This window comes from Pseudomonas putida (genome assembly GCF_001941965.1).
GTDB lineage: Bacteria > Pseudomonadota > Gammaproteobacteria > Pseudomonadales > Pseudomonadaceae > Aquipseudomonas > Aquipseudomonas putida_L.
In genome coordinates, this window is record NZ_MKZO01000013.1 from 54,591 (window position 1) to 111,148 (window position 56,558).

51 protein-coding genes and 1 other RNA gene (1 of these 52 only partly in view) are annotated in these 56,558 nt (G+C 63.8%); 35 read left to right on the plus strand and 17 right to left on the minus strand.

Going from position 1 to position 56,558, the window contains the following annotated elements; all coding sequences use genetic code 11:
• Positions 1-2,051, plus strand: partial view of a polyphosphate kinase 1 gene (gene ppk1, locus PSEMO_RS09635; protein ID WP_372239108.1) — the 3' portion only. The gene continues 115 nt to the left of window position 1, outside the view; the window shows 2,051 of its 2,166 coding nt (coding positions 116-2,166); its start codon lies off the left edge, out of view; its stop codon occupies positions 2,049-2,051.
• On the opposite strand, the gene ppx is transcribed toward ppk1, so the two are convergent.
• Positions 2,038-3,540 carry an exopolyphosphatase gene (gene ppx, locus PSEMO_RS09640; RefSeq protein ID WP_075802842.1) on the minus strand — a complete coding sequence of 501 codons (1,503 nt, stop codon included), beginning with the start codon at positions 3,538-3,540 and terminating at the stop codon, positions 2,038-2,040. The two genes, ppk1 and ppx, sit on opposite strands and share 14 nt — an antisense overlap.
• 240 nt (positions 3,541-3,780) lie before the next feature.
• On the opposite strand from ppx, the gene trxA reads away from it, so the two are divergent.
• The 5 genes from trxA (at position 3,781) to PSEMO_RS09665 (ending at position 9,085) form a co-directional block, all read left to right on the plus strand.
• A complete protein-coding gene (gene trxA / locus PSEMO_RS09645; protein ID WP_075802843.1) occupies positions 3,781-4,107 on the plus strand; it encodes a thioredoxin TrxA in 327 nt (108 codons plus the stop codon).
• Between the two features lie 226 nt (positions 4,108-4,333).
• Complete coding sequence (gene rho / locus PSEMO_RS09650; RefSeq protein ID WP_075802844.1) at positions 4,334-5,593, plus strand: transcription termination factor Rho; 1,260 nt, start codon at positions 4,334-4,336, stop codon at positions 5,591-5,593.
• Positions 5,594-5,720: 127 nt separating this feature from the next.
• Positions 5,721-7,187 carry a 4-hydroxy-3-polyprenylbenzoate decarboxylase gene (gene ubiD, locus PSEMO_RS09655; RefSeq protein ID WP_075802845.1) on the plus strand — a complete coding sequence of 489 codons (1,467 nt, stop codon included), beginning with the start codon at positions 5,721-5,723 and terminating at the stop codon, positions 7,185-7,187.
• The gene (locus PSEMO_RS09660; RefSeq protein WP_075802846.1) at positions 7,187-8,155 is read left to right on the plus strand and encodes a CDP-6-deoxy-delta-3,4-glucoseen reductase; all 969 of its coding nucleotides are present in this window, start codon (positions 7,187-7,189) and stop codon (positions 8,153-8,155) included. The genes ubiD and PSEMO_RS09660 overlap by 1 nt, the downstream gene beginning before the upstream one ends.
• A 285-nt stretch (positions 8,156-8,440) precedes the next feature.
• Positions 8,441-9,085 carry a gamma-glutamylcyclotransferase gene (locus tag PSEMO_RS09665; protein WP_178391982.1) on the plus strand — a complete coding sequence of 215 codons (645 nt, stop codon included), beginning with the start codon at positions 8,441-8,443 and terminating at the stop codon, positions 9,083-9,085.
• Between the two features lie 104 nt (positions 9,086-9,189).
• Here the strand turns inward: PSEMO_RS09665 and PSEMO_RS09670 are convergent, their stop codons facing one another.
• On the minus strand, positions 9,190-10,167 hold the full coding sequence (locus PSEMO_RS09670) for an NADPH:quinone oxidoreductase family protein (protein WP_075802848.1): 978 nt from the start codon (positions 10,165-10,167) through the stop codon (positions 9,190-9,192).
• Positions 10,168-10,330: 163 nt separating this feature from the next.
• On the opposite strand from PSEMO_RS09670, the gene PSEMO_RS09675 reads away from it, so the two are divergent.
• Positions 10,331-10,738 (plus strand): flagellar basal body-associated protein FliL, encoded by a 408-nt coding sequence (locus PSEMO_RS09675; RefSeq protein ID WP_075802849.1) that lies wholly within the window; start codon positions 10,331-10,333, stop codon positions 10,736-10,738.
• A gap of 8 nt (positions 10,739-10,746) precedes the next feature.
• Here the strand turns inward: PSEMO_RS09675 and PSEMO_RS09680 are convergent, their stop codons facing one another.
• On the minus strand, positions 10,747-11,196 hold the full coding sequence (locus PSEMO_RS09680; protein ID WP_075802850.1) for an EVE domain-containing protein: 450 nt from the start codon (positions 11,194-11,196) through the stop codon (positions 10,747-10,749).
• A 189-nt stretch (positions 11,197-11,385) separates the two neighbouring features.
• Here PSEMO_RS09680 and PSEMO_RS33445 point away from each other — a divergent pair, with 189 nt between their 5' ends.
• Positions 11,386-11,544 carry a hypothetical protein gene (locus PSEMO_RS33445; protein ID WP_178391983.1) on the plus strand — a complete coding sequence of 53 codons (159 nt, stop codon included), beginning with the start codon at positions 11,386-11,388 and terminating at the stop codon, positions 11,542-11,544.
• Position 11,545: 1 nt separating this feature from the next.
• Here the strand turns inward: PSEMO_RS33445 and PSEMO_RS09685 are convergent, their stop codons facing one another.
• From PSEMO_RS09685 to PSEMO_RS09700, 4 genes are all read right to left on the minus strand, one after another.
• Positions 11,546-12,151: a 5-formyltetrahydrofolate cyclo-ligase gene (locus tag PSEMO_RS09685; protein WP_075802851.1), complete on the minus strand. Its 606-nt coding sequence runs from the start codon at positions 12,149-12,151 to the stop codon at positions 11,546-11,548.
• Between the two features lie 60 nt (positions 12,152-12,211).
• Positions 12,212-12,389: non-coding RNA, 6S RNA (gene ssrS, locus PSEMO_RS09690), on the minus strand.
• Positions 12,390-12,407: 18 nt separating this feature from the next.
• A complete protein-coding gene (locus PSEMO_RS09695) occupies positions 12,408-12,728 on the minus strand; it encodes a cell division protein ZapA (protein WP_075802852.1) in 321 nt (106 codons plus the stop codon).
• A complete protein-coding gene (locus PSEMO_RS09700; RefSeq protein ID WP_009395629.1) occupies positions 12,725-12,934 on the minus strand; it encodes a TIGR02449 family protein in 210 nt (69 codons plus the stop codon). The genes PSEMO_RS09695 and PSEMO_RS09700 overlap by 4 nt, the downstream gene beginning before the upstream one ends.
• A gap of 151 nt (positions 12,935-13,085) precedes the next feature.
• On the opposite strand from PSEMO_RS09700, the gene PSEMO_RS09705 reads away from it, so the two are divergent.
• From PSEMO_RS09705 to gcvP, 9 genes are all read left to right on the plus strand, one after another.
• Complete coding sequence (locus PSEMO_RS09705) at positions 13,086-13,640, plus strand: YecA/YgfB family protein (protein ID WP_075802853.1); 555 nt, start codon at positions 13,086-13,088, stop codon at positions 13,638-13,640.
• 19 nt (positions 13,641-13,659) lie between these two features.
• The gene (gene pepP / locus PSEMO_RS09710) at positions 13,660-15,000 is read left to right on the plus strand and encodes a Xaa-Pro aminopeptidase (RefSeq protein ID WP_075802854.1); all 1,341 of its coding nucleotides are present in this window, start codon (positions 13,660-13,662) and stop codon (positions 14,998-15,000) included.
• Positions 14,997-16,196, plus strand: a complete 1,200-nt coding sequence (ubiH, locus tag PSEMO_RS09715) for a 2-octaprenyl-6-methoxyphenyl hydroxylase (RefSeq protein ID WP_075802855.1) — start codon at positions 14,997-14,999, stop codon at positions 16,194-16,196. The genes pepP and ubiH overlap by 4 nt, the downstream gene beginning before the upstream one ends.
• 41 nt (positions 16,197-16,237) lie before the next feature.
• Entirely contained in the window at positions 16,238-17,455 is a 1,218-nt protein-coding gene (locus PSEMO_RS09720; RefSeq protein WP_178391984.1) for a 2-octaprenyl-3-methyl-6-methoxy-1,4-benzoquinol hydroxylase, read from the plus strand.
• A 105-nt stretch (positions 17,456-17,560) separates the two neighbouring features.
• On the plus strand, positions 17,561-18,562 hold the full coding sequence (locus tag PSEMO_RS09725; protein WP_075802857.1) for an extracellular solute-binding protein: 1,002 nt from the start codon (positions 17,561-17,563) through the stop codon (positions 18,560-18,562).
• A 208-nt stretch (positions 18,563-18,770) separates the two neighbouring features.
• Positions 18,771-20,333 carry an ABC transporter permease gene (locus tag PSEMO_RS09730; RefSeq protein ID WP_372239109.1) on the plus strand — a complete coding sequence of 521 codons (1,563 nt, stop codon included), beginning with the start codon at positions 18,771-18,773 and terminating at the stop codon, positions 20,331-20,333.
• 120 nt (positions 20,334-20,453) lie between these two features.
• Entirely contained in the window at positions 20,454-21,536 is a 1,083-nt protein-coding gene (gene gcvT, locus PSEMO_RS09735) for a glycine cleavage system aminomethyltransferase GcvT (RefSeq protein ID WP_075802859.1), read from the plus strand.
• Positions 21,537-21,582: 46 nt separating this feature from the next.
• Positions 21,583-21,966 (plus strand): glycine cleavage system protein GcvH, encoded by a 384-nt coding sequence (gene gcvH, locus PSEMO_RS09740; protein WP_075802860.1) that lies wholly within the window; start codon positions 21,583-21,585, stop codon positions 21,964-21,966.
• 96 nt (positions 21,967-22,062) lie between these two features.
• A complete protein-coding gene (gene gcvP / locus PSEMO_RS09745; RefSeq protein WP_075802861.1) occupies positions 22,063-24,936 on the plus strand; it encodes an aminomethyl-transferring glycine dehydrogenase in 2,874 nt (957 codons plus the stop codon).
• 15 nt (positions 24,937-24,951) lie between these two features.
• On the opposite strand, the gene PSEMO_RS09750 is transcribed toward gcvP, so the two are convergent.
• Complete coding sequence (locus PSEMO_RS09750; RefSeq protein WP_075802862.1) at positions 24,952-26,703, minus strand: GspE/PulE family protein; 1,752 nt, start codon at positions 26,701-26,703, stop codon at positions 24,952-24,954.
• 60 nt (positions 26,704-26,763) lie between these two features.
• Positions 26,764-27,120 carry a hypothetical protein gene (locus PSEMO_RS09755; protein WP_075802863.1) on the minus strand — a complete coding sequence of 119 codons (357 nt, stop codon included), beginning with the start codon at positions 27,118-27,120 and terminating at the stop codon, positions 26,764-26,766.
• Positions 27,121-27,245: 125 nt separating this feature from the next.
• On the opposite strand from PSEMO_RS09755, the gene PSEMO_RS09760 reads away from it, so the two are divergent.
• Positions 27,246-27,716, plus strand: coding sequence for an Lrp/AsnC family transcriptional regulator (locus PSEMO_RS09760; protein ID WP_075802864.1), 471 nt, complete (start codon positions 27,246-27,248; stop codon positions 27,714-27,716).
• 45 nt (positions 27,717-27,761) lie between these two features.
• Here PSEMO_RS09760 and PSEMO_RS09765 read toward each other — a convergent pair whose 3' ends face one another.
• Positions 27,762-29,132 carry a CYTH domain-containing protein gene (locus PSEMO_RS09765; RefSeq protein ID WP_075802865.1) on the minus strand — a complete coding sequence of 457 codons (1,371 nt, stop codon included), beginning with the start codon at positions 29,130-29,132 and terminating at the stop codon, positions 27,762-27,764.
• 126 nt (positions 29,133-29,258) lie between these two features.
• Between PSEMO_RS09765 and argE the strand changes: the two genes are divergently transcribed.
• Both argE and argA read left to right on the plus strand, forming a co-directional pair.
• A complete protein-coding gene (gene argE, locus PSEMO_RS09770; RefSeq protein WP_075802866.1) occupies positions 29,259-30,416 on the plus strand; it encodes an acetylornithine deacetylase in 1,158 nt (385 codons plus the stop codon).
• Between the two features lie 114 nt (positions 30,417-30,530).
• Entirely contained in the window at positions 30,531-31,829 is a 1,299-nt protein-coding gene (argA, locus tag PSEMO_RS09775; protein ID WP_075802867.1) for an amino-acid N-acetyltransferase, read from the plus strand.
• Positions 31,830-31,955: 126 nt separating this feature from the next.
• Here argA and PSEMO_RS09780 read toward each other — a convergent pair whose 3' ends face one another.
• Complete coding sequence (locus PSEMO_RS09780) at positions 31,956-33,332, minus strand: glutamine synthetase family protein (protein ID WP_042121108.1); 1,377 nt, start codon at positions 33,330-33,332, stop codon at positions 31,956-31,958.
• Between the two features lie 602 nt (positions 33,333-33,934).
• Here PSEMO_RS09780 and PSEMO_RS09785 point away from each other — a divergent pair.
• The 7 genes from PSEMO_RS09785 to PSEMO_RS09815 all read left to right on the plus strand — a co-directional run bounded on the left by PSEMO_RS09785 (position 33,935) and on the right by PSEMO_RS09815 (position 42,219).
• Positions 33,935-35,296, plus strand: coding sequence for a glutamine synthetase family protein (locus PSEMO_RS09785; RefSeq protein WP_075802868.1), 1,362 nt, complete (start codon positions 33,935-33,937; stop codon positions 35,294-35,296).
• Positions 35,297-35,345: 49 nt separating this feature from the next.
• Complete coding sequence (locus PSEMO_RS09790) at positions 35,346-36,707, plus strand: aspartate aminotransferase family protein (RefSeq protein WP_075802869.1); 1,362 nt, start codon at positions 35,346-35,348, stop codon at positions 36,705-36,707.
• Between the two features lie 158 nt (positions 36,708-36,865).
• On the plus strand, positions 36,866-37,960 hold the full coding sequence (locus PSEMO_RS09795) for a polyamine ABC transporter substrate-binding protein (RefSeq protein ID WP_075802870.1): 1,095 nt from the start codon (positions 36,866-36,868) through the stop codon (positions 37,958-37,960).
• Positions 37,961-38,126: 166 nt separating this feature from the next.
• Complete coding sequence (locus PSEMO_RS09800) at positions 38,127-39,221, plus strand: polyamine ABC transporter substrate-binding protein (RefSeq protein WP_075802871.1); 1,095 nt, start codon at positions 38,127-38,129, stop codon at positions 39,219-39,221.
• Positions 39,222-39,281: 60 nt separating this feature from the next.
• Positions 39,282-40,424 carry a polyamine ABC transporter ATP-binding protein gene (gene potA, locus PSEMO_RS09805; protein ID WP_075802872.1) on the plus strand — a complete coding sequence of 381 codons (1,143 nt, stop codon included), beginning with the start codon at positions 39,282-39,284 and terminating at the stop codon, positions 40,422-40,424.
• Positions 40,421-41,341 (plus strand): ABC transporter permease subunit, encoded by a 921-nt coding sequence (locus tag PSEMO_RS09810; RefSeq protein ID WP_075802873.1) that lies wholly within the window; start codon positions 40,421-40,423, stop codon positions 41,339-41,341. The genes potA and PSEMO_RS09810 overlap by 4 nt, the downstream gene beginning before the upstream one ends.
• Positions 41,338-42,219, plus strand: a complete 882-nt coding sequence (locus PSEMO_RS09815; RefSeq protein ID WP_075802874.1) for an ABC transporter permease subunit — start codon at positions 41,338-41,340, stop codon at positions 42,217-42,219. Before PSEMO_RS09810 ends, PSEMO_RS09815 begins: the two co-directional genes overlap by 4 nt.
• 130 nt (positions 42,220-42,349) lie before the next feature.
• On the opposite strand, the gene PSEMO_RS09820 is transcribed toward PSEMO_RS09815, so the two are convergent.
• On the minus strand, positions 42,350-44,731 hold the full coding sequence (locus tag PSEMO_RS09820) for a penicillin acylase family protein (RefSeq protein ID WP_075802875.1): 2,382 nt from the start codon (positions 44,729-44,731) through the stop codon (positions 42,350-42,352).
• 95 nt (positions 44,732-44,826) lie between these two features.
• Between PSEMO_RS09820 and PSEMO_RS09825 the strand changes: the two genes are divergently transcribed.
• Positions 44,827-45,375 (plus strand): sugar O-acetyltransferase, encoded by a 549-nt coding sequence (locus PSEMO_RS09825; protein WP_075802876.1) that lies wholly within the window; start codon positions 44,827-44,829, stop codon positions 45,373-45,375.
• Between the two features lie 102 nt (positions 45,376-45,477).
• Here PSEMO_RS09825 and PSEMO_RS09830 read toward each other — a convergent pair whose 3' ends face one another.
• Entirely contained in the window at positions 45,478-46,038 is a 561-nt protein-coding gene (locus PSEMO_RS09830; protein WP_075802877.1) for a DUF6436 domain-containing protein, read from the minus strand.
• 98 nt (positions 46,039-46,136) lie between these two features.
• Here PSEMO_RS09830 and PSEMO_RS09835 point away from each other — a divergent pair, with 98 nt between their 5' ends.
• Positions 46,137-47,069 carry an alpha/beta hydrolase gene (locus PSEMO_RS09835; RefSeq protein WP_075802878.1) on the plus strand — a complete coding sequence of 311 codons (933 nt, stop codon included), beginning with the start codon at positions 46,137-46,139 and terminating at the stop codon, positions 47,067-47,069.
• Here PSEMO_RS09835 and PSEMO_RS09840 read toward each other — a convergent pair whose 3' ends face one another.
• Entirely contained in the window at positions 47,070-47,819 is a 750-nt protein-coding gene (locus PSEMO_RS09840) for a DUF2059 domain-containing protein (protein ID WP_075802879.1), read from the minus strand.
• Between the two features lie 114 nt (positions 47,820-47,933).
• Between PSEMO_RS09840 and PSEMO_RS09845 the strand changes: the two genes are divergently transcribed.
• Positions 47,934-48,566 (plus strand): 2OG-Fe(II) oxygenase, encoded by a 633-nt coding sequence (locus PSEMO_RS09845; RefSeq protein ID WP_075802880.1) that lies wholly within the window; start codon positions 47,934-47,936, stop codon positions 48,564-48,566.
• Entirely contained in the window at positions 48,547-49,050 is a 504-nt protein-coding gene (locus PSEMO_RS09850; RefSeq protein ID WP_075802881.1) for a DUF523 domain-containing protein, read from the plus strand. The genes PSEMO_RS09845 and PSEMO_RS09850 overlap by 20 nt, the downstream gene beginning before the upstream one ends.
• Before the next feature lie 119 nt (positions 49,051-49,169).
• On the opposite strand, the gene PSEMO_RS09855 is transcribed toward PSEMO_RS09850, so the two are convergent.
• Together PSEMO_RS09855 and serA are read right to left on the minus strand one after the other, a co-directional pair.
• On the minus strand, positions 49,170-49,946 hold the full coding sequence (locus tag PSEMO_RS09855; RefSeq protein ID WP_075802882.1) for a transporter substrate-binding domain-containing protein: 777 nt from the start codon (positions 49,944-49,946) through the stop codon (positions 49,170-49,172).
• Between the two features lie 203 nt (positions 49,947-50,149).
• A complete protein-coding gene (gene serA / locus PSEMO_RS09860) occupies positions 50,150-51,379 on the minus strand; it encodes a phosphoglycerate dehydrogenase (protein WP_075802883.1) in 1,230 nt (409 codons plus the stop codon).
• Between the two features lie 172 nt (positions 51,380-51,551).
• On the opposite strand from serA, the gene PSEMO_RS09865 reads away from it, so the two are divergent.
• The 4 genes from PSEMO_RS09865 (at position 51,552) to PSEMO_RS09880 (ending at position 55,723) form a co-directional block, all read left to right on the plus strand.
• Entirely contained in the window at positions 51,552-52,949 is a 1,398-nt protein-coding gene (locus PSEMO_RS09865) for an FAD-binding oxidoreductase (RefSeq protein ID WP_075802884.1), read from the plus strand.
• 40 nt (positions 52,950-52,989) lie between these two features.
• The gene (locus PSEMO_RS09870; RefSeq protein ID WP_075802885.1) at positions 52,990-53,655 is read left to right on the plus strand and encodes a fumarylacetoacetate hydrolase family protein; all 666 of its coding nucleotides are present in this window, start codon (positions 52,990-52,992) and stop codon (positions 53,653-53,655) included.
• A gap of 144 nt (positions 53,656-53,799) precedes the next feature.
• Positions 53,800-54,729, plus strand: coding sequence for an SdiA-regulated domain-containing protein (locus PSEMO_RS09875; RefSeq protein WP_075802886.1), 930 nt, complete (start codon positions 53,800-53,802; stop codon positions 54,727-54,729).
• 94 nt (positions 54,730-54,823) lie between these two features.
• Entirely contained in the window at positions 54,824-55,723 is a 900-nt protein-coding gene (locus tag PSEMO_RS09880; RefSeq protein ID WP_075802887.1) for an SdiA-regulated domain-containing protein, read from the plus strand.
• A 109-nt stretch (positions 55,724-55,832) separates the two neighbouring features.
• Here PSEMO_RS09880 and rpiA read toward each other — a convergent pair whose 3' ends face one another.
• Positions 55,833-56,504, minus strand: a complete 672-nt coding sequence (gene rpiA / locus PSEMO_RS09885; protein ID WP_075802888.1) for a ribose-5-phosphate isomerase RpiA — start codon at positions 56,502-56,504, stop codon at positions 55,833-55,835.
• Between the last annotated feature and the right edge of the window lie 54 nt (positions 56,505-56,558).

Below are 56,558 nucleotides of genomic sequence, written 5' to 3' on the forward strand. Positions count from 1 at the left end.
TCCACCGCGAGCTGTCCCAGCTGCAATTCAACATCCGCGTACTGGAACAGGCGCTGGATGAGTCCTACCCCTTGCTGGAGCGGCTGAAATTCCTGCTGATCTTCTCCAGCAACCTGGACGAGTTCTTCGAAATTCGTGTTGCGGGCCTGAAAAAGCAAATCACCTTCGCCCGTGAACAGGCCGGCGCCGACGGCCTGCAGCCGCACCAGGCGCTGGCCCGCATCAGCGACCTGGTGCACGGCGAAGTGCAGCGCCAGTACGCGATCCTCAACGACGTGCTGCTGCCGGAGCTGGAAAAACACCAGATCCGCTTCATCCGTCGCCGTCACTGGACCACCAAGCTGAAGACCTGGGTGCGTCGCTTCTTCCGCGACGAGATCGCGCCGATCATCACCCCGATCGGTCTCGACCCGACCCACCCGTTCCCGCTGCTGGTGAACAAGAGCCTGAACTTCATCGTCGAGCTGGAGGGTATCGATGCCTTCGGTCGCGATTCCGGCCTGGCGATCATCCCGGCGCCACGCCTGCTGCCGCGGATCATCCGCGTGCCGGAAGAAGTCGGTGGCCCTGGCGACAACTATGTATTCCTCTCGTCGATGATCCATGCGCACGCCGACGACCTGTTCCAGGGCATGAAGGTCAAGGGCTGCTACCAGTTCCGCCTGACCCGCAACGCCGACCTGGCACTGGACTCCGAAGACGTGGAAGACCTGGCCCGCGCCCTGCGCGGCGAGCTGTTCTCCCGTCGCTACGGTGACGCGGTGCGCCTGGAAGTCGCCGACACCTGCCCGAAACACCTGTCCGACTACCTGCTCAAGCAGTTCAGCCTGAGCGAAAGCGAGCTGTACCAGGTCAACGGTCCGGTCAACCTGACCCGCCTGTTCAGCATCACCGGCCTGGACAGCCACCCGGAGCTGCAATACACGCCGTTCACGCCAGCGATTCCCAAGCTGCTGCAGAACAGCGACAACATCTTCAGCGTGGTGGGCAAGCAGGACATCCTGCTGATGCACCCGTTCGAGTCCTTCACTCCGGTGGTGGACATGCTCCGCCAGGCCGCCAAGGACCCGCACGTCCTGGCCGTGCGCCAGACCCTGTACCGCAGCGGCGCCAACTCGGAAATCGTCGATGCGCTGGTGGATGCCGCGCGTAACGGCAAGGAAGTGACTGCGGTCATCGAACTGCGGGCGCGTTTCGACGAAGAGTCCAACCTGCAGATGGCCAGCCGCCTGCAGGCTGCCGGCGCCGTGGTGATCTACGGTGTGGTCGGCTTCAAGACCCACGCCAAGATGATGCTGATCCTGCGGCGCGAAGCCGGCGAGATCGTGCGCTACGCGCACCTGGGTACCGGCAACTACCACGCCGGCAACGCCCGCCTGTACACCGACTACAGCCTGCTGACCTCCGACGACGCCCTGTGCGAGGACGTCGGCAAGCTGTTCAGCCAGTTGATCGGCATGGGCAAGACCCTGCGCATGAAGAAGCTGCTGCACGCGCCTTTCACCCTGAAGAAAGGCATGCTCGACATGATCGCCCGGGAAACCCAGTTCGCCGTGGAAGGCAAGCCGGCGCACATCATTGCCAAATTCAACTCGCTGACCGATCCGAAGATCATCCGCGCGCTGTACAAGGCCAGCCAGTCCGGCGTGCGCATCGATCTGGTGGTGCGTGGCATGTGCTGCCTGCGTCCGGGCATCGCCGGGGTCTCGCACAATATCCACGTGCGCTCGATCATCGGCCGCTTCCTCGAGCACACCCGGGTGTTCTACTTCCTCAATGGCGGTGACGAGCAGATCTTCCTGTCCAGTGCCGACTGGATGGAGCGCAACCTCGACAAGCGCGTCGAGACCTGCTTCCCGGTGGAAGGCAAGAAATTGCTGCTGCGGGTGAAGAAGGAGCTGGAAGGGTATCTGACCGACAATACCCATTCGTGGATCCTGCAATCGGACGGCCGCTACGTGCGCAGCTCGCCGACCGGCAACCAGAACCCGCGCAGTGCCCAGGCAACCCTGCTGGAGCGCCTGAGCAACCCGATCCTCAGCGTACGCTGAGGACGAAACCGACCCGGGCCAGCCACTCGGCTTCCTGGTCGAAGTCGGCCTGGGTCAGCTGGTTCTCCTGCAGCCAGCCATCGGGGAAGGCCACGTTCAAGCTGTCGTCACTGGCGTGCAGCTTGACCGTTGGCATCTGCTGGGTACCACGGATGTGGTGGAACAGGATGGCGAAGCGCAGCAGCACGCACAGGCGGATCAGCTTGGTGCCTTCGTCGCCGAACTCGGCGAACTTGTCCTTGGGAATGTTGCGGCGGTGGCCACGCACCAGCAGGGCCAGCATTTGCTGGTCTTCGCGGGAGAAGCCGGCCAGGTCGGAGTGTTCGATCAGGTAGGCGCCGTGCTTGTGGTAGTGATAGTGGGCGATGTCCAGCCCCACTTCATGCACCTTGGCCGCCCAGCCCAGCAGTTCGCGCCAGATTCCTTCTTCAAGATCCCATGCCTTGGCCACCTGGTCGAAGGCATGCAACGCCTTGCGCTCGACCCGCGCGGCCTGGCCCTGGTCGACGTGATAGCGCTCCATCAGCGAGGTGAGGGTGCGTTCGCGCACATCCTCGTGGTGATGGCGGCCGAGCAGGTCGTAGAGCACGCCTTCGCGCAGGGCGCCGTCGCAGTGGTCCATGCGTTGCAGTTCGAGGGCGTCGAAAATCGCTTCGAGAATCGCCAGGCCGGCCGGGAAGATCGTCCGGCGGTCCGGCTTGACCCCGTCGAAGTCGATCTTGTCGGTTTCGCCCAGCTTGAACAGCTTGCGCTTGAGCCAGGCCAGGCCCTCGGCGTTGACCTCGCCGCTGCCCAGGCCGGCGGCCTTGATCGCCGAGCCGATGGCGCGGATGGTGCCGGAGGAGCCGATGGCTTCGTCCCAGCCCAGGCGGTGCAGGGCGCTCTCGATGCTCATCAGTTCCAGGCGCGCGGCAGTGTAGGCCTGGGCATAGCGCGCCGGGGTGATCTTGCCGTCGCGGAAATAGCGCTGGGTGAAGCTGACACAGCCCATCTGCAGGCTTTCGCGCAGCAGCGGCTCGAAGCGCTGGCCGATGATGAATTCGGTACTGCCGCCGCCGATGTCGGCGACCAGGCGCTTGCCCGGGGTGTCGGCGAGGGTGTGGGAAACACCCAGGTAGATGAGGCGGGCTTCCTCACGGCCGGAGATCACTTCCACTGGGTGACCGAGGATTTCTTCGGCGCGGCGGATGAATTCGCCGCGGTTGCGCGCTTCGCGCAGGGCGTTGGTGCCGACGATGCGCACCGAGCCCGGAGGCATGCCGTTGATCAGTTGGGAGAAACGCTTCAGGCAGTCGAGGCCGCGCTGCATGGACTCTTCGCTGAGCTGGCGTTCTTCGTTGATGCCGGCCGCCAGTTGGACCTTCTCTCCGTTGCGCTCGAGGATGCGGATCTCGCTGTGATGGGCCTTGGCTACAACCATATGGAAACTGTTGGAGCCCAGGTCGATGGCGGCGATCAGGGAAAGGTTCTTGGCGGAGGAATGGGGCATGGTAATGGCTTCTCGGTCGTTAACCTGGCAATCCTGCCACGATAGTCGTCTTACGCCAACGCGCGGCAAGCCAGGGCTTGATGTGGCGCAGTTTCGCGTAGGAAATGTGTCTTTTGTGTGACAGCTGATTCGGTAATTCATCAACTATCATAGTTAGACTCAATCGGTTTCGGCTTCCTGTGGACAGACCGTGCCGCTATGATGGGCGACGTTTTTTAGCTTCCGAACCTGGAGATTTCCATGAGCGACCTGATCAAATACGTCACCGACGCCACTTTCGAGGCCGAAGTGCTGCAGGCCCAAGGCCCTGTACTGGTGGACTACTGGGCTGAATGGTGTGGTCCTTGCAAAATGATCGCTCCAGTGCTGGACGACATCGCTTCGACCTACGAAGGCAAGCTGACCGTCGCCAAGCTGAACATCGACGAAAACCCCGACACCCCGTCCAAGCACGGCGTTCGTGGTATCCCGACCCTGATGCTGTTCAAGAACGGCAACGTCGAGGCGACCAAGGTCGGCGCACTGTCCAAGTCCCAGCTGGCAGCCTTCCTCGACGCTCATATCTGAGCCTCGAAAAAGCCCCGCATTTGTCGGGGCTTTTCTCTTTCTGGTGACTAGACACCAGAAAAAGCAGGTGTTACATTCGGCCTCGCACTGATTCTCCAGTGCCCCCTGCACGCCCGTCGCCGCATTCCAATTCGAATCAGTACGCGATCATTCGCCTCCCGCGGCGCGGCTTCATTAAGCCAGATGCTTAATCTCTCCCTTCCTACATGATTACTCCATTCCCCTTATGAACCTGACTGAACTCAAGCAAAAGCCGATTACCGATCTGCTCGAAATGGCCGAACAGATGGGCATAGAAAATATGGCCCGTTCGCGCAAGCAGGATGTGATTTTCTCCCTGCTGAAGAAGCACGCGAAAAGCGGCGAGGAAATCTCCGGTGACGGCGTGCTGGAGATTCTCCAGGACGGTTTCGGCTTCCTGCGTTCGGCGGACTCCTCCTACCTGGCCGGCCCTGACGACATCTACGTCTCGCCCAGCCAGATCCGTCGTTTCAACCTGCGCACCGGCGACACCATCGTCGGCAAGATCCGGCCGCCGAAAGAGGGCGAGCGTTACTTCGCACTGCTGAAGGTCGACACCATCAACTTCGACCGTCCGGAAAACGCGAAGAACAAGATCCTGTTCGAAAACCTGACGCCGCTGTTCCCCAACGTGCGCCTGAAGATGGAAGCCGGCAACGGTTCCACCGAAGACCTCACCGGTCGCGTGATCGACCTGTGCGCCCCGATCGGCAAGGGCCAGCGCGGCCTGATCGTCGCCCCGCCGAAAGCGGGCAAGACCATCATGCTGCAGAACATCGCGGCGAACATCACCCGTAACAACCCCGAGTGCCACCTGATCGTCCTGCTGATCGACGAGCGCCCGGAAGAAGTGACCGAGATGCAGCGCACCGTGCGCGGTGAAGTGGTCGCCTCGACCTTCGACGAGCCGCCGACCCGTCACGTGCAAGTGGCCGAGATGGTCATCGAGAAGGCCAAGCGCCTGGTCGAGCACAAGAAGGACGTGGTCATCCTGCTCGACTCCATCACCCGCCTGGCCCGCGCCTACAACACCGTGATCCCGAGCTCCGGCAAGGTCCTGACCGGTGGTGTCGACGCCCACGCCCTGGAGAAGCCGAAGCGCTTCTTCGGTGCCGCGCGTAACATCGAGGAAGGCGGTTCGCTGACCATCATCGCCACCGCGCTGGTCGAAACCGGCTCGAAGATGGACGAAGTGATCTACGAAGAGTTCAAGGGTACCGGCAACATGGAACTGCCCCTGGACCGTCGCATCGCCGAGAAGCGTGTGTTCCCGGCCATCAACATCAACCGTTCGGGTACCCGTCGCGAAGAGCTGCTGACCGCCGACGACGAGCTGCAGCGCATGTGGATCCTGCGCAAGCTGCTGCACCCGATGGACGAGATCGCCGCCATCGAGTTCCTGGTCGACAAGCTCAAGCAGACCAAGACCAACGACGAGTTCTTCCTGTCGATGAAGCGCAAGTAAGCACTCGCTGTACGCAAGAGCCGGGGAAACCCGGCTTTTTGCTATCTGTCATAAACACTATTCTGACCGGCCCGGATCGACGTTACACTGCCCACCCCGACCGATACGGCCAATACGAGGCTCACGCATGCAGTATCGCGATTTGCGCGACTTTATCCGTGGCCTGGAGCAGCGCTCTGAACTCAAGCGCATCCAGGTCCCCATTTCGCCGGTCCTGGAAATGACTGAAGTCTGCGACCGCACGCTGCGGGCCAAGGGGCCGGCACTGTTGTTCGAGCGTCCCACCGGCTACGACATCCCGGTGCTGGGCAACCTGTTCGGCACCCCGGAGCGGGTGGCCATGGGCATGGGCGCCGAATCGGTCAGCGAATTGCGCGAGATCGGCAAGCTGCTGGCGTTCCTCAAGGAGCCGGAGCCGCCGAAGGGCCTGAAGGACGCCTGGTCGAAACTGCCGATCTTCAAGAAGGTCGTGTCCATGGCGCCGAAGGTGGTCAAGGACGCGCCTTGCCATGAAGTGGTCATCGAAGGCGACGACGTCGACCTGGGCATGCTGCCGATTCAGCACTGCTGGCCGGGCGACGTCGCGCCGCTGATCACCTGGGGCCTGACGGTTACCCGCGGGCCGAACAAGGAGCGCCAGAACCTCGGCATCTACCGCCAGCAGGTGATCGGCCGCAACAAGGTGATCATGCGCTGGCTGAGCCACCGCGGCGGCGCCCTCGACTACCGCGAATGGTGCGAGAAGAACCCGGGCAAGCCGTTCCCGGTGGCCGTGGCCCTGGGTGCCGATCCGGCGACCATTCTCGGCGCCGTGACCCCGGTCCCCGATACCCTTTCCGAATACGCCTTCGCCGGCCTGCTGCGGGGTAACCGCACCGAGCTGGTGAAGTGCCGCGGCAGCGACCTGCAGGTTCCGGCCACTGCCGAGATCATCCTCGAAGGCGTGATCCATCCGGGCGAAACCGCACCGGAAGGCCCGTACGGCGACCACACCGGCTACTACAACGAAGTCGACAGCTTCCCGGTGTTCACCATCGAGCGCATCACCCACCGCACCAAGCCGATCTACCACAGCACCTACACCGGCCGGCCGCCGGATGAGCCGGCGATCCTTGGCGTGGCGCTGAACGAGGTGTTCGTGCCGATCCTGCAGAAGCAGTTCCCCGAGATCACCGACTTCTACCTGCCGCCGGAAGGCTGCTCGTACCGCATGGCGGTGGTGACCATGAAGAAGCAGTACCCGGGCCACGCCAAGCGCGTAATGCTGGGGGTCTGGTCGTTCCTGCGACAGTTCATGTACACCAAGTTCGTTATCGTCACCGACGACGATGTCAACGCGCGGGACTGGAACGACGTGATCTGGGCCATCACCACGCGCATGGACCCCAAGCGCGACACGGTGATGATCGAGAACACGCCGATCGACTACCTCGACTTCGCCTCGCCGGTCTCGGGCCTCGGCTCGAAGATGGGCCTGGACGCCACCAACAAGTGGCCGGGGGAAACCACCCGCGAGTGGGGCCGTGTCATCGTCAAGGACGAAGCCGTGACCAAGCGGATCGATGAGTTGTGGAACCAGTTGGGAATAGATTGATGCAGGTAACCTTGCAGCCGTCCGGGGCCGTGATGACCCTCAACCCCGGCGAGAGGATTCTGGAAGCGGCGCAACGCCTGGGTTATGACTGCCCGCAGAGCTGCCGCAACGGCAACTGCCACGTCTGCGCCGCCTTGCTGGTGGAAGGCAGCGTGCGCCAGAACGGTGAAGTGCGTGATCACGGTGAGCTGTTCACCTGTATCGCCGAGCCGCTGGAAGACTGCGTGCTGCTCTGGGACGGCGTCTTGGCCCTCGGCGAGCTGCCGGTGCGCAAGCTGGCCTGCCAACTGAGCGATTGCAGCCCGGTGGGCGGCGATGTCTGGCGCGTGCGCCTGCGCGCCCCGGCCGGCAAGGCGCCGCGCTATCACGCCGGACAATACGTGCTGATCGAGCGTGAGGGCGGCGACAAGGCTGCCTTCTCCCTGGCCTCGGCGCCCCATCGTGGCCGCGACCTGGAGCTGCATGTACTGGCTCGCGAGAAAAGCGCGCTGGACCTGATCGCCCAGTTGCAGCGCAATGGCATGGCCCGGCTCGAGATGCCGTTCGGCGATACCCACCTGGCCGAGCTGCCGGATGGCCCGCTGGTGCTGATCGCCGCCGGCACCGGCATGGCGCAGATGCACAGCCTGATCGAGCACTGCCGGGTGCGCGGTTTCCAGCATCCGGTGCATCTGTACTGGGGCGTGCGCCGGCCTGAAGACTTCTACGAGATCGAGGAATGGGCGCAGTGGCAGCAGTTGCCCAACCTGTTCCTGCACCAGGTGGTCAGCGACCAGTGCGGCTGGGCCGGGCGCTGCGGCCTGCTGCACGAGGCGGTCTGCGAGGATATCGAGGACCTGTCGCCGGTGCATGTCTACGCCAGCGGTTCGCCGAACATGGTCTATGCCACCCTTGATGCCCTGGTCGAAGCGGGCATGGATGCGCACCAGATGCGTGCGGATGTATTCGCTTATGCCCCACGGGGGTAACTTCGGTAATAAGGCGCGTTGCAATGACGCGCCGGGTTTAAATAACCAACCGTGCAAGTAAGGCTTATAAGGGGCGCGCCGCTTTAATTGTTGCGCGCACCGCGAAAAAGTATCGCTACACTTGCAAGAGTACAGTCGAATATTCCGAAATGCCCGAATCCACGGGCTTTGAGCGCAACGGGGCTTGTTAACGCACCGCGATCTGCCGTACGGTAAGTGTTCAACGAGAGTGTTGGCTTTATAGTGAGGTACTTCGGTATTTCACGAGGATTTTTGGCGGCGGCTATGTCGGTACCTGCACCTTTTCCATTGGCTTATCCCCCGGTAGTTGATTTCGGACAGCAATTGTCCCGGGAGCAACTTGTTGAATCGGTCGAAAGAACCATGGCCCTGCATCATGGCGGGCCGGTATGGCTGTTTGCCTACGGCTCGCTGATCTGGCGACCGGAGTGCCAGTCGACCGAGCGCCGGCGTGGCCGGGTGCATGGCTATCACCGTGGTTTGTATCTCTGGTCCCATGAGCATCGCGGCACGCCGGAATGTCCGGGGCTGGTGTTCGGGCTGGACCGGGGTGGTTCGTGCAGCGGCTTTGCCTACAAGCTGCCGGAAGAAAAGCTGCAGGACTCGTTGCTGGCGTTGTGGCAGCGGGAGATGCCGTATCCGGCGTACCGGCCGCACTGGCTGAATTGCCGGCTGGAGGATGGCAGCAAGGTCCAGGCCCTGGGTTTCGTGCTGGAGCGGCATCTGCCGTGCTATGCGGGGAACCTGCCGGACAACCTGCTGACCCATATCCTGGCCAGCGCCAAGGGGCGTTATGGCACCACCCGGGAGTATGTGGAGCAGACCCTGGAGGCCTTGCGCAGCCATGCGATGCCGGACCGGAACCTGGAGGCGCGGTATCGGCGCTGCCATTCCCAGCAGGGGAATTGATGGTGTTGTCGAGGGCCCTATCGCTGGCAAGCCAGCTCCCACAGGTTCCGCGGTGCACGCGGTCACTGTGGGAGCTGGCTTGCCAGCGATGAGGCCCTTGAGGCTTACCTCACCTTCACCACCAACTTGCCCACCGCCTGCCGGCTAGCCAACTGCTCGATCGCTTCCCCAGCCTCCGCCAGTGGATAAGTCCTCGACACCAACGGCTTCAGTTTCCCCTCGGCAAACCAGGCAAACAGCTGCTTGAAGTTCGCCGCATTGTCCGCCGGCTGGCGCTGGGCGAACGAACCCCAGAACACCCCGAGCACCGCGCCGCCCTTGAGCAGCACCAGGTTCACCGGCAGCTCGGGAATCCGCCCGCTGGCAAAGCCCACCACCAGCAACCGCCCGTTCCACGCCAGCCCACGCACGGCCTGGTCGAACAGGTCGCCGCCCACCGGGTCGTAGATCACATCGACGCCCTTGCCGCCGGTCAGGCGCTTGATCTCGTCCTTCAGGCTGGCCTGGCTGTAGTCGATCAGTTCGTCCGCGCCGGCCGCCCTGGCCGTTTCCAGCTTCTGCGCACTGCTGGCCGCTGCGATCACCCGCGCGCCCATGGCCTTGCCGATCTCCACCGCCGCCAGCCCGACGCCACCCGAGGCGCCCAGCACCAGCAGGGTTTCCCCCGGCTGCAACTGGCCACGCTGGCGCAGCGCATGCATCGAGGTGCCGTAGGTCATGCCGAAGGCCGAGGCGGTCTCGAAGTCCATGCCCTCGGGGATCGGCATCACGTTGTAGGCCGGCACCGCCACCTGTTCGGCAAAGCTGCCCCAGCCGGTCAGGGCCATCACCCGGTCGCCGGCCTTGAAGGCCCCGGCGCTCTCACCGGCTACGCTGACCACGCCCGCTGCCTCGCCACCCGGCGAAAACGGCAGCGGTGGCTGGAACTGGTACTTGCCTTCGATGATCAGGGTGTCGGGGAAGTTGACGCTGGCCGCATGCACGTCCAGGAGGATCTCGTTCTTCTTCGGCGCAGGACTTGCGACCTCTTCCAGCACCAGATCGCTGGCCGGACCATGGGCTTTGCACAACAAGGCTTTCATCGGGGCTATTCCTTTGCGAGGGGTGGCCGATAAGTGTAGGTAAGCGAGGGGCGGGGTCAACGAGCATGGCCCGGCCTGAATAGGCCGATATAAACGAGCCCGGACTTGGGTTTGCACGGCGCGCTGGGTATGCTGGCGACCAATTGTTTCGAGGAGCGAATTCGTGAAAGCGTGGATCCTGGTGGTACTGGCACTGATGCTGCCGGCAGCGGCGATGGCCGAGGAAGAGAAGGAAGGCGCGGCACCCAAGGTGTCCTACATCAGCCTGACGCCGCCCTTCGTCGGCAACTACGCCCTCGACAGCGGCCCGCGCCTGCGGGTGTACAAGGCCGACGTGGCCCTGAAGGTCACCGGCGACGCCGATGCCGCCGCGGTCAAGCACCACGAGCCGCTGATCCGCAACCAGCTGGTGGCGCTGTTCACCCAGCAGACCCTGGAGGCCATGAGCAACGTCGACGCCAAGGAAAAGCTGCGCCAGGAAGCCCTCAAGCAGGTCCAGCAGGTGCTGGAAAACGAAGAAGGCCGCCCGGTCGTCGAAGACCTGCTGTTCAACAACCTGATCGTCCAGTGATCACGGCGTCAACGCAGTTGCAGGATCGCCGCCCACTGCTCGGCGGTGACCGGCATCACCGATAGCCGGCTGCCTTTCTGCACCAGCGGCATCTCGTCCAGCGCGGCCTGCTGCTTCAGGTAGCCAAGGCCGAGGACCTTGCGGAAGGTTTCCACATGGGCCACGTCCACCGCGCTCCAGGGGTTCTTCTCGGCGCTGGCCTTGGGGTCGTGGTAATGGCTTTGCGGGTCCAGGGCGGTGGGGTCCGGGTAGGCGGCGGCGCTGATCCGGGCGATGCCGGCGATCCCCGGTTCCGGGCAACTGGAGTGATAGAAGAAGAACTGGTCGCCGACCGCCATCGACCGCATGAAATTGCGTGCCTGGTAATTGCGCACGCCATCCCAGCGCGCCTCGCCGAGGCGGGCAAGATCCTCGATGGAAAGCTCGTCGGGTTCGGATTTCATCAGCCAGTAGGCCATGGGTTCAGCTCCTTGTTGCTCTGAAACAACCTGTTGCATCAAACCGACGACTGGTTGACGTCAAGGTTTGCTTGCAGACCAATGTTGTCGGAAAATGCGCCAAATTTTTTTCCAGCTTGACGCTGCTGCACGGCCTATAACAAGAACCGCTGCGGACATCGTGATGAGTTTGCCTGAGGGGGGCAATCGATGAATCGCAAACCGGATCTGTTCTGGGTACTTGTTTTCGTGTTCGGTCTTGGCGTGGTCACCACCGGTTATGCCCAGAGTCTCTGGGAGCGCAAGGCTGAAGCGGCGTACCAGATGCCGGTCGTTCCCGCGCAAGCCCAGGCCCAGTTGCAGCGCTGATTCAGCGCGCCAGATACCAGCTTTTGTCCGACACCGTTCCCTGCAGCGGAACGTCCCAACTGGCCTGTGCCAGGCGCTCCACCTTCTGGCATTCGTGCGCCAGCCCCAGCAGCAAAGGTTTTTTCCACGCCTTGCGCCGGCCCTGATAGGCCAGGCTGCGATCATAGAAGCCACCGCCCATCCCGAGGCGACCGCCCAATTCATCGAACCCCACCAGTGGCAGCAGGATCAGGTCCAGCGCCCAGATCTTCCGTTGCCGCGCCAGGCTGATGCTCGGCTCGGGAATGCGGAAGCGGTTGGGCCGCAGCTTTTCCCCGTGCTCGAAACGCTGGAAGGCCATCTTGGTCCGCGGCCAGGCATGCAGCACCGGCAGGTAGGTGAACTTGCCGCGACGCTGGGCTTCGCGCAGCAGCAGGCGCGGGTCGATCTCGCTGTCGTTGGGCAGGTACAGGGCGATATGCCGGGCCCGGCGGAACAGCGGATGCTGGGCCAGTTGCCGGTACAGGCCGCGCGCGGCACGACGTTGCTCGGCCGGCGTCAGGGCGCGGCGGGCATTGCGAAGCAGGCGGCGGAGTTGGGGGCGGGTCAGCGACGCGGTGTCGGTCATGGCACGGGCGATCCCAAGGTATGCCTGCGCGGGGGAAAAAGATGCGCAGGCAAAGAAAGCAGGCTCCCCGACGAACCGCTGTCGGTGTAGCCCTTGAACCCGAAAGTTCAAGGTGGAGATTGCAGGAGGCGTTAAGGCTTTCCGTCAAGCGGACATGCACACCGGCCCCACGTGCAACCCCCGTGGTTGTGCGTATCGGCTCAGGGACATGACCGACTGGCAAGCACTCCAGGGAGTGGGCGGAGTATACAGAAACTTAGTTGCTTTTTGTATCCGCGTCGTCGGCCAGGGCTTGATCCACGCGGTCCAGCAGGTCGCGCACCTGCTCGCGGGTGGCGCCGCCGTTCTGCGCGTCGGGGCGTTCGTCCTGTTTGTGCAGCAGGTCGTGAGTGATGTTCAAGGCGGCCATCACGGCGATGCGGTCGGCGCCGATGACCTTGCCGCTGCTGCGGATCTCGCGCATCTTGCCGTCGAGGTAGCGGGCGGCGCTGATCAGGTTGGTGCGCTCTTCCTGCGGGCAGATGATCGAATACTCTTTGTCGAGGATCTGCACGGTGACGTTGTTCGGTGAACTCATGAGTCTTGCTCCAGGGCCTTGAGCCGCGAAATCATCGATTCGACTTTCTGCCGCGCGATTTCGTTTTTTTCGATGAGGTGGGCGCGCTCCTCGCGCCAGGACTTCTCCTGCACGGATAGGAGTGCGTTTTGCCGTTTTAGTTGCTCGACCCGCTCAATCAGCAGTTCGAGGCGGCTCTTCAGCGTTTGCAGCTCGTCTTCTTGCATTGCTCGCCACTCGATTCGTCGTACCGTGACTGCTCCGTATCCCGCGTCCGCCACCGGCCGAATTGCCCGCCCAGATGGTCTTGGCGCGCCCGCCGGTGCTAGGATACAAGGCCTTCATTCTAGTCATTGCGCCGTCTGGCGCCTAGTTGCCATGTCCAATACCCAATCGCCGTACACCGCTTTCGGTACCCTGCTCAACAGCAATGGCCACCCTGTTTCCCCTGCCGAACTGCATGGCTTGCTGCTCGGGCGCAGCTGTGCCGGCGCCGGTTTCGATGCCGACAGCTGGCTGGCCGACGCGGCCCACCTGCTGGAAAGCGAACCGGTAGACAACGTTCGCAACGCTTTGATCGGTCTCCAGGAGATGGTCAAGGGCGAACTTACCGGCGAAGACATCACCATCGTCCTGCTCCTGCCCGGTGACGAGCAGCCGCTGAGCGAGCGCGCAGGCGCCCTGGGCCAGTGGTGCCAGGGCTTCCTCGCCGGTTTCGGCCTGAATGCCGGCGGCAAGGACCTGAGCGACGAAGCCAAGGAGGTTCTGCAGGACCTCACCGCTATTTCGCAAGTCCAGGACGCCCTGGAAGAATCCGAAGACGGCGAAAGCGACTATATGGAAGTGATGGAATACCTGCGCGTGGCGCCGCTGCTGCTCTACACGGAGCTGGCCAAGCCGGTCGCCGCCGCTGCCAAACCTTCCTTGCACTGAGGCCGAACAGGGGTTCCCCGTGGCAGTCACCCATATCCCGAAAGCGGAATACGCCCGGCGCCGCAAGGCGCTGATGGCGCAGATGGAACCCAACAGCATCGCCATCCTGCCGGCGGCCGCGGTTGCCATTCGCAACCGTGACGTCGAGTACCTCTATCGCCAGGACAGCGACTTCCAGTACCTCAGCGGCTTCCCCGAGCCCGAGGCGGTGATCGCCCTGATCCCCGGCCGCGAGCATGGCGAATACGTGCTGTTCTGCCGCGAGCGCAACCCCGAGCGCGAGCAATGGGACGGCCTGCGCGCCGGCCAGGAAGGCGCGATCCGCGACTTCGGTGCCGACGACGCCTTCCCCATCAGCGATATCGACGACATCCTCCCTGGCCTGATCGAAGGCCGCGACCGGGTCTACTCGGCCATGGGCAGCAATGCCGAGTTCGACCGCCGGCTGATGGAGTGGATCAACGTGATCCGTTCCAAGGCCCGCCTGGGCGCGCAACCGCCGAACGAATTCGTTGCCCTGGATCATCTGCTGCACGACATGCGCCTGTATAAATCGGCGGCGGAAGTGAAGGTGATGCGCGAGGCCGCGGCGATTTCCGCCCGAGCCCACGTGCGGGCCATGCAGGCCAGCCGCGCCGGCCTTTACGAATACAGCCTGGAAGCCGAGCTGGACTACGAGTTCCGCAAGGGCGGGGCGAAGATGCCGGCCTACGGCTCCATCGTCGCGGCCGGGCGCAACGGCTGCATCCTGCACTACCAGGAGAACGACGCGCCGCTGAAGGACGGCGACCTGGTGCTGATCGACGCTGGCTGCGAGATCGACTGCTACGCCAGCGACATCACCCGCACCTTCCCGGTCAACGGCGTGTTCTCGGCGGAGCAGAAGGCGATCTACGAGCTGGTGCTCGCCTCCCAGGAAGCGGCCTTCGCCGAGATCGCCCCCGGCAAGCACTGGAACCAGGCCCACGAGGCTACGGTCCGGGTGATCACCGAGGGCCTGGTGACGCTGGGCCTGCTCAAGGGCGCGGTCGATGAACTGATCGAAACCGAGGCCTACCGGGCCTTCTACATGCACCGTGCCGGACACTGGCTGGGCATGGATGTGCATGATGTCGGCGAGTACAAGGTCGGCGGTCAATGGCGCGTGCTCGAGCCGGGCATGGCCCTGACGGTTGAGCCGGGTATCTACATTGCCGCAGACAACCAGAACGTCGCGAAGAAATGGCGCGGCATTGGTGTACGGATCGAGGATGACGTAGTGGTAACCAAGAACGGCTGTGAAATCCTGACCACCGGCGTACCGAAGACGGTCGCCGAAATCGAAGCCTTGATGGCTGCTGCACGAAGCCAGGTCGCATGAGCCGGGTCAATCTCGCCATCATCGGCGGCGGTCTGGTCGGCGCCAGTCTTGCCCTGGCCCTGCAGGCCGGCGCCCGGGCCCGGGGCTGGAAGATCCTGCTGATCGAGCCCTTCGCTCCCGGCGACAGTTTCCAGCCCAGCTACGATGCACGATCCTCGGCGCTGTCCTTCGGTACCCGGCAGATCTACGAGCGCCTGGGCCTGTGGCAGGGCATCAGCCGGCGTGCCGAACCAATCCGGCAGATCCAGGTGTCTGATCGCGGGCGCTTCGGCGCGACCCGTCTCGATGCCATCGAGGAAGGCGTGCCGGCCCTGGGTTATGTGGTGGAGAACGCCTGGCTCGGGCAATGCCTGTGGCAAGGCCTCGACGCCGAGGTGGTGAGCTGGCGCTGCCCGGCCGAAGTCATCGCCATGCAGCCGTTGGGCGACGGTTATCGCCTGACCCTGAACGATGAGACCCAGGTCGAATGTGATCTGGCCGTACTGGCCGATGGCGGTCGCTCCGGCCTGCGTGAGCAATTGGGTATCCATGTCAATCAGCGCCCGTATCACCAGAGCGCGCTGATCGCCAATATCACCCCGGGCGAGGCCCATTGTGGCCAGGCCTTCGAACGCTTCACCGATGACGGCCCGATGGCCCTGCTGCCGCTGCCGGAGAACCGCTGCGCGCTGGTCTGGACCCGCGCCGGAATGGACGCGAAACGCCTGGCCGAGCTGGACGAGCGCAGCTTCCTCGACGAATTGCAGGGTGTCTTTGGCTACCGCCTCGGTGCCTTGCGCCAGGTCGGTGCGCGGCATCTGTATCCGCTGTCGCTGGTGGAAGCCCAGGAGCAGGTGCGCCCGCACCTGGTGGTGCTCGGCAACGCCGCCCACAGCCTGCACCCGATTGCCGGGCAGGGCTTCAACCTGTCGCTGCGCGATGTGCAGTCGCTGGCCGACGGCTTGCTCGCCGGCCCGGACACCCCGGGCGATTTCGCCACCCTGGATGCCTACCGCGAACGCCAGCGCCTGGACCAGGAACTGACCGTCGGCTTCTCCGACAAGGTCACCCGGCTGTTCGGCACTGCCCAGCCGCTGGTCGCCACCGGCCGCAACCTCGGCCTGCTCGGTCTCGACCTGCTGCCGCCGGCCAAGCGCTGGTTCGCCCGCCAGGCCATGGGCCTGGGCACCCGCCCTGATCTCCAGGGCAAGGCATGACCCCTTCTTTCTTCTACGTGGAACAGGCTTGAAGCATGGACATGCGCGCGGATCTGTTGATTGTCGGTGCCGGTATGGTCGGCAGCGCCCTGGCCCTGGCCTTGCAGCACAGCGGCCTGGAAATCCTCCTGATCGACGGCAGCCCGCTGTCGGTGCAGCGCTTCGATGACGAAGCGCCGTTCGAGCCGCGGGTCAGCGCCCTGTCGGCGGCCAGCCAGCGCATTCTCGAGCGCCTCGGGGCCTGGCAAGGGATCGCCGAACGACGTCTGAGCCCGTATTCCGACATGCATGTGTGGGACGGCAGCGGCACCGGGCAGATCCACTTCTCGGCGGCCAGCGTGCATGCCGAAGTGCTCGGGCATATCGTCGAGAATCGGGTGGTCCAGGATGGTCTGCTGGAGCGTCTGCACGACAGCGAGATCGGCCTGCTGCCCAACGCCCGTCTGGAGCGCATGCGTCGTTCCGGCGACGAATGGCTGCTGACCCTTTCCGACGGCCGCAACCTGCGTGCGCCACTGGTGATCGCCGCCGATGGTGCCAACTCCGCCGTGCGCCGCCTGACCGGCTGCGAAACCCGCGAATGGGATTACCTGCACCACGCCATCGTCACCAGCGTGCAATGCGCCAAACCGCACCAGATGACGGCCTGGCAGCGCTTCACCGACGAGGGTCCGCTGGCCTTCCTGCCGCTGGCCCGTGACGGCAAGCAGGACTGGTGTTCGATCGTCTGGTCGACCACCCCGGAACAGTCCGAACGCCTGATGGCCCTGCCGGACGGCGAGTTCTGCTCCGAGCTGGAGCGCGCCTTCGAAGGCCGCCTGGGTTCGGTGCTGCATGCCGACCCACGCCTGTGCGTGCCGCTGCGCCAGCGTCATGCCAAGCGCTATGTCGCCGAAGGGCTGGCGCTGATCGGCGACGCTGCCCACACCATCCACCCGCTGGCCGGGCAGGGGGTCAACCTGGGCTTCCTCGATGCCGCGGTGCTGGCTGAAGTGTTGCAAAGCGCGTATGAGCGCGGCGAGCGCCTGGCCGATGTGCGCGTGCTGAGCCGTTTCGAGCGCCGGCGCATGCCGCACAACCTGGCGCTGATGGCGGCCATGGAAGGCTTCGAGCGCCTGTTCCAGGCCGATCCGCTGCCGCTGCGCTGGCTGCGCAACAGCGGCCTGAAATGGGTCGAACAGATGCCTGAGGCCAAGGCGCTGTTCGTTCGCCAAGCCTTGGGTTTGAGTGGTGATCTGCCGGACCTGGCGAAAGCCTGAGGTCGCCGCAACATCTGGTAACTCCTCGGTGCTGCGTTCGGTTTGTGATGGCAAATGACATTAACTACCATTTGCGCCTCATTCCGATACCGAGGAGCGTTACCGATGTCGTCACGCAAGCACCTGCTGGCCGCCCTGACCCTCACCCTGTTTGGCGGGGCTGCCCATGCGGCGGATGAAGTGGTGGTGTATTCCTCGCGTATCGACGAGCTGATCAAGCCGGTCTTCGACGCCTACACCGCCAAGACCGGGGTGAAGATCAAGTTCATCACCGACAAGGAGGCCCCGCTGATGCAGCGGATCAAGGCCGAAGGCGAGAACGGCGTGGCCGACCTGCTGCTCACCGTCGATGCCGGCAACCTCTGGCAGGCCGAACAGATGGGCATCCTGCAGCCGATCAAGTCGCCGGTGATCGATGCCAACATTCCGCAAAAATACCGTGCGTCCTCCCATGACTGGACCGGCCTGAGCCTGCGTGCGCGGACCATCGTCTACTCCACCGAGCGGGTCAAGCCGGGCGAACTGACCACCTACGAGGCGCTGGCCGACAAGCAATGGGAAGGCCGCCTGTGCCTGCGCACGGCGAAGAAGGTCTATAACCAGTCGCTGACCGCCACCATGATCGAGACCCATGGCGAGGCCAAGACCGAAGAGCTGGTCAAGGGCTGGGTCAACAACCTGTCCACCGATGTGTTCTCCGATGACAATGCGGTGATCAACGCCATCGCTGCCGGGCAGTGCGACGTCGGCATCGTCAATACCTACTACTACGGTCGCCTGCACCAGGCCGACCCGAAACTGCCGGTCAAGCTGTTCTGGCCCAACCAGGGTGACCGTGGCGTGCACGTCAACCTGTCCGGTATTGGCCTGACCAAGCATGCACCGCACCCGGAAGCGGCCAAGGCGCTGGTGGAGTGGATGACCGGCGAGGAAGCGCAGAAGATGTTCGCCGGGATCAACCAGGAATTCCCGGCCAACCCGAAAGTCGCTCCGTCCGAGGAAGTGGCGGCCTGGGGCAGCTTCAAGGCAGACGACTTGCCGGTGGAAGTGGCGGGCAAGCGCCAGGCTGAAGCGATTCGCTTGATGGACCGGGCTGGCTGGAACTGAGGTTCAGCCCTTATTCTTGCTGGGTCCTTGAGGGCCCTATCGCTGGCAAGCCAGCTCCCACAGGTTTCGCGGTGCACGCGGTCCCTGTGGGAGCTGGCTTGCCAGCGATGAGGCCCTGAAAAACTCCACATCCCTGAGATCCCGCCCCTTGTCCCGCCCCACCCAACGCCGCTGGTACCCCCTGGTCTTCGCCATCGCTGCGCTGGTGATGCTGCCCCTGAGCGTGCTCGTGCTGTCCTGGCAGAGCATCGACCTGCAGATCTGGTCGCACCTGCTCGATACCCAGATGAGCCGCCTGCTGGGCAACACCCTGACCCTGGTGGTGGGCGTCGGCATTGGCGTCACCGTGCTGGGCGTCAGCCTCGCCTGGCTCACCAGCCTCTGCGAATTCCCCGGGCGCCGCTGGCTGGACTGGGCATTGATGCTGCCCTTCGCCATTCCCGCCTATGTGCTGGCCTTCGTCTTCGTCGGCCTGCTGGACTTCTCCGGCCCGGTACAGACCCTGCTGCGCGAGTGGTTCGGGCCGATGCGCCTGCCCCGGGTGCGCTCCACCGGCGGGGTGATCATCGTCCTGGTGCTGGTGTTCTACCCCTACGTCTACCTGCTGGCGCGCAATGCCTTCCTGGCCCAGGGCAAGGGCCTGATGGAGGCGGCGCGGGTCCTCGGGCAATCGCCGTTGCAGGCGTTCTGGCGGGTCGGCCTGCCCATGGCGCGACCGGCGATCCTCGCCGGCCTGGCCCTGGCGCTGATGGAAACCCTGGCGGACTTCGGTGCCGTCTCGGTCTTTAACTTCGATACCTTCACTACCGCCATCTACAAAACCTGGTACGGCTTCTTCAGCCTTTCCAGCGCCGCGCAACTGGCCAGCCTGCTGCTGCTGGCGGTGATGCTGGTGCTCTACGGCGAGCGCCGGGCCCGGGGTGCGGTGCGCAGCAGCAACGAGCGGCCGCGGGGCAAGGCGCTGTACCACCTGCGCGGGATCAAGGCCGCCGCTGCCAGTGGCTGGTGCCTGCTGGTGTTCGCCTGCGCCTTTGTCGTACCGATGCTGCAACTGCTGGCGTGGTTCTGGCTGCGTGGCCGCTTCGATCTCGACGAGCGCTATACCGCGCTGATCCTGCACACCCTCTACCTCGGCGCCGCAGCGGCGCTGATCACCGTCTGCGTCGCACTGGCGCTGGCCTTTGCCCGCCGTCAGTCCTCGGCCCCGGCGATCCGTGCCGGGGTCAGCCTGGCCAACCTTGGCTACGCGCTGCCCGGCTCGGTGCTGGCCGTGGCGATCATGCTCGCCTTCAGCTACCTCGACCGTGAACTGGTGATCCCGCTCTCCGGCTGGCTCGGCGGGGCTGGCAAGCCATTGCTGCTGGGCAGCCTCTCGGCCCTGCTGCTGGCCTACCTGGTGCGCTTCATCGCGGTGGCCTACGGGCCGCTGGAAAACAGCCTGGGGCGCATTCGTCCTTCGCTGCCGGAAGCGGCACGCAGTATGGGTGTCAGTGGGCCGGGATTGTTTTTCAAGGTGTATCTCCCCTTGCTGGTGCCCGGTGCCCTGAGCGCCGCGTTGCTGGTGTTCGTCGATGTGCTCAAGGAAATGCCGGCGACCCTGCTGATGCGTCCGTTCGGCTGGGACACGCTGGCGGTGCGGGTGTTCGAGATGACCAGTGAAGGCGAGTGGGCGCGGGCCTCGCTGCCGGCCCTGACCCTGGTGCTGGTCGGCCTGCTGCCGGTCATCGGTTTGATACGGCGCTCGGCTCGTCATCCGGGTCAGAGTCACTGACGGATGCCACCCGGCCTCCTTGCGGATACAATGCGCGGCATTCGCTGCGGCCGGTCCACGACCGGGTAGCCGGAACGCTGCCCTCAGCCGTAGCTTCGCCACGCCCGGAAGGAGAAACCCATGGGACAGCGTACGCCTCTGTATGACCTGCACCTGGCGCTTGGCGCCAAGATGGTCGATTTTGGCGGTTGGGATATGCCCCTGCATTACGGCTCGCAAGTCGAGGAGCACCATCAGGTGCGCCGCGACTGCGGAGTGTTCGACGTGTCGCACATGACCGTGATCGACATCGCCGGTACCGATGCCGGCGACTGGCTGCGCCATCTGCTGGCCAACGACGTCGCGCGCCTCGATGCGCCCGGCAAGGCCCTCTACAGCCCCCTGCTCAACGATGACGGTGGGGTGATCGACGACCTGATCGTCTATCGCCTCGATGACGGCTATCGCCTGGTGGTCAACGCCGCCACCCGCGACAAGGACCTGGCCTGGCTCGAAGCCCGCCGCAGCGGTTTCGAAGTGCAGTTCCGCGAGCGTCCGGAGCTGGCGATCCTCGCCATCCAGGGCCCGCAGGCGCGGGAGAAGGTCGCCGAGCTGCTCAGCGCCTCACGCGCGGCCCTGATCCGCGACCTGAAGCCCTTCGAAGGCCATTTCGAAGGCGACTGGTTCATTGCCCGCACCGGCTACACCGGTGAAGACGGCCTGGAAATCATTCTCCCCGCCCTGCAGGCGCCGGCCTTCTTCAACGACCTGGTCGGTGCCGGTATCGCCCCGAGCGGCCTCGGTGCCCGCGACACCCTGCGTCTTGAAGCCGGCATGAACCTGTACGGCAACGACATGGACGAACGCCATTCGCCGCTGACCTCCAACCTGTCCTGGAGCATCGCCTGGGAGCCCGCCGAACGCGATTTCATCGGGCGCAAGGCGCTGGAAGCCGAGAAAGGCCGTGGCGTATCCCTGAAACTGGTCGGCCTGGTGCTGGAAGAGCGCGGCGTGCTGCGCGCCCACCAGGTGGTTCGCGTCGCGGAAATTGGCGAAGGGGAGATCACCAGTGGTAGTTTCTCGCCTACGCTGAGCAAGGCAATCGCTCTGGCACGCCTCCCGATAGCGACTGCCGACCGGGCTGAAGTGGAAATCCGTGGCAAATGGTATCCGGTGAGGGTGGTCAAGCCGACCTTCGTTCGCCATGGCCGAATCCTGATCTAAATTAATTCCGGCGGGCCGACCGCTGAACCCTGTTGAGGAACAACCTATGAGCCAAATCCCTGCCGACCTGCGTTATGCCGAAAGCCACGAGTGGGCCCGTCTGGAAGCCGATGGCACCGTGACCGTCGGTATCAGTGACCATGCCCAGCAAGCCCTGGGTGACGTGGTCTTCGTCGAACTGCCTGAAGTCGGCACCGTCTTCGGCGCAGGCGATGCGTCCGGCGTGGTCGAGTCGGTCAAGGCGGCCTCGGATATCTACTCGCCGGTCGGCGGCGAAGTCATTGCCGTCAATGACGACGTGCGCGACAGCCCCGAGCTGGTCAACGAAGAAGTCTACGAGTCCTGGTTCTTCAAGCTGAAGCCATCGAACACGGCCGACCTGGACAAGCTGATGAGCGCCGAGGAATACGCCAAGGCCATCGGCGAGTAAGCCACCCGCAGTTTTTCCCGCACGATCGGCAATCCCTTCCTAGACTCTAATGGCCCCGACACCCATCGGGGCTTGGTCTAGGAAGAGAGAGCTGCCATGTCCTTGTTGCCGTCCCTGAGCCAACTGCACGATCCCAACCCGTTCCTGCGCCGCCATCTCGGCCCCGATGCTGCCGAGCAGCAAGCCATGCTCGACGTGCTTGGTGTCGCCAGCCGTAGCGAGCTGATCGAACAGACGGTGCCGCCCGGCATCCGCTTCAACCGCCCCCTGGACCTGCCCCCAGCCCTGGATGAAGAGGCTGCGCTGGAGCGCCTGCGGGGGTATGCCGAGCAGAACCAGCGCTGGACCAGCCTGATCGGCATGGGCTACCACGCGACCCGCACGCCGACCGTCATCCTGCGCAATGTCCTGGAAAATCCGGGCTGGTACACCGCCTATACGCCCTACCAGCCGGAAATCGCCCAGGGCCGCCTGGAAGCGCTGCTGAACTACCAGCAGATGATCATTGACCTCACCGGGCTGGACCTGGCCAACGCCTCCTTGCTGGACGAAGCCACCGCTGCCGGCGAAGCCATGGCCCTGGCCAAGCGGGTGACGAAGTCCCGCAGCAATCGTTTCTTCGCCGACGAGCACTGCCACCCGCAGACCCTGTCGGTGCTGCAGACCCGTGCCGAAGGCTTCGGCTTCGAGCTGGTGATCGACTCGCTGGACAACCTCGACAAGCACGAGGTATTCGGTGCCCTGTTGCACTACCCCAATACCCATGGCGGCGTGCATGACCTGCGCCCCGCGATCCAGCACCTGCACAGCCAGCAGGCCATCGCCTGCGTGGCCGCCGACCTCCTGAGCCTGGTGCTGCTGACCCCGCCGGGCGAGCAGGGCGCAGACGTGGTGCTGGGCTCGTCGCAGCGCTTTGGCGTGCCCATGGGTTACGGCGGGCCGCACGCGGCGTACTTCGCGTGTCGTGATGAGTTCAAGCGGGCCATGCCCGGGCGCATCATCGGCGTGTCCAAGGACGCCCGCGACAGCCTGGCGCTGCGCATGGCGCTGCAGACCCGCGAGCAACATATCCGCCGCGAGAAGGCGAACTCGAACATCTGCACCGCCCAGGTGCTGCTGGCCAATATTGCCGGCTTCTATGCGGTCTACCATGGGCCTGACGGGCTGCGTCGCATTGCCCAGCGGGTGCACCGGCTGACCACGATCCTGGCCGCCGGGCTTGAGCGCAATGGCGTCAAGCGCCTCAACCCGCACTTCTTCGACACCCTGACCCTCGAGGTCGGTGGCAGCCAGACGGCGATCATCCAGAGTGCCGAGGCGGCGCGGATCAACCTGCGCATTCTCGGTCGCGGCCATCTGGGCGTTGCGCTCGACGAAACCTGCGATGAAAGCACCGTGCTGCGCCTGTTCGATATCTTCCTCGGCGTCGATCATGGGCTGAACATCGCCGAACTGGACGCCGAAGACCTGCCCGCCGGCATCCCCGATGAACTGCTGCGCCGCTCGGCGTACCTGACCCACCCGGTGTTCAACCTGCACCACAGCGAAACCGAGATGCTGCGCTACCTCAAGCAACTGGAAAACAAGGACCTGGCCCTCAACCAGTCGATGATCCCGCTGGGCTCCTGCACCATGAAGCTCAACGCCAGCAGCGAGATGATCCCCATCACCTGGCCCGGTTTCGCCGAACTGCACCCCTTCGTGCCGGTGGAGCAGGCGACCGGCTACAAGGCCATGATCGACGAGCTGGAACGCTGGCTGTGCGCGATCACCGGCTTCGATGCCATCTGCATGCAGCCCAACTCCGGCGCCCAGGGCGAATACGCCGGGCTGCTGGCGATCAGCAAGTACCACCGCAGCCGCAAGCAGGGGCAGCGGGATATCTGCTTGATCCCGGCTTCGGCCCACGGCACCAACCCGGCGTCGGCGCAGATGGCCGGGATGCAGGTGGTGATCGTGGCCTGCGACAACGCCGGCAACGTCGACCTGGAAGACCTCAAACTCAAGGCGCAGGAGGCAGGTGAGCGGCTGTCGTGCCTGATGGCGACCTATCCGTCGACCCACGGCGTGTACGAGGAGGGCATCAGCGAGATCTGCGAGGTTATCCACAGGCATGGCGGCCAGGTCTACATGGACGGCGCCAACCTCAATGCCCAGGTCGGGCTGGCGCGGCCGGCGGATATCGGCGCCGATGTCTCGCACATGAACCTGCACAAGACCTTCTGCATTCCCCATGGCGGCGGCGGGCCGGGCATGGGGCCGATCGGTGTGCGTGCGCACCTGGCGCCATTCGTGGCCAGTCACCCGGTGATCCCGGTGCCGGGGCCGGATCCGCAGAACACTGCGGTCAGCGCCGCGCCCTGGGGCAGTGCGAGCATCCTGCCGATCAGCTGGATGTACATCGCCATGATGGGGCCGCAACTGGCAGATGCCAGCGAGGTGGCGATCCTGTCTGCCAACTACCTGGCCGAGCGCCTGGGTGGGGCGTTTCCGGTGCTGTATCGCGGGCGTAACGAGCGGGTGGCCCACGAATGCATCCTCGACCTGCGGCCGCTCAAGGCGCAGACCGGGATTAGCGAGGAGGACGTGGCCAAGCGCCTGATGGACTATGGCTTCCATGCCCCGACCATGTCGTTCCCGGTGCCGGGGACCTTGATGGTCGAGCCGACCGAGAGTGAGCCAAAGGCCGAGCTGGATCGCTTCGTCGAGGCGATGTTGAGCATTCGTGCGGAAATCGCCGAGGTGCAGAACGGCAAATGGCCGGCGGAGGACAACCCGCTCAAGCGGGCGCCGCATACCCTGGCGGATGTGCTCGGCGTCTGGGACAGGCCCTACAGCCTGGAGCAGGCGGTGGCGCCGAGCGCCCATGCCCGGGCGCACAAGTACTGGCCGGCGGTGAACCGGGTGGACAATGTGTATGGGGACAGGAATCTGTTCTGTGCCTGTGTGCCGGTCGAGGATTACCGCTGAGAGTGTTGTTGTTCTTCAGGGCCTCATCGCTGGCAAGCCAGCTCCCACAAGGACCGGGTGCACCTCAGGACCTGTGGGAGCTGGCTTGCCAGCGATGAGGCCATCAGCAGCACTACATGAGATCAGATTGATCTCCTCTTGAGTCGTCACCCCCGCCGCAATCTTCCTCAATCCATTCTCCCGCAGCCCGTCCATCCCCTCGCTGCGCGCCAGCTTCCTCAACTCCAGCACATCGCACTCCGGCCCGATCAACCCGGCAAGCCGCTCATTCAGCTCCAGCACCTCGTACACCCCGGTTCGCCCGTGATAACCGGTCTGCCGGCATTCCCGACAGCCGACGGCCCCTGCCGAGGTCTTGCAGGCCACGCACAAAGTCCGCACCAAGCGCTGCGCCAGCACCCCCACCAGCGTCGCCTTGATCAAATAATACGCAACCCCCAACTCCAGCAACCGGCCAATGGCCGAACACGCATCGTTGGTATGCAGCGTGGACAGCACCAGATGCCCGGTCAGCGCCGCCTGGATCGCCACCTGCGCCGTCTCCAGGTCGCGGATCTCGCCGACCATGATGATGTCCGGGTCCTGGCGCAGCAGCGCACGCACGCCGCTGGCGAAGTCCAGGCCGATGCCCGGCTGCACCTGGGTCTGGTTGAACGCGGGCTCGACCATCTCGATCGGGTCCTCGAGGGTGCAGACGTTGACCTCGGAGGTCGCCAGTTGCTTCAGCGCGCTGTACAGGGTGCTGGTCTTGCCCGAGCCGGTCGGCCCGGTGACCAGAATGATGCCATTGGGCCGGCGCAGCAGGCGTTGCCAGCGTTCCAGTTCGGCGCCGTCGAAGCCCAGGGCCTGGCTGCCCTGACGCAGCAACTGCGGGTCGAAGATGCGCATGACGAGCTTTTCGCCAAAGGTGGTCGGCAGGGTCGACAGGCGCAGTTCGACTTCATCGCCGGCCGGTGAGCGGGTCTTGATCCGCCCGTCCTGCGGGCGACGTTTTTCCGCGACATTCATCCGCCCGAGGTTTTTCAGGCGGCTGGTGATGGCCAGGGTCACCGCCGGTGGAAACGGATAGGCATCGTGCAGCACGCCGTCGATGCGCAGGCGCAACCGGCCCTGCTCACGGCGCGGTTCCAGGTGGATATCGCTGGCGCGCTGCTCGAAGGCGTATTGCAGCAGCCAGTCGACAATGCTGACGATATGCGCGTCATCCGCATCCGGCTGGTCGTCGCCCAGCTCCAGTAGCTGCTCCAGGTTGCCACTGGCCGGGGCCGTGGCTTCAAGCTGGCTGGCATCACTGACCGAGCGGGCGAGGCGGAAGAAGTCCTGGCTGATCTGGCGAATCCGCAACGGGCTGGCGACAACGCGCACCACCCGGCGCTTGAGTGCCCGGGTCAGGTCGGCTTCCCAGGAGCAGACCCACGGTTCGGCACTGGCGACGGTGACGCTGTCGGCGCTGTGCGCCACGGCCAGGATGCCGTGACGGCGGGCGAATGCGGCGGACATCAGCCCGGTCATGCCGGGCAGGTCGATGCCCAGCGGATCGAGACGCAGGAAGGCTTGGCCGGCTTGCTGTGCCAGCCACTGGCACAGGCTGTCGAGGTCGAGGCGTCGACCGGGGTGGCGCAGGTCTTCGAGATGCTGGTTGGCGATGCTCTCGAGCGGGTGTTCGCCCGGCGTCTCATGTTTGAAGCGCTGGCGGCAGTCAGCAGGGACAAGGCGCTGGGCGATCAGGCGGTCCAGCAGCGGGATAAGCTCGAGAGGGCGGTCCATTGGCGACGTCCTTTGCAATGGAAATTGCCAAGGCTAGCCGCGCTCCGCCCGCCCGCAGGGTCAGAAGCGTTGCTGGATCTTTCCCCGGTCGTCGCCATTGAGCAGCGCGGTACGCAGCACCACCTCGCAGACACAGATCAGGTTGCGCATCTTTTCCGCGATCAGTTGGGCGCGATGCCAACTCAAACCATCGATGGCGATGTCCACCCGCAGCAGGTCGGCTTGCTGCTGCATCTGCACGCCCTGAGGCAGCAGACATTGCAGGGCGAACAGGTTGAGGATGCGGCAGAGGCTGTCGGATTCCGGCTCGACCTGCAGTTCATAGTGATAGCGCACCTTGTTGCTTTCGCCGCCGATGAGGTCGGCATCGTGCAAGCGCACAGCGGCGAAGTGGTCAGGGCGTTCGAGAGCGGTCATGGGAATCCTCCAAAAGCAGTGAAGGAATCTTTGCACGGCGAAGCGGAGATTTTTTACCTATCATTGGCCGTCACAGCTTTTTTTCGAATTGTTTAAGTCGCGAATCGGCGATTGGAGAAATAATCATGCCTAGCGAGCTGGACGCCTATGATCGCCGCATTCTGGCCCTGCTGCAGGACGATGCTTCGCTGTCCAGCGCGCAGATCGCCGAGAAGGTGGGACTGTCGCAATCGCCGTGCTGGCGCAGGATCCAGCGGCTGAAGGACGAAGGGGTGATTCGCGGCCAGGTGACCCTGCTGGACCGCAAGAAGATCGGCCTCAACACGCAGATCTTCGCCGAGGTGAAGCTCAACGCCCACGGGCGTTCCAACTTCGCCGAGTTCACCGAGGCGATCCGCGGTTTTCCGGAAGTGCTGGAGTGCTATGTGCTGATGGGGGCGGTGGACTTTCTGCTGCGCATCGTCACCCCGGATATCGAGGCCTACGAGCGCTTCTTCTTCGAGAAGCTGTCGATGGTGCCGGGGATCCAGGAGGTCAACTCGACCGTGGCGCTGTCGGAGATCAAGTCCACGACCAGCCTGCCGGTGTTGCGCTGAGGAGGGAGGCGGACGGGCCGTGACGCCCGTCCGCAGTGGCACGGCCTACTTGCGCGCCAGGTGTTTCCAGCCACGGCTCTGGGCCACGGCAAAGGCTTGCTGGACGCGGGCGTCGAGGACTTCGTCGCTGATCGGCTGGTTGGCCAGTTGTTGCAGCTTGATCAGTTCGCCGTACAGACGGTCCAGCTCCGGCGCTTCCAGTAGCACGCTGCGACCGTAGTGCAGCCAGCCCAGCAGGCGCTCGATACGCGGCAGCTGTTCAGCGAGGTCTTCCGGCTGCTGCTGGTACAGCGGCAGTTGCAGGGCCTTGGCTTCATCGCCCAGCTCCACAGTCAGCCAGTTGGCCAGTGCCGCCGCGCCCTGGCGTTCGCCGCGCTTGTTGCGCTCGGCGGTCCAGCCACGGGCGAGCAACCAGCGCGAGGTGTCCAGGGAGAACTGGCCCCAGCGCGGGTCCAGCAGTTCTTCGGCGAACTGCTCGGGGGCGGCGCGGCGGATGTCTTCGTCGTCGTTGCCGGCCAGCACCAGGGTGCGCCAGTCTTCCAGCAGGGCGTCGAGGCGAGCGCGCAGCTCACGGGTGGTGGCCCGTGGTGCGGCCTGGCCGAGGCTGCTGGCCAGGGCACGCAGTTCGCCCAGGCATTGCACCCAGTCCTGCAGCAGGCGCCAGTGGCCGGTGTGCTGGTATTGCTCGGCCAGGCGCTGGCTGCTGGCCAGCAGGTGCCAGGCGATGGCCGAGAAGGCGTCGTCCAGCGACATTTCCGGGTCCAGTTCGGGGGCCGGCAGGTTGACGTGGTAGCTGCTCGGGTCAAGCAGGCGGTAGCCGCGCTCGGCCTTGCTGATGTCGCAAGGGAACAGCGGCAGGCTTGCGGCCAGCTCGGCGGCCAGTTCCAGCAGGGCTTCCGGCTCGCCTTCGCGCAGCTCAAGCTCCAGCTCGCAGATTTCTTCCTTCTGCTTGCCGGCGCTGACGGTGCCGAGGTCCAAGGCGGCTTCGATGACCACCTTGGACTTGCCGCGGCCCCAGGCGATATCGGCGAACTCACGCACGAAGTCGGTGGTGAACAGCGGCTTGATGGTCTTCTTGTCCAGCTCGGCCAGGGCCTCGGGCCAGCAGGTGTCGTCGAGCTTCTTCAGGTCCAGCTTGGCCTTGGGCAGCTCCCACTGGAACTCGTTGCGCTCGGACAGGCCGGCGACGCTGTTGCCGCGGGTCTTCAGGGTCTGGATCACCACGTCGCCGTCACGGCGCAGGCGCAGGGCGACCTTGGCGGCGGACAGATCGCGTTCCGGGGTGTCGAAGTACTGGTTGAGCAGTTCGCGCTGCTGCCAGCCGGACTTGTTGCGCTTTTTCAGCAGCGGATGCTCGCGCAAGGCGGCGAGGGTCTCGCGGCTGATCCGCAGTTTGATTTCGGTTTCTTTATTCATTGCCGGGTAACCAGGCTGGAAGGGCGGGGTACGTCTTGGCCGTGCAGTGTACAGGACTCGGCAGTCCACGGTTTATTCATGCAGCCCGATGGCCCTATGATGGGGCTCGTTTCCAGGAGAACGCGCATGCCGTTGCCATCGCTCAAGGACCAGTTCGCCGCGTTGATCGCCGCGCCTTCGGTCAGTTGTACCCAGCCGGACCTGGACCAGTCCAACCGCGCGGTGATCGACCAGCTCGCCAGCTGGCTCGGCGACCTGGGTTTCTCCTGCGAGATCCAGGAAATCACCCCGGGCAAGTTCAACCTGCTCGCCAGCTTCGGCAGCGGCCCCGGCGGCCTGGTGCTGGCCGGGCACAGCGACACCGTGCCGTATGACCCGCAACTGTGGAAAACCGACCCGCTGAAGCTCAGCGAGGTCGGCGACCGTTGGGTCGGCCTGGGCGTGTGCGACATGAAGGGCTTCTTCCCGTTGATCATCGAGGCGGTGCGGCCGTTGCTCGACCAGCCGTTCAAGCAGCCGCTGCTGATCCTGGCGACCTGCGACGAGGAGAGCTCGATGTCCGGGGCCCGCGCCCTGGCCGAGGCCGGCAGGCCGCTGGGCCGCGCCGCGGTGATCGGCGAGCCTACCGGGCTGAAGCCGATCCGCATGCACAAGGGCGTGATGATGGAGCGCGTCGACATTCTCGGGCGCAGCGGCCATTCGTCGGACCCGTCCCTGGGGCATAGCGCGATGGACGCCATGCACGAGGTGATGGGCGCGCTGATGGACCTGCGCAAGCAATGGCAGCGCGAGTACAACAATGCCCAGTTCAGCGTGCCGCAGCCGACCATGAACTTCGGCTGCATCCACGGTGGCGACAACCCCAACCGGATCTGCGGCCAGTGCGCCCTGGAGTTCGACCTGCGGCCGCTGCCGGGCATGGACCCGCAGGTGCTGCGCGCGGCGATCCGCAGCAAGCTGGCGCCGCTGGCCGAGCAGCACCAGGTGAAGATCGACTATGCGCCGCTGTTCCCCGAGGTGCCGCCGTTCGAGCAACGCGCCGATGCGGAACTGGTGCAACTGGCCGAACGTCTTACCGGTCATGTCGCCGAAGCGGTAGCCTTCGGCACCGAAGCGCCTTATCTTCAGCGCCTGGGCTGCGAGACCCTGGTCCTTGGCCCCGGCGATATCGCCTGCGCCCACCAGCCCGGCGAGTACCTTGAACTGTCACGCCTGGAGCCTACAGTGCGTCTGTTGCGTGAACTGATTCAGCATTACTGCCTCGACTCGGCGATTGTCCGTTGAGTCCAACCCCTTCATTCCAGAGGAGAACGCGTGTGACGTCTTGCCTGCTGCGACGATAAAGCTCGAGCGCTGTGTGCCGTTCCGTTCTTGATTCACTTTCTACAGGCTCAGGTCATGCCCGAATACGTCAACTGGCTGCGTCATGCTTCTCCCTACATCAATGCCCACCGGGACTGCACCTTCGTGGTCATGCTCCCGGGAGACGGGGTCGAACACCCCAACTTCGGCAATATCGTCCACGATCTGGTGCTGCTGCACAGCCTCGGGGTGCGCCTCGTGCTGGTGCATGGTTCCCGTCCACAGATCGAAAGCCGCCTGACCGCTCGCGGTCTGAGCGCCCATTATCACCATGGCTTGCGCATCACCGATGCGGCGACCCTGGAGTGCGTGATCGATGCCGTCGGGCAATTGCGCATCGCCATCGAGGCGCGCTTGTCGATGGATATGGCCGCCTCGCCGATGCAGGGCGCTCGCCTGCGGGTGGCCTCGGGCAACCTCGTCACTGCACGGCCGATCGGCGTTGTTGAAGGCGTCGACTATCACCACACCGGTGAAGTGCGTCGGGTCGACCGCAAGGGTATCGGGCGCCTGCTGGACGAGCGTTCGATCGTCCTGCTGTCGCCGCTGGGTTATTCGCCGACCGGCGAGATCTTCAACCTTGCTTGCGAAGACGTCGCTACCCGCGCGGCCATTGAACTGGGCGCGGACAAGCTGCTGCTGTTCGGCGCCGAGCCGGGCTTGCTGGATGCTTCGGGCAAGCTGGTGAAGGAGATTCGTCCGCAACAGGTGGCGCCGCACCTGGAGCGCCTCGGTAGCGATTACCAGGGCGAGTTGCTGGATGCCGCGGCGGAGGCCTGCCGGGGCGGCGTGGCGCGTAGCCATATCGTCAGTTATGTGGAAAACGGTGCGCTGCTCAACGAGCTGTTCACCCGTGGCGGTGGCGGTACGCTGGTCGCCCAGGAGCAGTTCGAGGTGGTGCGCGAGGCGGCGATCGAGGATGTCGGTGGCTTGCTGGAGCTGATCAGCCCGCTGGAAGAGCAGGGCATCCTGGTACGTCGCTCCCGCGAGGTACTGGAGCGCGAGATCGAGCAGTTCAGCGTGGTGGAGCGCGAGAGCAATATCATCGCCTGTGCGGCGCTGTATCCGATTGCCGATTCCGATGCCGGCGAGCTGGCGTGCCTGGCGGTGAATCCGGAGTATCGCCATGGCGGGCGCGGGGATGATCTGCTGGAGCGGATCGAGGAGCGGGCGCGGGCGTTGGGCTTGAAGACGCTGTTCGTGCTTACGACCCGGACGGCGCACTGGTTCAGGGAGCGGGGGTTTGTGCCGAGCGGCGTAGAGAGGCTGCCGGCGGCAAGGGCTTCGCTGTACAACTACCAGCGTAACTCGAAGATCTTCGAAAAAGCGTTGTAAGGCTTTAGGGCCTCATCGCTGGCAAGCCAGCTCCCACAGGTTCAGCGGCGCCGCGGACACTGTGGGAGCTGGCTTGCCAGCGATGAGGCCATAAGAAACGCCGCCTATATCAGGCGGCGTTTTCAGTTACACGGTATGCAGATACCAGTTGTACTCAAGGTCCGAGATCGAGTGCTCGAACTCCTCCAGTTCACTCTCCTTGCACGCGACGAAGATGTCGATGTACTTCGGATCGATGTACTTGTTGAGGATCTCGCTGTCGTCCAGCTCGCGCAGGGCATCGCGCAGGTTGTTCGGCAGGCTTTGCTCGACCTGTTCGTAGGCGTTGCCTTCGACCGGGGTGCTCGGCTCGACCTTGTTGGTCAGGCCATGGTGCACGCCCGCCAGTACCGCAGCCATCAGCAGGTACGGGTTGGCGTCGGCACCGGCCACGCGGTGCTCGATGCGCACGGCATCGGCGCTGCCGGTCGGCACGCGCAGGGCCACGGTGCGGTTGTCCAGGCCCCAGCTCGGCGCATTCGGCACATAGAACTGCGCACCGAAACGACGGTACGAGTTGACGTTCGGGCAGAGGAACGCCATGGACGCGGGCAGGGTCTCGAGCACACCGCCGATCGCGTGACGCAGCGCGGCGTTCTGCTCGGGATCCTCACTGGTGAAGATGTTCTTGCCATCCTTGTCCAGCACCGAGATATGGACGTGCAGACCATTACCCGCCTGGCCTGGGTACGGCTTGGCCATGAAGGTGGTGTCCATCTCATGGTCGTAGGCGATGTTCTTGATCAGGCGTTTCAGCAGCACCGCGTAGTCACAGGCCTTCAGCGGGTCGGCGACATGGTGCAGGTTGACCTCGAACTGCGCCGGGGCGCTTTCCTTGACGATGGCGTCGGCCGGAATGCCTTGTTCCTTCGCACCCTCGAGGATGTCCTGGAGGCAGTCGACGTATTCGTCGAGGTCGTCGATCAGGTAGACCTGGGTCGATTGCGGGCGTTTGCCGGAGATCGGCGAGCGTGGCGGCTGCGGACGGCCGTTCACGTTCTCCTGGTCGATCAGGTAGAACTCCAGTTCGAACGCGGCGCAGATGGTCAGGCCGAGGTCGTCGAACTTGCTCACCACCTGGCGCAGGACTTCCCGCGGGTCGGCGAAGAAGGGCTCGCCTTCGAGTTCGTGCATGGTCATCAGCAGTTGCGCGGTCGGGCGCTTCTGCCAGGGTTCGTTGGACAGGGTGCCAGGGATTGGATAGCAGATCCGGTCGGCGTCGCCGATGTCCAGGCCCAGGCCGGTGCTCTCGACGGTGGAGCCGTTGATATCCAATGCGAAGAGGGAGGCAGGCAGGTTGATGCCCTTCTCGTAAACCTTGTGGAGGCTGGTGCGCTCGATGCGCTTGCCGCGCACCACACCATTCATATCTGCAATCAGAAGGTCAACGTAGAGAACCTCAGGATGTTCCTTAAGGAACGCGTTCGCTTCGTTAAGCTGAACGGCACGCGGGGGTACCGACATGATGCAACACCTTTGTTGTTAAAAATATCAATCAATTGGGGCTTGCAACCCCAGTCAATCGGAAAGCCGGAGTGAAGTCAAGCAAGCGCCATGATGCCCTAAAAGGGCGCCTTTGCGGCATTTTTGCTGCAATTGGGGGCGTCCACAAGGCCTGCTTTGGTCGCCCAATGACAGAAACGTGAAAGCCGTGTTTTATTTTTTACGGGGGTGTTGTGTAAAAAAATGAACAAGGCTAAGCTCGGTCGCAACCCATAACATCAATAATACCGGGGGTTACATGTTACGCCTGCCGATCATCGGCGATAGCGGCTGCCCAGCGTGGGCAGGCCTGTCCGCCCTTTCCGCGAGCTGCGAGCACTCCATGACGGAGGCGCTGGCGCCGGCCAAAATAGTTGACGGCCAAGGCGACGTGTTCCCGAAAGATTCACCCTCTCGTACTGCCATTCATGACTATAGTCGCCTCCCCCGCATCCCGATGGATGCCGGCGATGCATTCTCCCTGCGCGCCTTTTGCTTTGGGCCAGCGGGGCATCCAGAATGCTTGAAACGGCCTGCCAAAGGCGTTTCGACCACAGTCCAGGCATTTACCTCCCGAGGTATGTATGAGTAGCAGCAATCTCGACCAGCTCACCGATTGGCTGAAAGAGCACAAGATCACCGAAGTCGAATGTCTGATCAGCGACCTGACCGGTATCACCCGGGGCAAGATCTCGCCGACCAACAAGTTCATCGCGGAAAAGGGCATGCGCCTGCCCGAAAGCGTTTTGTTGCAGACCGTGACCGGCGACTACGTCGATGACGACATCTATTACCAGTTGCTCGACCCGGCCGACATCGACATGATCTGCCGCCCCGACGAGAACGCCGTGTTCCTCGTGCCATGGGCCATAGAGGCGACTGCCCAGGTGATCCACGACACCTACGACAAAAAGGGCAACCCGGTCGAGCTGTCGCCGCGCAACGTGCTGAAGAAAGTCCTGAAACTCTATGCCGACAAGGGCTGGCAGCCGATCGTGGCGCCGGAAATGGAGTTCTACCTGACCAAGCGCTGCGAAGACCCGGACTTCCCCCTGCAACCGCCGATCGGCCGCTCCGGCCGCCCGGAAACCGGCCGCCAGTCCTTCTCCATCGAAGCTGCCAATGAATTCGACCCGCTGTTCGAAGACGTCTACGACTGGTGCGAACTGCAGAACCTCGACCTCGACACGCTGATCCACGAGGACGGCACCGCCCAGATGGAGATCAACTTCCGTCACGGCAACGCCCTGTCCCTGGCCGACCAGATCCTGGTGTTCAAGCGCACTATGCGCGAGGCCGCGCTCAAGCACAACGTTGCCGCCACCTTCATGGCCAAGCCCATGACCGGTGAGCCGGGCAGCGCCATGCACCTGCACCAGAGCATCATCGACGTGAACACCGGGAAGAACATCTTCTCCAACGAAGACGGCAGCATGAGCGAGCTGTTCCTTTATCACATCGGTGGCCTGCAGAAATTCATCCCCGAAGTGCTGCCGCTGTTCGCCCCCAACGTCAACTCGTTCCGCCGCTTCCTGCCCGACACCTCGGCGCCGGTCAACGTGGAATGGGGCGAGGAAAACCGCACCGTCGGCCTGCGCGTCCCGGATGCCGGCCCGCAGAACCGTCGCGTGGAAAACCGCCTGCCCGGCGCCGATGCCAACCCTTACCTGGCCATCGCCGCCAGCCTGCTGTGCGGCTACATCGGCATGGTCGAAGGGGTGAACGCCAGTGCGCCGGTCCAGGGCCGTGGCTACGAGCGGCGCAACCTGCGCCTGCCACTGACCATCGAGGACGCCCTGGAGCGCATGGAAAACTGCCGGGCGCTGGAAGCCTACCTGGGCAAGAAATTCATCGCCGGCTACGTCGCGACCAAACGCGCCGAGCATGAAAACTACAAGCGCGTGATCAGCTCCTGGGAACGCGAGTTCCTGCTGTTCGCGGTCTGATTAACCCCCGGGGCCGCAGGAGCGCGGCCGCCAGAAATCGGAGAAGCACATGAGCGTCAAGAACCCGCAAACCCGCGAGTGGCAGGACCTGAGTCGTGATCATCACCTGGCGCCGTTCAGCGACTATAAACAGTTGCAGGAAAAGGGCCCGCGGATCATCACCAAGGCCCAGGGCGTGCACCTGTGGGACAGCGAGGGTCACAAGATCCTCGATGGCATGGCCGGGCTGTGGTGCGTAGCGGTCGGCTACGGGCGCGAAGAACTGGCCGAGGCGGCCAGCAAGCAGATGCGCGAGCTGCCGTACTACAACCTGTTCTTCCAGACCGCTCACCCGCCGGCGCTGGAGCTGGCCAAGGCCATCTCCGATGTGGCCCCGGCCGGCATGAGCCATGTGTTCTTCACCGGTTCCGGCTCCGAAGGCAACGACACCGTGCTGCGCCTGGTGCGTCATTACTGGGCGCTGAAAGACAAGCCGCAGAAGAAGGTGATCATCGGCCGCGTCAACGGCTACCACGGCTCCACCGTGGCCGGTGCCAGCCTGGGCGGTATGTCCGGCATGCACGAGCAGGGCGACCTGCCGATCCCGGGCATCGTCCATATCCCGCAGCCGTACTGGTTCGGCGAGGGCGGTGACAAGTCTCCGGAAGAGTTCGGCATCTGGGCTGCCGAGCAACTGGAGAAGAAGATTCTCGAACTGGGCGTCGACAATGTCGCGGCGTTCATTGCCGAGCCGATCCAGGGCGCGGGCGGGGTGATCATCCCGCCGGACAGCTACTGGCCGAAGATCAAGGAAATCCTTGCCCGCTACGACATCCTCTTCGTCGCTGACGAAGTGATCTGCGGCTTCGGCCGTACCGGCGAGTGGTTCGGCTCCGACTACTACGATCTCAAGCCCGACCTGATGACCATCGCCAAGGGTCTGACCTCCGGCTACATCCCCATGGGCGGCGTGATCGTCCGTGACGAAGTGGCCAAGGTGGTCAGCGAAGGCGGCGACTTCAACCACGGCTTCACCTACTCCGGGCACCCGGTGGCCGCGGCGGTGGGCCTGGAAAACCTGCGGATCCTGCGCGACGAGAAGATCGTCGAGCGTGTTCACGGGGAAACGGCACCCTATTTGCAGAAACGTCTGCGCGAGCTGAACGACCACCCGCTGGTGGGCGAAGTGCGCGGCCTGGGCATGCTCGGCGCGATCGAGCTGGTCAAGGACAAGGCGACCCGCAGCCGTTACGAAGGCAAGGCCGTCGGCATGATCTGCCGGCAGTTCTGCTTCGACAACGGCCTGATCATGCGCGCCGTGGGCGACACCATGATCATTGCGCCGCCGCTGGTGATCAGCCGTGATGAGATCGACGAACTGATTGAAAAAGCCCGCAAATGTCTGGATTTGACTCTGGAAGCACTGGGCTGACGAGCTGCTAGGCTGGCATGGTGGCTTTGCGGCATGCCAAGGCGTTGAAAGGACGCCTTGGATCTTGCCAGACTAGCGCCTGTTTCCAGTCGCTCCCTGGCGCCGACAGGGCAGGCCGCGGAACAGATGGCTTTATAAAAATTCTGGAGCATTAACGCATGAATAAAATGGGCAAGACGCTGTTGGCCGTGTCCCTCGGGATGCTGGTCGGTACCGTGCAGGCGGATGACAAGGTCCTCCACGTCTACAACTGGTCCGACTACATCGCCCCGGATACCGTGGCCAAATTCGAAAAGCAGACCGGCATCAAGGTCGTCTACGACGTATTCGACAGCAACGAAACCCTCGAAGCCAAGCTGCTGGCCGGCAAATCCGGTTACGACGTGGTGGTCCCGTCGAACAACTTCCTGGCCAAGCAGATCAAGGCCGGCGTTTACCAGGAGCTGGACAAGTCCAAGCTGACCAACTGGAAGAACCTCGACGAAGACCTGCTCAAGGCCGTCGGCGACGCCAGCGACCCGGGCAACAAATACGCCTTCCCCTACATGTGGGGCAGCATCGGCATCGGCTACAACCCGGAGAAGGTCAAGGCCGCGCTGGGTATCGACAAGATCGATTCGTGGGACGTGGTGTTCAAGCCGGAAAACATCGCCAAGCTCAAGAGCTGCGGCGTGAGCTTCCTCGATGCGCCGACCGAAATGATCCCGGCCGCGCTGCACTACCTGGGCAAGCCGACCGCAAGCAAGGACAAGAAGGACCTGCAGGCCGCCGAACAGCTGTTCCTGAGCATTCGTCCGTCGGTCACCTACTTCCACTCCTCCAAGTACATCTCGGACCTGGCCAACGGCAACATCTGCGTGGCCGTGGGCTACTCGGGTGATCTGGAGCAGTCCAAGGCCCGCGCCCATGAAGCCGGCGACAAGGTCAAGCTGGACTACGTGATTCCGAAGGAAGGCGCCGGCACCTTCTACGACATGGTCGCCATTCCGAAGGATGCCGAGAACGTCGAAGCCGCCTACCAGTGGATGAACTTCCTGCAACAGCCGGAAATCATGGCCGAGATCACCAACGCCGTACGCTTCCCGAACGGCAACAAGGCGGCCACCCCGCTGGTGGACAAGGACATCACCAGTGACCCGAGCATCTACCCGTCGGACGCGGTGAAGAAGCAGCTGTACGCCATCAGCGACCAGGATCCTCAGACCCTGCGTCTGATCACCCGCAGCTGGACCAAGATCAAGTCGGGCAAATAAGCCGACCTGAGCCCGGGGGCGCGGCGCAAGCCGCGTCCTTGACGGCTGTAACAGAAATTTTTTTTGCTGGATGGGTGTATCGCAGGTAAGTTGCGCGCCGGTTCGGTGATCCGGCAATCACGTTTGCCGCTCGCCACACGGGCACTAAATGTAGAGGACCTCCCACTTGTCTATTTCCGTATTTCGCCAGGCCGTCATGGCCGGAGCGGGTCTGACGCTGGCATGCAGCGTCCAAGCGGCGCCCACGGTGCACATCTATAACTGGTCGGACTACATCGGCCAGACCACCCTCGCGGACTTCGAAGCGAAAACCGGCATCAAGCCGAAGTACGACGTCTTCGACTCCAACGAAACCCTGGAAGGCAAGCTCCTGGCCGGTCGCACCGGCTATGACGTGGTGGTGCCGTCCAACCATTTCCTCGGCAAGCAGATCAAGGCGGGCGCTTTCCAGAAGCTCGACCGTGCCCAGTTGCCGAACTGGAACAACCTCGACCCGGCCCTGCTCAAGCGCCTCGAGCGCAACGACCCGGGCAACCAGTACGCCGTGCCGTACCTCTGGGGCACCAACGGCATCGGCTACAACGTCGAGAAGGTCAAGGCCGCGCTCGGCACCGACAAGATCGATTCCTGGGCCACCCTGTTCGAGCCCGAGAACCTCAAGAAGCTGTCCAGCTGCGGGGTCGCCTTCCTCGACTCGGCAGACGAAATGCTCCCGGCGATGCTCAACTACCTGGGCCTCGATCCCAACAGCCAGGACCCCAAGGACTACAAGAAGGCCGAGGAAAAGCTCCTCGCCATTCGCCCCTACGTGACCTACTTCCACTCCTCCAAGTACATCTCCGACCTGGCCAACGGCGACATCTGCGTGGCCGCCGGCTTCTCCGGCGATGTCTTCCAGGCCAAGGCCCGTGCCGAAGAGGCGGGCAAGGGTGTGGACGTGGCGTATGTGATTCCCAAGGAAGGCGGCAACCTCTGGTTCGACATGCTGGCGATCCCCAAGGATTCCCAGAACGTCAAAGAGGCCCATGCCTTCATCAACTATCTGCTTGAACCCGAGGTGATCGCCCAGGTCAGCGATTACGTTGGTTACGCCAACCCGAACCCCAAGGCTGGCGAGCTGATGGACCAGGATGTCCGGAAAGATCCAGCGGTCTACCCACCGCAGGAAGTGGTCGACAAGCTTTACGTCAATTCCGAGTTGCCGCCCAAAGTGCAGCGTTTGATGACCCGTATCTGGACCAAGGTCAAGACGGGCAAATAATAAATCCGGACCCGCCACGGCAGGGGCGGGTGCAGAACATTCTGTTGGGAGTTTCACAAAATGGCAGTTGCCTCCGGCGCCTATAAGAAAGCCCTCGAAGGCGATCAGCAACCCAAGCAGGTGCTGGTCAAGATCGATCGGGTCACGAAGAAGTTCGACGAAACCGTCGCGGTGGACGATGTCTCCCTCGAAATCAAGAAGGGCGAGATCTTCGCCCTGCTCGGCGGCTCCGGCTCGGGTAAATCGACCCTGCTGCGCATGCTGGCCGGTTTCGAACGTCCCACCGAAGGACGCATTTTCCTCGATGGCGTCGACATCACCGACATGCCGCCCTACGAGCGGCCGATCAACATGATGTTCCAGTCCTACGCGCTGTTCCCGCACATGACCGTGGCGCAGAACATCGCCTTCGGCCTGCAGCAGGACAAGATGCCCAAGGCCGAGATCGACGCCCGCGTGGCCGAGATGCTCAAGCTGGTGCACATGACCCAGTACGCCAAGCGCAAGCCGCACCAGCTCTCCGGCGGTCAGCGCCAGCGCGTGGCCCTGGCCCGCTCGCTGGCCAAGCGGCCGAAGCTGCTGCTGCTCGACGAGCCGATGGGTGCGCTGGACAAGAAACTGCGTTCGCAGATGCAGCTGGAACTGGTGGAAATCATCGAGCGGGTCGGTGTGACCTGCGTGATGGTGACCCACGACCAGGAAGAGGCCATGACCATGGCCCAGCGCATCGCCATCATGCACCTCGGCTGGATCGCCCAGATCGGCAGCCCGATCGACATCTACGAGACCCCGACCAGCCGCCTGGTCTGCGAGTTCATCGGCAACGTCAACCTGTTCGACGGCCAGGTCGTCGATGACGCCGAAGGCCACGCGCTGATCGCAAGCCCGGAGCTTGAGCGCAACATCTACGTCGGCCACGGTGTGACCACCTCGGTGGAAGACAAGTCGATCACCTACGCGCTGCGTCCGGAAAAACTCCTGATCACCACCCAGCAGCCGGCCTTCGAGTACAACTGGTCGCGCGGCAAGGTCCACGACATCGCCTACCTGGGCGGCCATTCGGTGTTCTACGTCGAGCTGCCGAGCGGCAAGATCGTCCAGTCCTTCGTCGCCAACGCCGAACGCCAGGGCTCGCGTCCGACCTGGGGCGATGAAGTTTACGTCTGGTGGGAAGACGACAGCGGCGTGGTACTGCGCTCATGAACATGCGCAAGCTCAAGCGAGCGCTCAACCGCGTAACGCCCGAGGGACGCCACGTCGTCATCGGGATCCCGTTCCTGTGGCTGTTCCTGTTCTTCATGCTGCCGTTCTTCATCGTCCTGAAGATCAGCTTCGCTGAAGCGGACGTGGCGATCCCGCCGTACACCGAGATCTACAGCTACGTCGAGGACAAGATCCAGGTCGTGCTCAACCTGGCCAACTATGGCCTGTTGACCGAGGACGACCTGTACATCTCGGCCTACCTGGGGTCGTTGAAGATGGCCTTCTTCAGCACCCTGCTGTGCCTGCTGATCGGCTACCCGATGGCCTATGCCATCGCCAACGCACGCAAGGACATCCAGACCGTCCTGCTGCTGCTGATCATGATGCCGACCTGGACCGCGATCCTAATCCGCGTCTATGCCTGGATGGGCATCCTCAGCAACAACGGCCTGCTCAACGCCTTCCTGCAATGGCTGGGCGTGATCGACCAGCCGCTGCAGATCCTCAACACCAACCTGGCGGTGTATATAGGCGTGGTCTATTCGTACCTGCCGTTCATGATCCTGCCGCTGTTCGCCAACCTGGTAAAACACGACCAGAGCCTGCTGGAAGCCGCGTCCGACCTGGGTTCGAGCCGCTTCAACAGCTTCTGGAAAATCACCGTGCCGCTGTCGAAGAACGGCATCATCGCCGGCTGCATGCTGGTGTTCATCCCGGTGGTGGGCGAGTTCGTGATTCCTGAGCTGCTGGGCGGTCCCGAGACCCTGATGATCGGCAAGGTCCTCTGGCAGGAATTCTTCAACAACCGTGACTGGCCGGTGGCCTCGGCCCTGGCGGTAGTGATGCTGGCGATCCTGATCGTGCCGATCCTGCTGTTCAACCGCAGCCAGGCGAAAGAGATGGAGGGCCGGGCATGAAGCGCGTCGGATTTTCCAATGTAATGCTGGTAGTCGGCCTGCTGTTCATCTACCTGCCGATGCTGATCCTGGTGATCTACTCGTTCAACGCCTCCAAGCTGGTGACGGTCTGGGGCGGCTGGTCGATCAAGTGGTACACGGGCCTGCTCGACAACACCCAGCTGATGGGTTCGGTGATGCGTTCGCTGGAGATCGCCTGCTACACGGCAATCGCCGCGGTGGCGCTGGGTACCCTGGCAGCGTTCGTGCTGACCCGGGTCACCCGCTTCAAGGGCCGTACCCTGTTCGGTGGCCTGGTCACCGCGCCGCTGGTTATGCCCGAGGTGATCACCGGTCTGTCGCTGTTGCTGCTGTTCGTGGCCATGGCGCAGATGATCGGCTGGCCGCAGGAGCGTGGCATCGTCACCATCTGGATCGCCCACACCACCTTCTGTGCTGCGTATGTGGCGGTGGTGGTGTCGGCCCGTCTGCGCGAGCTGGACCTGTCCATCGAAGAGGCGGCCATGGACCTGGGGGCGCGGCCGTGGAAGGTGTTCTTCCTGATCACCATCCCGATGATCGCGCCGTCGCTGGCGGCGGGCGGCATGATGTCGTTCGCCCTGTCGCTGGATGACCTGGTACTGGCGAGCTTCGTGTCGGGCCCGGGTTCGACCACCTTGCCGATGGAAGTGTTCTCGGCGGTGCGCCTGGGCGTGAAGCCCGAGATCAACGCCGTGGCCAGCCTGATCCTGCTGGCGGTATCGCTGGCGACCTTCTTCGTCTGGTACTTCAGCCGCCGTGCCGAAGAGCGCCGCAAGCGCGCTATCCAGCAGGCGATCGAGGAAGCGGCGGCGGATGGCTGGAAGCAGCCTGAAGCGCGGCGTCCGGCTCAGGCCTGATCTGAGGCCTTGAGGGCCTCATCGCTGGCAAGCCAGCTCCCACAAGGACCGCGTGCACCGCGAACCCTGTGGGAGCTGGCTTGTCGGACCGCCGCACCGCAGCGATAGGGCCCTCAAACCCAAAGCAAATCTATTTGCCTGGCACCAGTCTCAAAGTCCCCTCGGTCTCCCCCGCCAACCCCAACCAGGCCCTCTGGTACTGCCCTTCAATGTAGGGCTTCGCCTGATCCCCATAATGCCGATCGAACAACACCCCGCTCTGCCCGACCGGGTTGATGCTCAGTGCCGTCCCGGCATCGGCGAAATCGATCAGGCGCCGGGTCGACGGCCCATAGGTCACCGGCCAGGGCGCCGGCCCGATCTTCGCCGACAGGTTGTTCGGCACCTCATGGGTCCCCGGTGCCGCGAACGACCCGACATTGAACAGCCTGTCCAACGGCTTCTGCATGCCCAGCGGATGCCCGTGGGTCAGGGTATGCGCCTTGCCCCACTGCCAGCCTGCCGGATCCTTGCCGAAAGTTTCGCCCAGATGCGCGAGGGTCTTGTCCCATGCCTGCTTGACCACCGCCGTGCGGCTGCCGCGCTCGCTGCTGCCCTGGGTGTCCCACCAGGGTGAATCAGCATCGGCAGCCAGGCGCGGCAGGGCATCGTCGATCACCCGGGTCGAGATCATTGCCTGGAACCAGGCATCGCCCAGTTCGTCATGCATCGCTGCGTAGGCCAGTTCGTAGAGGAACTGGTTGAACAGCGTGGCACTGACCGAATCCAGCGGATAATCGCCGCGCCATGCGGCCAGTTGTTCCACCAACTCGCGGCCCTGGGCGTCCTGCACCACCTGGCGCAGCACCGGCAACAGCGGGCCAAGGGTCCGCGGGCCGTAGTCGGTGCTGGTGCCCAGTTGCAGCGCCTGGCTGTTCTGCAGGTCCCATTTGACCTGGTCGTTCGCCAGTTGCCGGTCCAGCTCGCGGCCGCGGTCCGGCAGGTTGTAGTAGCCGGGGATCGGCACGCCGGTGGGCGATAGCGGCTGGAAGTTGGCCGAGACGATGTAGCCGCTGGCCGGGTTCACCGACTGCGGGTTGACGCTGAACGGGTAGAACCCGGACTTGTCCGCGTCGCCGCTGCTGCCGTCGAGGATAAAGGCCGGGTTGACCCCGTCCGGACGGACCGGCAAGGCCGCCGCCGCCCACCAGCCGATATCGCCACGGGCATTGGCCCAGACGAAGTTCAGCCCCGGCGCCTGGACCTTCTGCACCGCCGTGCGCATGGCCTCCAGGGTGCTGGCGCGGTTGATCTCGTAGAAACCGTCGAGGATCGGGTTGGCGCTTTCGAGGAAGGCCCACCACATGGCCACCGGCGTCGGCCCGGCGTCTTCGCCGAGGACCTTGTTGACGATCGGACCGTGGGGCGAGCGCAGCAGGGTGATGGTCTGGGTCGGCCCGCCCTTGACCTTGATCTGCTGCTCGCTGCGCACCAGGTCCTGCCACTGGCCGTGGACCATGACCTGCCCGGGGTTATCCGGATTGACCTTCTCGGCGATCAGGTCGACATCGTCGTTCTGGAACATGGTCAGGCTCCAGCCGAACTCGCGGTTGTGCCCGAGGGAGGCGAAGGGGTTGAGCGCCTGGTGATAGCCATACAGATGGAAGCCCGGCGCCGACAGCTCGGCCTCGTACCACACGGCCGGGACCGAGAAACGGATATGCGGGTCGCCGGCCAGCAACGGCTTGCCGCTACGGGTGCGGCTGCCGCTGACCGCCCAGGCGTTGCTGCCCTCGAACTGCGGCAGGCCGGCCTCGGCGAAGGCTTGCTGGCTGACCTGGGCCAGTTGGCCGAGGGACTTCCAGTCGGCAGCGGCCAGGGCGGTGGGGTGTTGCAGGACGCCGTCGGGGTGCCAGTCCAGGTCGAAGACCTTCAGGTACTGGCTGCCGAGATGGTCGCGGACGAAGGTCAGCAGCGGTTCGGTGCGGAACGCGGCGGCAAAGCTGTAGGCCATGAAGCCGGCGATGCTCAGGGTGTCCTGGGCCGTGAACGGGCGCGGGGTGATGCCCAGCACGTCGAACTCCATGGGGCGCGGATGTGTGTCCTGCCAGGCATTCACGCCTTCGAGGTAGGCTTGCAGGGCTTTCCAGGCGGGGGACTGCTTGTCCTGCCGGTCGACCATCACCTGCGCCTGCTCGCCGATGCGCAGGCTGCGGAACAGGGTATCGGTCGCGACCATCTTCGACCCCAGCACCTCGGCCAGTTCGCCCTTGGCCAGGCGTCGGGTGATCTCCATCTGGAACAGACGGTCCTGGGCGTGCACGTAGCCCAGGGCACGGTACAGGTCGCTCTCGTTCTGCGCCTGGATATGCGGCACGCCGCGCTCGTCGTAGCGCACGCTGACCGGTGCCTGGAGCTTCGCCAGGGCGATCTCGCCGTCGCGTTGCGGCTGCTTGCCTTGCACATACAGATAGCCGGCACCGGCTGCCGCGACGGCAATGGCAACGGCGAGAAGGGTAAGGCGGCGTTTCATCGAAGCTCCTTGGGGATCTTTCAGCCAGCGAGTCGGTCATGATCGGACAGAGGATAGACTTTGCCAGCCGAGAGATCAGCCAGGAGTGAGGGCCAATGGACATCAGTGAAAAACACAAGATGCTGAGCGGACAGCTGTATCGCGCCACCTGCCCCGAGTTGCAGGCCGAACAGATCGCCAACAAGCACTGGATGCAGCGCTACAACGACTCGGCCGACCTGCTCAACGAGCAGCGGCATGGGATGTTGGTGGAGCATTTCGCCAAAGTGGGTGCCGGTGCGGTGATCCGGCCGCCGTTCTATTGCGACTACGGCTACAACATCGAGATTGGCGCCAATGTGTTCATCAACTTCAACTGCGTGATTCTCGACATTTGCAGCGTGAGCATCGGCGACGACTGCCAGATCGGGCCGGCGGTGCAGATCTACGGGGCGGATCATCCGCGGGACCCGGTGGTCAGGCGCAGTGGGCTGGAGAGCGGGAAGCCGGTGAAGATCGGCAGGAATGTGTGGATTGGTGGTGGGGCGATCATCCTGCCGGGGGTAGCGGTGGGGGATGACGCGATCATTGGTGCCGGTAGCGTGGTGACCCGGGATGTGCCGGCGGGGGCGACGGTGATGGGCAATCCTGCTCGAGCGCAGTAGAAGGGGGGACGCGTACCCTGTGGGAGCTGGCTTGCCAGCGATTACGATAGTGAGTTCTCCACCGCAATCGCTGGCAAGCCAGCTCCCACAAGGTCCGCGTTGTTAATCAGTCCAGGGGCAGTAACAGCCCACCGCCATCGTCTGTGTCACTTTCACCGGCCGGCCCTCGGTCAGCGCCTGCAGGATCGGCTCGATAAAGCTGTTGCCGGCATTGCAGGTGGCCCCTTCGCTGTACGGCCCGAAGTACGCCAGGTTGCCGTCCTGGTCCCAGATCGCCACGGCCGGGCTGGCCGGCAGGTGCTCGGCGCCGGGCAGGTTGGTGATGGGCTTCAGTGCGCCCAGGTTGGCGGGAAGCTGCCCGTGGGTGCCCGGCTTCTGCACCACATGGAAGGCCACGCCCTGCGGCCCGTAGTGCTCGATCAGCTCGCCCAGGTGCTGCTGGTTGCCGACATTGCACGGGCAGGCCGGGTCCCAGAAATGCACCAGGCGGATCGGGCCGGGGCCTGCGAGTTCGGGCGGCAGGCGCAGATGGTCGCCGGCGAACAGCGCGGTCTGGTTGTCGAACGGGCGCAGGTAGCGGCTCTGGAAGTTGTCATAGGCCAGCCACAGCCCGGCAGCGCAAAGGGCGAGGGTGAGGGCGGCGAACAGTGTTTTCCCCGACATGGGCAATACCGGCAAATTAAAGGGGGCCAGCTTGCCATGCCCCCGCCGACAGATGAATATCGCAGATCAATCCTTTCTCGCCTTTCCGGAAGCCTTACATGTCCGCCTCGTTCCAAGCCGATTCCCTGCGTGCCAGCCTGCCTCCCCTGGCAGCGCGTCAGCCGTTGTCGGTCGAAGGCCAGGCCTACCAGCGTTTCTATGGCCTGGACCGGGTGCCTTGCGCGACGAGCTGGCTGGGACGCTTCTCCTGCGCCGGGTTCGAAGTGGTCAGCCAGGCCTGGCTACCCGAGCAGCCGGTGGCGACCCTGGTGCTGCTGCATGGCTTCTACGATCACATGGGCTTGTACCGCCATGTGATCGATTGGGCCCTGCAACAGCAGTTTGCGGTGATCTCCTGCGACCTGCCGGGCCATGGCCTGTCCAGCGGCGAGCGGGCCAGCATCGATGATTTCGCCGTGTACCAGCAGGTGCTGGATGAGTTGTTCCGTCAGGCCGCCGCTCTCCAGCTACCGCAGCCCTGGCATCTCTGTGGACAGAGCACCGGTGGCGCCATCGCCGTCGATCACCTGCTGCACAAGGGCGAAAACAGCCCGGTCAGCGGTGAGGTGATCCTGCTCTCGCCGCTGGTCCGGCCACGGGCCTGGGGCTGGTCGAAGCTCAGCTATTTCTTGCTGAAACCCTTCGTCAACGGCATCGCCCGGCGCTTCAGCGAGAACAGCAACGACCCGACGTTCCTGCCGTTCCTCCTCGCCGACCCCTTGCAGCCGCGTCGGCTGCCCACCGCCTGGGTCGGTGCATTGCTCGAATGGGTACGGCGCATCGAGGCGGCGCCGGGCAGTGCGCGCCGGCCGCTGATCGTGCAGGGGGAGGAGGACATGACGGTGGACTGGCGCTACAACCTCGAAGTGCTCAAGGACAAGTTCGATGCGCCGAGCATCCTGATGCTGCCCGAAGCCCGGCACCACCTGGCCAACGAACTGCCGGAGATTCGCCGGCGCTACTTCGAGTTCATCGAGCAGCGCCTGGGCTGATCACTTCAGGTCGGAGGTGTTCTGCCCGACGGCGAGGCCGGCGCGGATCGCGGCCACGGCGGCCTTGTAGTAGGCCTGCCCTTCGGTGGACTCGGCGAAGGTGGCGAACTCGTCCAGCTCGGCATCGGACAGGTCGCGGTAGACGTAGAGCAGGGTGTTGTTCAGGTCTTCGCCGATTTGCTGCATCAGGCGCTGGCGCTGCCCGTCCAGCATGCCCTGGGCCTGACCGCCGCCGAACAGGCCGGGAATCATCTGGCTGAGGCTGTCGGCGGCGACGCCGGCGATCGCCAGGCTGACTTCGGCACCGGCCTCGCGGGCCGGCAGGGCCTGGGCCAGGTGGCCGATGATCAGCAGGCGGCTGTCGCTGGCCTGCATCTTCGGCAGGCCCTTGGCGTTCTTGGCCAACTGGTCGCGGCGGGTGGCGAGCAGTTCGGCGGCCACCACCTTGCGCCCCAGCGGCGACTGGAAGAAGGTCAGTGCGGGATTGGGGTCTTTCAGGTTGGCGCGCAGCTGGGCTTCGGCGCGGCGGTCCACGGCCTTGGCCTCGAAACGCTGGTTGCTGTTGTCCACCAATGCCTGGAACACCGCGGGCGGCAGGCTTTTCTGGTAGCGCTGCTGGGCGGCGGCGATGGCATCGGAGAAGTGGGCGCGCTGATCAGGCCAGCCGGCGACCTTGTACAGCTGATCGAGGGAGTCTGCCCAGACAGGCGTGGTGCAGATCATCAACAGCAGAAAAAACAAACGGCGCATTCAGGACTCCTGTCGGCAGGCCGCTATTGTCCGTGGCCTTGCGGGGCTTTGTCGAGACGCCCGTGAATCGATGCGACCAAGTGGCGCTGTCGGTTTGCCCGACGGCCCGTTACCATGCGCGCCATGCACATATCCTCAGAACATCCGCAGATTCTCAGTATTGTCGATGACCTCGCCAGCCAGGGCTGGTCGCGCCAGGACATCTTCTTGCCCGACGCCCTGACCCGGGCCCTGGCGGCCGAGTGCCGGCAGCGCGCCGCACAAGGCGAGCTGGCGCCGGCGGCGGTGGGGCGGGGTCAGGGCCAGGAAGTCCGCGAAGGCATTCGTGGCGACCATATCCTCTGGCTCGAACCGGGTCAGTCCGAGGCCTGTGACCAGTACCTGGCGCTGATGGACGTCCTGCGTGAAGCGCTGAACCGCGACTTCTACCTCGGGCTGGAGGACTTCGAGTGCCATTTCGCCCAGTACCCGGCGGGCACTTTCTATCGCAAGCACCTCGACCGCTTCCGGGATGATGACCGGCGCACTGTGTCGGCGATCATCTATCTCAATGAGGAATGGGGCTCGCAGGATGGCGGCGAGCTGCGCATCTATCTGGCCGACGGCAGCGAGCGGGATATCCCGCCGGTGGGCGGCAGCCTGATCGTGTTCATGTCCGCCGACCTGCCCCATGAAGTGTTGATGGCGCATCGCGAGCGTCTTTCCGTCACTGGCTGGTTCCGCCGTCGTGGCAACGACCCCTTCTGACCTGCCGCGGGTGCTGGTGAGCGCCTGCCTGCTGGGCCAGCCGGTGCGTTACGACGGGCGTGCCAGCGGGCATCCCGATCTGCTGCAGACCTGGCAGAAGCAGGGGCGAGTGGTGCCGTTGTGTCCGGAGGTGGCGGGCGGGCTGCCGACGCCAAGGCCGCCGGCGGAGATCCCCGGTGGGCAGGGCGGGGCGGTGCTGGACGGCGAAGCGCAGGTGGTGACGGTACTCGGGGAGGATGTCAGCGCCGAGTTTCTCGCCGGGGCGCGGCTGGCGCTGGAATTGGTGCGGCGGAATGGGATCCGGGTGGCGGTGTTGAAGGCGGGGAGTCCGTCGTGTGGCAACCGGCTGGTGTATGACGGGACCTTCAGTGGCAACAAGATTGCCGGTGAGGGAGTGACCAGTGCCTTGCTGCGGCGGGAGGGGGTGCTGGTGTTCAGTGAGCTGGAGCTGGATGAGGCTGCTCGGGCCTTGGATCTGCTGTGACTTTCAGGGCCTCATCGCTGGCAAGCCAGCTCCAACAGGTACTGCACAAGTCTCAAGGCCTGTGCTGACCCTGTGGGAGCTGGCTTGCCGGCGATGAGGCCATCAGCAGCGCTGAAGATCTACTGCTTGGGCGGCTCGCTGGCATCCACCCCGAACCACTTCTTCGACAACGCACTCAAGCGGCCATCATCCTTGACCCGCTGCAGCGCATTGTCCAGCGCACTCTGGAACGCCGGGTTGCCCTTCTGGAACGGAATCGCCAGCTTCAGCACCGGCCCCACCGTCGCGCCCTCGGTCACCGGCAGATTGCTTTCCTTGATCGCATAGGGAATCAGCAGCCGGTCACTCACCGCACCATCGATCTGCTCATCGGCCACTTCCTTGATCGGCTGGATCGCATCCTGGTAGCTGTGCAGGTCCACGCCCTCGACATTCTGCGCCTGGGCGGCGAACGAACTGCCCTGGACCACGCCAAGGCTGTGTCCCTTGAAGGATTCGAGGTTGTGCAGGGGGCGCTTTTCTTCCTGGCGCACGATCAACTGGGCGACGGTGTAACTGTAGGGATTGCTGAAATCCAGGTGTTCTTTCAACTCTGCGGTAGTGGCAATCTGATTAATCGCCACATCGTATTTGCCACTTTCCACGCCCGGCAGAAGTTCGCTGGAGTCCACCACGATAAAGTCGGCATTGACGTCCAGCTCTTTGGCGAGCAGTTGCCCCAATTCCACTTCGAATCCGCTCAGTTGCCCGGCAGTATCACGAAAGTTGAAAGGTGGCGTTTTGGCTTCAATGGCAATTCGCAATTCATTGCGGTCGACGATATCGTCGAAAATGTCCGCGTGTGCCCACGGGCTGAGCAGGCTGGTGGCTAATAGTGCCCCGGTAATGAAACGCATCTGAGCCCCTTTTCTTCTCATTGGCAATTAAACACGCCGTGGCTTCTGGCATGGCCCCGGTCAAGAGCCCCTTGTGACCGCATCCTTCCCCGGATGTTTAACCCTAGTTGAAATATTTCCGTGGGAATAATGCAACCTCATGTTTTCAACGGCAAATAAAAAGGGAGGCCACCAGGGCCTCCCTTTTCAACAGCAGGAAGAGATCAGAACAGGACGCGGGAACGGATGGTGCCCTTGACCTGTTGCAGTTTCTCTTGCGCCAGGTCCGAGTACTCGGCGTCGACGTCGATCACCACGTAACCGACTTTCTCGTTGGTCTGCAGGAACTGACCGGAGATGTTGATGCCGTTCTCGGCGAAGACCTTGTTGATCTCGCTGAGCACGCCCGGGATGTTTTCGTGGATGTGCAGCAGGCGGTGCTTGCCAGGGTGGGCCGGCAGGGCCACTTCCGGGAAGTTGACCGACGACACCGAAGTACCGTTGTCGCTGTACTTGACCAGCTTTTCGGCCACTTCCAGGCCGATGTTGGCCTGGGCTTCGGCGGTGGAGCCACCGATGTGCGGGGTCAGGATCACGTTGTCCAGGCCACGCAGCGGGCTTTCGAACTCTTCGTCGTTGGACCGCGGCTCGACCGGGAACACGTCGATGGCCGCGCCGATCAGGTGCTTGTCACGAATCGCGGCAGCCAGGTGATCCAGCTCGACCACGGTACCGCGGGCGGCGTTGATCAGGATCGAGCCCTTCTTCATCGCGCGGATTTCCTTCTCGCCGATCATCCACTGGGTGGATGGCAGCTCAGGCACGTGCAGCGAGACGATGTCGGCCAGGCCCAGCAGTTCGTGCAGGCTGGTGACCTGGGTGGCGTTGCCCAGCGGCAGCTTGGTCAGCGGGTCGAAGAAGAACACCTGCATGCCCAGGCTTTCGGCCAGGACCGACAGTTGGGTCCCGATCGAGCCGTAGCCGACGATGCCCAGCTTCTTGCCGCGGATCTCGAAGGAGTTGGCCGCGCTCTTGATCCAGCCACCACGGTGACAGGACGCATTTTTCTCCGGGATGCCGCGCAGCAGCAGGATGGCCTCGGCCAGCACCAGCTCGGCAACGGAGCGGGTGTTGGAGTACGGCGCGTTGAACACGGCGATGCCGCGCTCGCGGGCCGCGTCCAGGTCAACCTGGTTGGTACCGATGCAGAAGCAGCCGACAGCGACCAGTTTCTTGGCGCAATCGAAGATTTCTTCAGTCAGTTGGGTGCGGGAGCGAATACCGATGAAGTGGGCATCGGCGATCTTTTCCTTCAGCTCGGCTTCCGGCAGGGAACCGGTGAGGTACTCGATGTTGGTGTACCCGGCGGCCTTGAGGACGTCCACGGCGTTCTGGTGGACCCCTTCGAGAAGAAGGAACTTGATCTTGCTCTTATCGAGAGAAGTCTTGCTCATCTGCGTAAACCTGTGTCCCGGAGAAAAATGGCAGGGAAGTGAAGCCGTCGCAGAATCGGCGGGGAGCACGATCAGCGGGGGGCGTATGCTAGCATACCGGCGCCGCGCTCAGACCATCCCCGGCACGTGAAGTGTGCTCAGGGTGACCATGAATAGTTCGAGAGTTCCCCCGATGATCGATCCCGTTCTGCTTGCTGAACTGATGACCCTTGTCGAGCCCGGCAAGGTCCTGACCGATGCCCCTTCCCTTGAAGCGTATGGCAAGGACTGGACCAGGCACTTCCCACCCGCGCCGTCGGCCATCGTCTTCCCCAAGACCGTCGAGCAGGTCCAGGCCATCGTCCTCTGGGCCAACCGGCATAAGGTCGCCCTGGTGCCCTCGGGCGGCCGCACCGGTCTGTCCGCCGCCGCCGTCGCGGCCCATGGCGAGGTGGTGGTGTCCTTCGACTATATGAACCGCATCCTCGATTTCAGCCCCTTCGACCGTACCGTGGTCTGCCAGCCGGGGGTGATCACCGCGCAACTGCAGGCGTTCGCCGAAGAGCAGGGCCTGTATTACCCGGTGGACTTCGCTTCGTCCGGTTCCAGCCAGATCGGCGGCAATATCGGCACCAATGCCGGCGGTATCAAGGTCATTCGCTACGGCATGACCCGCAACTGGGTGGCCGGCCTCAAGGTGGTCACCGGCAAGGGCGAGCTGCTTGAGCTGAACAAGGACCTGATCAAGAACGCCACCGGCTACGACCTGCGCCAGCTGTTCATCGGCGCCGAAGGCACCCTGGGCTTTGTCGTCGAAGCCACCATGCGCCTCGATCGTGCCCCGAAGAACCTCACCGCGATGGTGCTCGGCACCCCCGATTTCGACTCGATCATGCCGGTGCTGCACGCCTTCCAGAGCAAGCTGGATCTGACCGCCTTCGAGTTCTTCTCCGATAAGGGCCTGGCCAAGATCCTCGACCGCGGCGACGTGCCGGCGCCGTTCGCCACGGACTGCCCGTTCTACGCCCTGCTGGAATTCGAAGCCACCACCGAGGACGTCGCCAACGACGCGCTGGCGCTGTTCGAGCATTGCGTGGAGCAGGGCTGGGTGCTGGACGGGGTGATGAGCCAGAGCGAGCAGCAGTTGCGCAACCTGTGGAAATTGCGCGAATACCTGTCGGAAACCATTTCCCACTGGACCCCGTACAAGAACGATATCTCCGTGACCGTGGCCAGGGTCCCGGACTTCCTGCGCGATATCGACGTGATCGTCAGCAACAGCTACCCGGATTTCATCGTGGTCTGGTACGGCCACATCGGTGATGGCAACCTGCACCTGAACATCCTCAAGCCGGATGACATGGGCAAGGACGAGTTCTTCGCCAAGTGCGCCGTGGTCAACAAGCAGGTGTTCGAGGTGGTCGAGAAGTACAACGGTTCGATTTCCGCCGAGCACGGGGTGGGCATGACCAAGCGCGATTACCTTGAATACAGCCGCTCCCCGGCGGAAATTCTCTATATGAAAGCAGTCAAGGCGGTGTTCGACCCCAACGGGATCATGAACCCGGGCAAGATCTTCGCCCCCGAGTGACCCACCGCCACGGATTCAACCAGTGCTCCAGGAGTCGGCCATGAGCTATCAGCACCAATACGTAGACGGAACGCGCATCCACTTCCCGCTGGGCAAAGTGGTGTGCATCGGGCGCAACTACGCCGAACACGCCAAGGAACTGGACAACCCGATCCCCACCGAGCCCCTGCTGTTCATCAAGCCGGGCAGTTGCGTGGTGCCACTGGAAGGCGGTTTCGCCATCCCCGCCGAGCGTGGCTCGGTGCACTACGAGGCGGAAATTGCCGTGCTGCTGGGCAAGTCCCTGTCGCCGAAGCCGTCCGAGGAAGAAGTACTGGACGCCATTTCCGGTTTCGCTCCGGCCCTGGACCTGACCCTGCGTGACCTGCAGTCCCAGCTCAAGGACAAGGGGCTGCCGTGGGAACGCGCCAAGTGCTTCGACGGCGCCTGCGTCCTGCCGCCGTTCGTGGTCGGCAGCACTTTCGAAGACCTGGCCGACATCGGCATTCGCCTGACCATCAATGGTGAAGTGCGCCAGGACGGCAGCAGTGCGCTGATGCTCAACCCGATCGTGCCGATGATCCAGCACATGGCCTCGCAGTTCTCCCTGCAGGCGGGCGATGTGATCCTGACCGGCACGCCGGTGGGTGTCGGCCCGCTGAACCCGGGCGATGAGCTGGTGCTGGAACTGCCGGGCGCGAGCCGCTTCGAGGGCAAGGTGCTCTGACCCAAAAAGGGGCAGCCGCAATGGCTGCCCCTTTGTCGACGCCCTTCGTCGACTTTTACCGTTTTTTTCACAAATCATCTGGATAATTCCCATCCGGTCTTGCTGCGGTGATCGTCAGCGGCACACAACAACAGGAATTCCCCGATGGCCACCCTGACTTCTGGCGACCCCTTGTCGCCTGCGCGCAAACGCCCCCTCGCCCTGCGTTGGTCCACCTGGTTGGTGACGGCCGCCGTGATCGGCTACGGCGTGGCCATCGCCATGCATTGGGATGACCGCGGCCTGCTGTGGCTGCAGGAGCGTTTCGAGAGCCAGGTGGCGCAGAAGGCCAGCGTCTGGTTGCCGGACTACCAGGTCGATATCGATGCCAAGGTGCTGCCTGGCATGGAGGACGATGAAGCCTCCGACCTGTCCTACGACCCGCAGCGCAAAACCCTGTTCGCGGTGATGGGCAAGAATCCCTTCCTGGTCGAGCTGAACCTCGACGGCGACGTGCTGCGCAAGATGCCGCTGCATGGCTGGGCCAACCCGGAGGGCGTCGCGGTGCTGGCGGACGGCCGCCTGGCGATTACCGACGAGCGTCAGCACAGCCTGACCCTGGTCAGCCTCGATGCCGCCACGACCGAGCTGAATATCAAGGACTTCCCGCAATACGACCTCGGTCCTTCGGATAACCAGAACAAGGGTTTCGAAGGGATTGCCTGGGACCCTGCGCAGCAGCGCCTGATCCTCGGTGAAGAGCGTCCGCCGAAGCTGTTCACCTGGCGTACCGACGGTCGTTCGGCGCTGACCGGGACCAAGCAGGAGCTGGCCAACGACGACCTCGACCTGCGCAACCTGTCCGGCCTTGGCGTCGACCCGCGTACCGGGCATCTGCTGGTGCTGTCGGCGGACTCCAACATGCTTCTGGAGCTGGACGGGAAGGGCGAGCAGGTCAGCTTCATGACCCTGCTCGGCGGCTTCAATGGCCTGAAGAAGCGCATCCCTCGCGCCGAAGGCGTGGCCATGGATGAAGCGGGCACCCTGTACATGGTCAGCGAGCCGGACCTGTTCTATCGCTTTCGCAAGGAATGACCGGAAGATTTTTTTCCGATAGTGGCATTAAGCTTCACTTCAGCTGGCTATGGTGAGATTCAGGCCGTTCCGTTTCCTGCCTGAGTCCTTGCCGATGCGCCTGCGTTTCTTCCTGCTTTTCCTGCTTGCTGCCTTGCTGGCCGTCCTGGCCTATGCCGGGCAGCATTACCGCCTGTACGAGCGCGGCTGGTTCAACCTGAAAACCTGGATGCAACCGGCCGAGCAGAGCATCGGGCTGGATCGCTATCGCGTGGTGATCGAGGCCAGGGTCATCGATGGCCTGGCCGACGACCTGTCGGCCCTGACCTACGACCCTGACCGCAACAGCCTGTTTACCGTGACCAACCAGAATCCGGAGCTGATCGAGCTGTCGCTGGACGGCCGCATCCTGCGTCGCGTGCCGCTGACCGGGTTCGGCGACCCTGAGGCGGTGGAGTATGTCGGGCGCGACAGTTATGTGATCACCGATGAGCGTCAGCAGCGTCTGATCCGGGTGCGGCTGACGGCGGACACGCCGTTTCTCGATGCCAAGGATGCCGAGCAACTGACCCTGGGTATCGGGCTCAACGGTAACAAGGGCTTCGAGGGGCTGGCCTGGGACCAGCAGGGCAAGCGCCTGTTCGTGGCCAAGGAACGTGATCCGATGCTGATCTACGAGGTGCATGGTTTCCCCCATGACAACCCGCAGCAGCCGTTCGCGGTGCATGTGGTGCAGGATCAGAAGCGTGATTCGCGGTTGTTCGTGCGGGATCTGTCGAGCTTGCAGTTCGACGAGCGCAGCGGGCATCTGCTGGCCTTGTCGGACGAGTCGAAGCTGGTGCTGGAGCTGGATGTGCAGGGGCGGCCGGTGGGTAGCCTGTCACTGCGCAAGGGGTTCCAGGGCTTGAAGCAGAGCGTGCCGCAGGCGGAGGGGATCGCCATGGACGGGGACGGGACGCTGTACCTGGTGAGTGAGCCGAACCTGTTCTATGTCTTCAGGAAGGTTGTTGATTAAGCCACGGGCCTCATCGCTGGCAAGCCAGCTCCCACAGGGTTCGCGGTGCATGCGGTCCCTGTGGGAGCTGGCTTGCCAGCGATGAGGCCAGCAGCTACAGCGAAGATCTTCAGGCCTTGAGGGTCTTCACGCCTTCACTGGTCCCCAGCAGCAGCAAATCCGCCGGACGCGCCGCGAACAGGCCATTGGTGACCACGCCGACGATCGCATTGATCTGCGCTTCCAGCTCCACCGGGTTGGTGATCTGCAGGTTGTGCACGTCGATGATGATGTTGCCGTTATCGGTCACCACACCCTCGCGGTACACCGGATCGCCACCCAGCTTTACCAGTTGGCGTGCCACATGGCTGCGGGCCATCGGGATCACTTCCACCGGCAGCGGGAACGCGCCCAGTACCGGCACCAGCTTGCTGGCGTCGGCGATGCAGATGAAGGTCTTGGCCACTGCCGCGACGATCTTCTCGCGGGTCAGGGCCGCGCCGCCGCCCTTGATCAGGTTCAGGTGCTCGTCGCTCTCGTCGGCGCCGTCGACATAGAACTCCAGCTCGCTGACGGTGTTCAGCTCATAGACCGGGATGCCATGGCCCTTGAGGCGCGCGGCAGTGGCTTCGGAGCTGGCCACGGCGCCGTCGAAGGCGGTCTTGTGCTGGGCCAGGGCGTCGATGAAGCAGTTGGCGGTCGAGCCGGTGCCGACGCCGATGATGCTCTTGGCATCCAGGCTCGGCAGGATGAAATCGACAGCGGCCTGGGCGACGGCCTGTTTGAGTTGGTCCTGGGTCATGCGGGCTCCGAAGCGGGGGAGTATCGTGAAGCCGGGCATTATAGCGGCTAAAAC

Coding starts and splice junctions, on each gene's coding strand:
- gcvT (WP_075802859.1), top strand. CDS start 20,454: ATGGGACAGCGTACGCCTCTGTATGACCTGCACCTGGCGCTTGGCGCC.
- PSEMO_RS09700 (WP_009395629.1), bottom strand. CDS start 12,934: ATGCAAGAAGACGAGCTGCAAACGCTGAAGAGCCGCCTCGAACTGCTG.
- PSEMO_RS09705 (WP_075802853.1), top strand. CDS start 13,086: ATGTCCAATACCCAATCGCCGTACACCGCTTTCGGTACCCTGCTCAAC.
- PSEMO_RS09730 (WP_372239109.1), top strand. CDS start 18,771: ATGCTGCCCCTGAGCGTGCTCGTGCTGTCCTGGCAGAGCATCGACCTG.
- argA (WP_075802867.1), top strand. CDS start 30,531: ATGCCCGAATACGTCAACTGGCTGCGTCATGCTTCTCCCTACATCAAT.
- PSEMO_RS09840 (WP_075802879.1), bottom strand. CDS start 47,819: ATGCGCCGTTTGTTTTTTCTGCTGTTGATGATCTGCACCACGCCTGTC.
- PSEMO_RS09865 (WP_075802884.1), top strand. CDS start 51,552: ATGATCGATCCCGTTCTGCTTGCTGAACTGATGACCCTTGTCGAGCCC.
- PSEMO_RS09830 (WP_075802877.1), bottom strand. CDS start 46,038: ATGTCGGGGAAAACACTGTTCGCCGCCCTCACCCTCGCCCTTTGCGCT.
- PSEMO_RS09845 (WP_075802880.1), top strand. CDS start 47,934: ATGCGCGCCATGCACATATCCTCAGAACATCCGCAGATTCTCAGTATT.
- ubiD (WP_075802845.1), top strand. CDS start 5,721: ATGCAGTATCGCGATTTGCGCGACTTTATCCGTGGCCTGGAGCAGCGC.
- PSEMO_RS09660 (WP_075802846.1), top strand. CDS start 7,187: ATGCAGGTAACCTTGCAGCCGTCCGGGGCCGTGATGACCCTCAACCCC.
- ubiH (WP_075802855.1), top strand. CDS start 14,997: ATGAGCCGGGTCAATCTCGCCATCATCGGCGGCGGTCTGGTCGGCGCC.
- PSEMO_RS09880 (WP_075802887.1), top strand. CDS start 54,824: ATGCGCCTGCGTTTCTTCCTGCTTTTCCTGCTTGCTGCCTTGCTGGCC.
- trxA (WP_075802843.1), top strand. CDS start 3,781: ATGAGCGACCTGATCAAATACGTCACCGACGCCACTTTCGAGGCCGAA.
- rpiA (WP_075802888.1), bottom strand. CDS start 56,504: ATGACCCAGGACCAACTCAAACAGGCCGTCGCCCAGGCCGCTGTCGAT.
- serA (WP_075802883.1), bottom strand. CDS start 51,379: ATGAGCAAGACTTCTCTCGATAAGAGCAAGATCAAGTTCCTTCTTCTC.
- PSEMO_RS09720 (WP_178391984.1), top strand. CDS start 16,238: ATGCGCGCGGATCTGTTGATTGTCGGTGCCGGTATGGTCGGCAGCGCC.
- PSEMO_RS09855 (WP_075802882.1), bottom strand. CDS start 49,946: ATGCGTTTCATTACCGGGGCACTATTAGCCACCAGCCTGCTCAGCCCG.
- PSEMO_RS09835 (WP_075802878.1), top strand. CDS start 46,137: ATGTCCGCCTCGTTCCAAGCCGATTCCCTGCGTGCCAGCCTGCCTCCC.
- PSEMO_RS09725 (WP_075802857.1), top strand. CDS start 17,561: ATGTCGTCACGCAAGCACCTGCTGGCCGCCCTGACCCTCACCCTGTTT.
- PSEMO_RS09765 (WP_075802865.1), bottom strand. CDS start 29,132: ATGAATAAAGAAACCGAAATCAAACTGCGGATCAGCCGCGAGACCCTC.
- PSEMO_RS09785 (WP_075802868.1), top strand. CDS start 33,935: ATGAGTAGCAGCAATCTCGACCAGCTCACCGATTGGCTGAAAGAGCAC.
- PSEMO_RS09870 (WP_075802885.1), top strand. CDS start 52,990: ATGAGCTATCAGCACCAATACGTAGACGGAACGCGCATCCACTTCCCG.
- PSEMO_RS09815 (WP_075802874.1), top strand. CDS start 41,338: ATGAAGCGCGTCGGATTTTCCAATGTAATGCTGGTAGTCGGCCTGCTG.
- argE (WP_075802866.1), top strand. CDS start 29,259: ATGCCGTTGCCATCGCTCAAGGACCAGTTCGCCGCGTTGATCGCCGCG.
- PSEMO_RS09780 (WP_042121108.1), bottom strand. CDS start 33,332: ATGTCGGTACCCCCGCGTGCCGTTCAGCTTAACGAAGCGAACGCGTTC.
- gcvH (WP_075802860.1), top strand. CDS start 21,583: ATGAGCCAAATCCCTGCCGACCTGCGTTATGCCGAAAGCCACGAGTGG.
- PSEMO_RS09810 (WP_075802873.1), top strand. CDS start 40,421: ATGAACATGCGCAAGCTCAAGCGAGCGCTCAACCGCGTAACGCCCGAG.
- PSEMO_RS09755 (WP_075802863.1), bottom strand. CDS start 27,120: ATGACCGCTCTCGAACGCCCTGACCACTTCGCCGCTGTGCGCTTGCAC.
- rho (WP_075802844.1), top strand. CDS start 4,334: ATGAACCTGACTGAACTCAAGCAAAAGCCGATTACCGATCTGCTCGAA.
- PSEMO_RS09790 (WP_075802869.1), top strand. CDS start 35,346: ATGAGCGTCAAGAACCCGCAAACCCGCGAGTGGCAGGACCTGAGTCGT.
- PSEMO_RS09875 (WP_075802886.1), top strand. CDS start 53,800: ATGGCCACCCTGACTTCTGGCGACCCCTTGTCGCCTGCGCGCAAACGC.
- PSEMO_RS09795 (WP_075802870.1), top strand. CDS start 36,866: ATGAATAAAATGGGCAAGACGCTGTTGGCCGTGTCCCTCGGGATGCTG.
- PSEMO_RS09695 (WP_075802852.1), bottom strand. CDS start 12,728: ATGAGTTCACCGAACAACGTCACCGTGCAGATCCTCGACAAAGAGTAT.
- PSEMO_RS09670 (WP_075802848.1), bottom strand. CDS start 10,167: ATGAAAGCCTTGTTGTGCAAAGCCCATGGTCCGGCCAGCGATCTGGTG.
- PSEMO_RS33445 (WP_178391983.1), top strand. CDS start 11,386: ATGAATCGCAAACCGGATCTGTTCTGGGTACTTGTTTTCGTGTTCGGT.
- PSEMO_RS09825 (WP_075802876.1), top strand. CDS start 44,827: ATGGACATCAGTGAAAAACACAAGATGCTGAGCGGACAGCTGTATCGC.
- PSEMO_RS09760 (WP_075802864.1), top strand. CDS start 27,246: ATGCCTAGCGAGCTGGACGCCTATGATCGCCGCATTCTGGCCCTGCTG.
- gcvP (WP_075802861.1), top strand. CDS start 22,063: ATGTCCTTGTTGCCGTCCCTGAGCCAACTGCACGATCCCAACCCGTTC.
- PSEMO_RS09750 (WP_075802862.1), bottom strand. CDS start 26,703: ATGGACCGCCCTCTCGAGCTTATCCCGCTGCTGGACCGCCTGATCGCC.
- PSEMO_RS09665 (WP_178391982.1), top strand. CDS start 8,441: ATGTCGGTACCTGCACCTTTTCCATTGGCTTATCCCCCGGTAGTTGAT.
- PSEMO_RS09820 (WP_075802875.1), bottom strand. CDS start 44,731: ATGAAACGCCGCCTTACCCTTCTCGCCGTTGCCATTGCCGTCGCGGCA.
- PSEMO_RS09680 (WP_075802850.1), bottom strand. CDS start 11,196: ATGGCCTACTGGCTGATGAAATCCGAACCCGACGAGCTTTCCATCGAG.
- potA (WP_075802872.1), top strand. CDS start 39,282: ATGGCAGTTGCCTCCGGCGCCTATAAGAAAGCCCTCGAAGGCGATCAG.
- PSEMO_RS09685 (WP_075802851.1), bottom strand. CDS start 12,151: ATGACCGACACCGCGTCGCTGACCCGCCCCCAACTCCGCCGCCTGCTT.
- ppx (WP_075802842.1), bottom strand. CDS start 3,540: ATGCCCCATTCCTCCGCCAAGAACCTTTCCCTGATCGCCGCCATCGAC.